General features: G+C 71.8%; 42 protein-coding genes and 1 tRNA gene (1 of these 43 running past the window's edge). 29 read left to right on the top strand and 14 right to left on the bottom strand.

Features of this window, described 5'->3' with window-relative positions:
• The 3 genes in view from nth to ACFWI4_RS24740 are tightly spaced (at most 52 nt apart) and all read left to right on the top strand, a layout consistent with a single transcriptional unit that may run on beyond the window.
• On the top strand, positions 1–740 hold the 3' portion of the coding sequence (gene nth, locus ACFWI4_RS24750; protein WP_387199979.1) for an endonuclease III. Its footprint begins 259 nt before the window's first position; only the last 740 of its 999 coding nucleotides appear in the window; the start codon falls outside the window, past its left edge; it ends in the stop codon at positions 738–740.
• A 52-nt stretch (positions 741–792) separates the two neighbouring features.
• Positions 793–1,503 carry an NUDIX hydrolase gene (locus ACFWI4_RS24745; protein WP_387199975.1) on the top strand — a complete coding sequence of 237 codons (711 nt, stop codon included), beginning with the start codon at positions 793–795 and terminating at the stop codon, positions 1,501–1,503.
• Between the two features lie 13 nt (positions 1,504–1,516).
• Positions 1,517–2,716, top strand: a complete 1,200-nt coding sequence (locus tag ACFWI4_RS24740) for a MarP family serine protease (protein WP_385398579.1) — start codon at positions 1,517–1,519, stop codon at positions 2,714–2,716.
• 84 nt (positions 2,717–2,800) lie between these two features.
• Here ACFWI4_RS24740 and ACFWI4_RS24735 read toward each other — a convergent pair whose 3' ends face one another.
• From ACFWI4_RS24735 to ACFWI4_RS24710, 6 genes are all read right to left on the bottom strand, one after another.
• The gene (locus ACFWI4_RS24735) at positions 2,801–2,980 is read right to left on the bottom strand and encodes a hypothetical protein (RefSeq protein WP_385398581.1); all 180 of its coding nucleotides are present in this window, start codon (positions 2,978–2,980) and stop codon (positions 2,801–2,803) included.
• Between the two features lie 162 nt (positions 2,981–3,142).
• Positions 3,143–4,093 (bottom strand): alpha/beta fold hydrolase, encoded by a 951-nt coding sequence (locus ACFWI4_RS24730; protein WP_385398583.1) that lies wholly within the window; start codon positions 4,091–4,093, stop codon positions 3,143–3,145.
• Positions 4,090–4,566 (bottom strand): phage holin family protein, encoded by a 477-nt coding sequence (locus ACFWI4_RS24725; protein ID WP_387199972.1) that lies wholly within the window; start codon positions 4,564–4,566, stop codon positions 4,090–4,092. The genes ACFWI4_RS24730 and ACFWI4_RS24725 overlap by 4 nt, the downstream gene beginning before the upstream one ends.
• Positions 4,567–4,609: 43 nt before the next feature.
• Positions 4,610–6,019, bottom strand: coding sequence for a Na+/H+ antiporter NhaA (gene nhaA / locus ACFWI4_RS24720; RefSeq protein WP_387199992.1), 1,410 nt, complete (start codon positions 6,017–6,019; stop codon positions 4,610–4,612).
• A 537-nt stretch (positions 6,020–6,556) separates the two neighbouring features.
• Entirely contained in the window at positions 6,557–8,557 is a 2,001-nt protein-coding gene (gene acs, locus ACFWI4_RS24715; RefSeq protein ID WP_387199970.1) for an acetate--CoA ligase, read from the bottom strand.
• Between the two features lie 538 nt (positions 8,558–9,095).
• Complete coding sequence (locus ACFWI4_RS24710) at positions 9,096–11,531, bottom strand: SulP family inorganic anion transporter (RefSeq protein ID WP_387199967.1); 2,436 nt, start codon at positions 11,529–11,531, stop codon at positions 9,096–9,098.
• Between the two features lie 344 nt (positions 11,532–11,875).
• Between ACFWI4_RS24710 and ACFWI4_RS24705 the strand changes: the two genes are divergently transcribed.
• Positions 11,876–13,162, top strand: a complete 1,287-nt coding sequence (locus ACFWI4_RS24705; protein ID WP_387199964.1) for a hypothetical protein — start codon at positions 11,876–11,878, stop codon at positions 13,160–13,162.
• A gap of 96 nt (positions 13,163–13,258) precedes the next feature.
• On the opposite strand, the gene ACFWI4_RS24700 is transcribed toward ACFWI4_RS24705, so the two are convergent.
• Entirely contained in the window at positions 13,259–14,239 is a 981-nt protein-coding gene (locus tag ACFWI4_RS24700; RefSeq protein WP_387199960.1) for an ATP-binding protein, read from the bottom strand.
• A gap of 101 nt (positions 14,240–14,340) precedes the next feature.
• On the opposite strand from ACFWI4_RS24700, the gene ACFWI4_RS24695 reads away from it, so the two are divergent.
• Positions 14,341–15,165: an oxidoreductase gene (locus tag ACFWI4_RS24695; RefSeq protein WP_385398599.1), complete on the top strand. Its 825-nt coding sequence runs from the start codon at positions 14,341–14,343 to the stop codon at positions 15,163–15,165.
• 395 nt (positions 15,166–15,560) lie between these two features.
• Here ACFWI4_RS24695 and ACFWI4_RS24690 read toward each other — a convergent pair whose 3' ends face one another.
• A complete protein-coding gene (locus ACFWI4_RS24690) occupies positions 15,561–16,394 on the bottom strand; it encodes an HAD family hydrolase (protein WP_387199957.1) in 834 nt (277 codons plus the stop codon).
• A 571-nt stretch (positions 16,395–16,965) separates the two neighbouring features.
• Here ACFWI4_RS24690 and ssd point away from each other — a divergent pair.
• The 7 genes from ssd to ACFWI4_RS24655 all read left to right on the top strand — a co-directional run bounded on the left by ssd (position 16,966) and on the right by ACFWI4_RS24655 (position 22,986).
• Complete coding sequence (gene ssd, locus ACFWI4_RS24685; protein WP_387199954.1) at positions 16,966–18,060, top strand: septum site-determining protein Ssd; 1,095 nt, start codon at positions 16,966–16,968, stop codon at positions 18,058–18,060.
• A 209-nt stretch (positions 18,061–18,269) separates the two neighbouring features.
• On the top strand, positions 18,270–19,616 hold the full coding sequence (locus tag ACFWI4_RS24680) for a TadA family conjugal transfer-associated ATPase (protein WP_387199989.1): 1,347 nt from the start codon (positions 18,270–18,272) through the stop codon (positions 19,614–19,616).
• 1 nt (position 19,617) lies between these two features.
• On the top strand, positions 19,618–20,475 hold the full coding sequence (locus ACFWI4_RS24675) for a type II secretion system F family protein (RefSeq protein WP_387199951.1): 858 nt from the start codon (positions 19,618–19,620) through the stop codon (positions 20,473–20,475).
• Positions 20,472–21,254: a type II secretion system F family protein gene (locus ACFWI4_RS24670; protein WP_387199948.1), complete on the top strand. Its 783-nt coding sequence runs from the start codon at positions 20,472–20,474 to the stop codon at positions 21,252–21,254. The genes ACFWI4_RS24675 and ACFWI4_RS24670 overlap by 4 nt, the downstream gene beginning before the upstream one ends.
• A 229-nt stretch (positions 21,255–21,483) precedes the next feature.
• Positions 21,484–21,657: a DUF4244 domain-containing protein gene (locus ACFWI4_RS24665; protein WP_385398612.1), complete on the top strand. Its 174-nt coding sequence runs from the start codon at positions 21,484–21,486 to the stop codon at positions 21,655–21,657.
• A complete protein-coding gene (locus ACFWI4_RS24660; protein WP_387199944.1) occupies positions 21,644–22,066 on the top strand; it encodes a TadE family type IV pilus minor pilin in 423 nt (140 codons plus the stop codon). Before ACFWI4_RS24665 ends, ACFWI4_RS24660 begins: the two co-directional genes overlap by 14 nt.
• Positions 22,063–22,986, top strand: a complete 924-nt coding sequence (locus ACFWI4_RS24655; protein WP_387199941.1) for an Rv3654c family TadE-like protein — start codon at positions 22,063–22,065, stop codon at positions 22,984–22,986. Before ACFWI4_RS24660 ends, ACFWI4_RS24655 begins: the two co-directional genes overlap by 4 nt.
• Here ACFWI4_RS24655 and ACFWI4_RS24650 read toward each other — a convergent pair.
• Positions 22,922–25,405, bottom strand: coding sequence for a DEAD/DEAH box helicase (locus tag ACFWI4_RS24650; RefSeq protein ID WP_387199938.1), 2,484 nt, complete (start codon positions 25,403–25,405; stop codon positions 22,922–22,924). The two genes, ACFWI4_RS24655 and ACFWI4_RS24650, sit on opposite strands and share 65 nt — an antisense overlap.
• 80 nt (positions 25,406–25,485) lie before the next feature.
• Between ACFWI4_RS24650 and bldG the strand changes: the two genes are divergently transcribed.
• The 12 genes from bldG to ACFWI4_RS24590 all read left to right on the top strand — a co-directional run bounded on the left by bldG (position 25,486) and on the right by ACFWI4_RS24590 (position 43,134).
• Positions 25,486–25,839, top strand: a complete 354-nt coding sequence (gene bldG, locus ACFWI4_RS24645) for an anti-sigma factor antagonist BldG (RefSeq protein ID WP_037625427.1) — start codon at positions 25,486–25,488, stop codon at positions 25,837–25,839.
• Positions 25,840–25,939: 100 nt separating this feature from the next.
• Entirely contained in the window at positions 25,940–26,377 is a 438-nt protein-coding gene (locus ACFWI4_RS24640) for an ATP-binding protein (protein ID WP_385398618.1), read from the top strand.
• 312 nt (positions 26,378–26,689) lie between these two features.
• Entirely contained in the window at positions 26,690–29,098 is a 2,409-nt protein-coding gene (locus ACFWI4_RS24635; RefSeq protein ID WP_387199935.1) for a sodium-translocating pyrophosphatase, read from the top strand.
• Positions 29,099–29,327: 229 nt separating this feature from the next.
• Positions 29,328–29,927: a small secreted protein gene (locus tag ACFWI4_RS24630; RefSeq protein ID WP_387199932.1), complete on the top strand. Its 600-nt coding sequence runs from the start codon at positions 29,328–29,330 to the stop codon at positions 29,925–29,927.
• Positions 29,928–30,149: 222 nt separating this feature from the next.
• Positions 30,150–31,679 (top strand): methyltransferase, encoded by a 1,530-nt coding sequence (locus ACFWI4_RS24625; protein WP_387199929.1) that lies wholly within the window; start codon positions 30,150–30,152, stop codon positions 31,677–31,679.
• Positions 31,680–32,140: 461 nt separating this feature from the next.
• Positions 32,141–32,338, top strand: coding sequence for a hypothetical protein (locus ACFWI4_RS24620; protein WP_385398628.1), 198 nt, complete (start codon positions 32,141–32,143; stop codon positions 32,336–32,338).
• Between the two features lie 248 nt (positions 32,339–32,586).
• A complete protein-coding gene (gene topA / locus ACFWI4_RS24615; protein ID WP_387199926.1) occupies positions 32,587–35,397 on the top strand; it encodes a type I DNA topoisomerase in 2,811 nt (936 codons plus the stop codon).
• Between the two features lie 212 nt (positions 35,398–35,609).
• Positions 35,610–39,017, top strand: coding sequence for a dTMP kinase (gene tmk, locus ACFWI4_RS24610; RefSeq protein ID WP_387199923.1), 3,408 nt, complete (start codon positions 35,610–35,612; stop codon positions 39,015–39,017).
• A gap of 254 nt (positions 39,018–39,271) precedes the next feature.
• A complete protein-coding gene (locus tag ACFWI4_RS24605) occupies positions 39,272–40,477 on the top strand; it encodes a DNA polymerase III subunit delta' (protein ID WP_387199920.1) in 1,206 nt (401 codons plus the stop codon).
• A gap of 150 nt (positions 40,478–40,627) precedes the next feature.
• Positions 40,628–42,214, top strand: coding sequence for an alpha/beta hydrolase (locus tag ACFWI4_RS24600; RefSeq protein WP_387199917.1), 1,587 nt, complete (start codon positions 40,628–40,630; stop codon positions 42,212–42,214).
• A gap of 108 nt (positions 42,215–42,322) precedes the next feature.
• Positions 42,323–42,399: transfer RNA gene (locus ACFWI4_RS24595), tRNA-Thr, on the top strand.
• A 270-nt stretch (positions 42,400–42,669) separates the two neighbouring features.
• Positions 42,670–43,134, top strand: coding sequence for a calmodulin-binding protein (locus ACFWI4_RS24590; protein WP_387199914.1), 465 nt, complete (start codon positions 42,670–42,672; stop codon positions 43,132–43,134).
• A gap of 57 nt (positions 43,135–43,191) precedes the next feature.
• Here ACFWI4_RS24590 and ACFWI4_RS24585 read toward each other — a convergent pair whose 3' ends face one another.
• Positions 43,192–44,754 carry an APC family permease gene (locus ACFWI4_RS24585; RefSeq protein WP_387199911.1) on the bottom strand — a complete coding sequence of 521 codons (1,563 nt, stop codon included), beginning with the start codon at positions 44,752–44,754 and terminating at the stop codon, positions 43,192–43,194.
• A gap of 222 nt (positions 44,755–44,976) precedes the next feature.
• On the opposite strand from ACFWI4_RS24585, the gene ACFWI4_RS24580 reads away from it, so the two are divergent.
• The 3 genes from ACFWI4_RS24580 (at position 44,977) to ACFWI4_RS24570 (ending at position 50,972) form a co-directional block, all read left to right on the top strand.
• Positions 44,977–45,426, top strand: a complete 450-nt coding sequence (locus tag ACFWI4_RS24580) for a DUF3052 domain-containing protein (RefSeq protein ID WP_387199908.1) — start codon at positions 44,977–44,979, stop codon at positions 45,424–45,426.
• A gap of 125 nt (positions 45,427–45,551) precedes the next feature.
• Positions 45,552–46,466: a glycosyltransferase family 2 protein gene (locus ACFWI4_RS24575; protein WP_385398651.1), complete on the top strand. Its 915-nt coding sequence runs from the start codon at positions 45,552–45,554 to the stop codon at positions 46,464–46,466.
• A 315-nt stretch (positions 46,467–46,781) separates the two neighbouring features.
• Entirely contained in the window at positions 46,782–50,972 is a 4,191-nt protein-coding gene (locus ACFWI4_RS24570) for a BTAD domain-containing putative transcriptional regulator (RefSeq protein WP_387199904.1), read from the top strand.
• Between the two features lie 37 nt (positions 50,973–51,009).
• On the opposite strand, the gene ACFWI4_RS24565 is transcribed toward ACFWI4_RS24570, so the two are convergent.
• Both ACFWI4_RS24565 and ACFWI4_RS24560 read right to left on the bottom strand, forming a co-directional pair.
• The gene (locus ACFWI4_RS24565; RefSeq protein WP_387199901.1) at positions 51,010–52,695 is read right to left on the bottom strand and encodes a bifunctional 3'-5' exonuclease/DNA polymerase; all 1,686 of its coding nucleotides are present in this window, start codon (positions 52,693–52,695) and stop codon (positions 51,010–51,012) included.
• Between the two features lie 118 nt (positions 52,696–52,813).
• Positions 52,814–53,560 (bottom strand): Clp protease N-terminal domain-containing protein, encoded by a 747-nt coding sequence (locus ACFWI4_RS24560; protein ID WP_387199898.1) that lies wholly within the window; start codon positions 53,558–53,560, stop codon positions 52,814–52,816.
• A gap of 153 nt (positions 53,561–53,713) precedes the next feature.
• On the opposite strand from ACFWI4_RS24560, the gene ACFWI4_RS24555 reads away from it, so the two are divergent.
• On the top strand, positions 53,714–54,841 hold the full coding sequence (locus ACFWI4_RS24555) for a DUF2786 domain-containing protein (RefSeq protein WP_387199895.1): 1,128 nt from the start codon (positions 53,714–53,716) through the stop codon (positions 54,839–54,841).
• 246 nt (positions 54,842–55,087) lie between these two features.
• On the opposite strand, the gene ACFWI4_RS24550 is transcribed toward ACFWI4_RS24555, so the two are convergent.
• Both ACFWI4_RS24550 and ACFWI4_RS24545 read right to left on the bottom strand, forming a co-directional pair.
• On the bottom strand, positions 55,088–55,642 hold the full coding sequence (locus ACFWI4_RS24550; RefSeq protein ID WP_387199892.1) for a DUF4232 domain-containing protein: 555 nt from the start codon (positions 55,640–55,642) through the stop codon (positions 55,088–55,090).
• Between the two features lie 289 nt (positions 55,643–55,931).
• The gene (locus ACFWI4_RS24545) at positions 55,932–56,438 is read right to left on the bottom strand and encodes a hypothetical protein (protein ID WP_387199889.1); all 507 of its coding nucleotides are present in this window, start codon (positions 56,436–56,438) and stop codon (positions 55,932–55,934) included.
• A gap of 601 nt (positions 56,439–57,039) precedes the next feature.
• Between ACFWI4_RS24545 and ACFWI4_RS24540 the strand changes: the two genes are divergently transcribed.
• Positions 57,040–57,324: a DUF397 domain-containing protein gene (locus tag ACFWI4_RS24540; RefSeq protein WP_037625978.1), complete on the top strand. Its 285-nt coding sequence runs from the start codon at positions 57,040–57,042 to the stop codon at positions 57,322–57,324.
• Positions 57,325–57,671 lie beyond the last annotated feature (347 nt).

Here is a 57,671-nt window from a genome sequence, read left to right as displayed (position 1 = left end):
GCCGTATCAACCGCGAGCTCGCCGAGGTGTACCCGTACGCCCATCCGGAGCTGGACTTCGAGAACCCCTTCCAGCTGGTCGTCGCCACGGTCCTGTCGGCCCAGACGACGGACCTGCGGGTGAACCAGACGACGCCGGCGCTGTTCGCCAGGTATCCGACCCCCGAGGACCTCGCCGCGGCCGACCCGGAGGAGGTCGAGGAGATCCTGCGCCCGACCGGGTTCTTCCGGGCCAAGACCAAGTCCGTCATAGGGCTCTCCAGGGCCCTCAGGGACGATTTCGGGGGCGAGGTGCCCGGGCGGCTCGAAGACCTCGTGAAACTGCCCGGAGTGGGCCGCAAGACCGCCTTCGTCGTGCTCGGGAACGCCTTCGGGCGGCCGGGGATCACCGTCGACACCCATTTCCAGCGGCTCGTGCGGCGCTGGAGGTGGACCGAGGAGACCGAGCCCGACAAGATCGAGAAGGCCGTCGGCGGGCTCTTCCCGAAGAGCGACTGGACGATGCTGTCGCACCACGTGATCTTCCACGGCCGCCGTATCTGCCACGCCCGCAAGCCCGCCTGCGGCGCCTGCCCCATCGCCCCGCTCTGCCCGGCGTACGGGGAGGGCGAGACCGACCCCGAGAAGGCGAGAAAGCTCCTGAAGTACGAGAAGGGCGGCTTCCCCGGACAGCGGCTCAACCCCCCGCAGGCCTATCTGGACGCGGGCGGCAGGCCCGCGCCCCCGTTGGGTGCCGGATGACGGAACGAACACGGCCCCGGCGGGCGTTGGGAACAGCAGAACGGGGGTGGCGATGAAGCACGCAGGCAACACACAGGACGCGAGCAACACGCAGGGCGGTCCGGTGCTCAGCAAGGACGGACTGCCGAGCTGGCTGGGCCCGGTCGCCCAGGTCGCCGAGACCGTGGAACCGCTCCAGCTGAGCCGCTTCCTGCCGCCGGCCAACGGCACGGGCCGCCAGTCCGCGGTGCTCATCCTCTTCGGCGAGGGCCCGCGCGGCCCCGAGCTGCTGCTCATGGAACGGGCGGGGACCCTCAGGTCCCACGCCGGACAGCCGTCCTTCCCCGGCGGCGCCCTCGACCCCGAGGACGGCGACCCGGCGACCGACGGGCCGCTGAACGCCGCCCTGCGCGAGGCCGAGGAGGAGACCGGCCTCGACCCGGACGGCGTCCAGCTCTTCGGCGTGCTGCCGAAGCTCTACATCCCGGTCAGCCGTTTCGTGGTCACCCCGGTCCTCGGCTGGTGGCGCCGCCCGACCCCGGTCGGCGTCGTCGACCCGGGCGAGACGGCCCGGGTCTTCACCGTCCCCGTGGTGGATCTCACGGACCCGGCCAACCGCGCGACCACCGTGCACCCCAGCGGTTTCCGAGGTCCGGCATTTCTGGTCGAATCGGCCCTCGTCTGGGGTTTCACCGCCGGCGTGATCGACAAGATCCTGCACTTCGCGGGCTGGGAGCGGCCGTGGGACCGCGAGAAGCAGGTCCCACTCGACTGGCGCGCGTGACAAGGTGACCTTCGTGAATGTGCTGGACATCCTGTTGCTGGTCGCCGCCGTGTGGTTCGCGATCGTGGGCTACCGCCAGGGCTTCGTCGTCGGCATCCTGTCGGTGATCGGATTCCTGGGCGGCGGCCTCGTCGCCGTCTACCTTCTTCCGGTCATCTGGAGCTGGACGACGGACGACAGCAAGGTGAGCACGACCGCGGCCGTCGTCGCCGTGGTCGTCGTGATCGTCTGTGCCTCCGTGGGCCAGGCGCTCACCACCCACCTCGGCAACAAGCTCCGCCGGTACATCACCTGGTCACCGGCCAGAGCCCTGGACGCGACAGGCGGCGCCCTGGTGAACGTCGTGGCGATGCTGCTCGTCGCCTGGCTGATCGGCTCCGCCCTCGCCGGCACCACGCTGCCGACGCTCGGCAAGGAGGTCCGCAACTCCAAGGTGCTGCTGGGGGTTTCGCGCGCGCTGCCGACCCAGGCCAACACCTGGTTCGCCGACTTCTCCTCGGTCCTGGCGCAGAACGGCTTCCCGCAGGTCTTCAGCCCGTTCGCCAACGAGCCCATCACCGAGGTCCAGCCGCCCGACCCCCAGCTCGCCGCCAGCCCCGTCGCCACCCGCTCCCAGAACTCCATCGTCAAGGTCATGGGCACGGCCCAGAGCTGCGGCAAGGTCCTCGAAGGCACCGGTTTCGTCTTCAGCGACCGCCGTGTGATGACCAACGCGCACGTCGTCGGCGGCGTCGACCAGCCCACCGTCCAGATAGGCGGCCGCGGCAAGAAGTACGACGCCACGGTCGTCCTCTACGACTGGGAGCGCGACATCGCCGTACTCGACGTGCCGAACCTGAAGGCGCCCGCGCTGCGGTTCAGCGCCCCTGACGCGAGCAGCGGCGACAGCGCCATCGTCGCCGGGTTCCCGCAGAACGGCTCGTACAACGTCCAGCCCGCGCGCGTGCGTGGCCGCATCACGGCCAACGGCCCCGACATCTACCACCGCAAGACGGTGCGCCGCGACGTCTACTCGCTGTACGCGACGGTCCGTCAGGGCAACTCGGGCGGACCGCTGCTGACACCCGAGGGCAAGGTGTACGGAGTCGTCTTCGCCAAGTCGCTCGACGACGCCGAGACCGGCTACGCGCTCACCGCGGACGAGGTCCGGCAGGACATCGCCAAGGGGCGTACGGCCGACCAGCAGGTGGACAGCGACAGCTGCGCACTCTGACCGCGCCCGCCGGTGCGGAGCGGAGGACGGCCCTGCGTTGCAGGCGGTACGGGTGGAGCTCGGCCTCGGTGTGTGGACCGGGACTCAGCCGCGTGGATGGCGCAGCCGCACGGAGACCCAGCGGGCCCGGCGCCGCAGAATGTGCGGAATCCCTACACGCGGATCCCTGCCCGCCCATTGGGGGGCACCCCCCTGACGAGAGCTCAGACCCGTGGCCGAGCGGCGATTGCGTGCTGCGTCACTGTAGTCGTGCGTCCAGCCCATACCCCGACGTCTGCCCCTGCCCCAAGGTCCATAACCTCGCCCCGGCCCTTCAATTGGCCTATGCGCCGGGCAAGTGGCCGTTCGTAGGACACCTGTTCACGGTCCGCGCCGCGGAGGGGACACCTGGCGCTTTCGAGTGGTCGCGCGAGGGTGACCGAGGTGTCACCGATCGGGTTCGGGATCCTTCAGCCAGTTGATCAGTTCGGTGGAGAAGGTGACCGGATCCTCTTCGTGGGGGAAGTGTCCGAGCCCGTCGAACAGCCGCCAGCGGTACGGAGCTTCGACGTACTCCCCGGAACCCGCCGCGCTCCGCGTCCGCATCACCGGATCGAGTGAGCCGTGCAGATGCAGGGTCGGCACCCGCACCGGCCGCTTCATCCGCCGGTTGAACTGGATGCCGTCCGGTCGCGCCATGGACCGCACCATCCACCGGTACGGCTCGATGGAGCAGTGCGCGGTGGACGGGATGCTCATGGCCCGGCGGTACGTCTCCAGGGTGTCCTCGTCCGGCTGCCGCGGGCCCGACCAGTCGCGCACCAGACGGCCCACCAGGGCGGCGTCGTCGGCGAGGAGTTGCCGCTCGGGGATCCAGGGGCGCTGGAAGCCCCAGATGTAGGAGCCCGCCGTCGTCTGTCGGACGTCGGAGAGCATCGCGGAACGCCAGCGTCGCGGATGCGGCATGGACGACACGGCGAGCCGGCGGACGAGCTTGGGCCGCATGGCCGCCGCCGTCCACGCCAGATAGCCGCCGAGGTCGTGTCCGACCAGCGCCGCGTCGGGCTCGCCGAGGGAGCGCACGACCCCGGTGATGTCGAGCGCGAGGTTGGCGGGGTCGTAGCCGCGCGGGGTGCGGTCGCTGCCGCCGACGCCCCGCAGGTCCATGGCGACGGCCCGGAACCCGGCGTCGGCGAGTGCCACGAGCTGGTGGCGCCAGGCCCACCAGAACTGCGGGAAGCCGTGCAGCAGCAGGACGAGCGGTCCGTCGCCGAGCTCGGCGATGTGGAAGCGCGCGCCGTTGGCGGCCACGTCCCGGTGCGTGACCTTCCGGCCGCCGGGGAGGTCGATCCGTACGACCGAGGTGGGTTGCGCCGATGGTGTGGCGGGGTCCGTCATGAGGATGAGCGTGCCACAGCCTTGACGGCGTCCTCGACCGGTTCGGGCCGGGGGTGCGGCTTGGCGTTCTGCAGGACGCCTGCCGTCTCCTTCATGGACGCGGCCACCTTCTGCGGGCCCTGGCTCTTCTTGGCCTTCTTCGCGAAGATCACGCCGATCAGCGAGAGCACGGCCGCGACCAGCACGTTCGCCGCGAACGACAGCAGGAAGCAGATCGCGAGATTCCAGTGGCTCCAGGTCCGGATCCCGTAGGTGAGGGCGAAGCTGAGCATCGGCAGGGAGAAGATCAGGATGGCGCCGGCCGCCGAGAACGCGCCGCCGCTGACCGCGCCGCGCTTGACGTCCTGCTTGAGCTGAGCCTTCGCCAGCGCGATCTCGTCGTGCACCAGGGCGGACATCTCGGTCGTCGCCGCGGCGACCAGCTGGCCGATGCTGCGTTCGGCGCCGACCGGGGTCCCGTCGGGTGCGCTCATCGCGATCTCCCTCTTCTGCATGTGTTTGTACGGTCCTGTCAGATCATGCCGGACCGTCGTCACGCTCGCTTGCCCCACCCGCCACTTGGGCAATCCTGCGGTGCTCCGCGGCCTTCCGCTCGTAGATCGCGGCCATCCGCAGGTGGTACGCGGGCTTGTCCCGCTCGTAGATGTCGGGGATGCCGTCGAGGTCGTCGTCGCGTTCCTCCGCCTCGCACAGCGCGCGGTACTTGGAGTTGCGTATCTTCAGCAGGACCGTGGCGAGCACGGCCGCGATGAACGAGCCGATCAGCACGGCGGCCTTGGTCTCGTCGGTCAGGCTCGGACTGCCCTCGAAGGCGAGTTCGCCGATGAGCAGCGAGACGGTGAAGCCGATGCCGGCGAGGGTGGCGACGGCGGCTACGTCGGCCCACTCCAGGTCGTCGCTGAGCGAGGCCCTGGTGAAGCGGGCCGTCAGCCACGTACCGCCGAAGATGCCGACCGCCTTGCCGACGACGAGCCCGAGCAGCACCCCGAGCGTCTCGGGCCGGGTGAAGACGTCGTGGATCGCCCCGCCGGAGATCACGACCCCGGCGCTGAACAGGGCGAACAGCGGCACGGCGATGCCCGCCGACACCGGGCGCACCAGATGCTCGATGTGCTCGCCGGGGGAGTGCTCCTCGCCCTCGAGCGGATGGCAGCGCAGCATCAGGCCCATGGCGACACCGGCGATGGTGGCGTGGATGCCGCTGTTGTACATCAGGGCCCAGATCACCAGCGCGAGAGGGACGTACACGTACCAGCCGTGGACGCCCCAGCGCAGCAGCAGCCAGAAGACGACGAGGCCCGCGACGGCCCCGCCCAGCGCCGCGAAGTTGATGGAGTCGGTGAAGAAGACCGCGATGATCAGGATCGCGAACAGGTCGTCGACGACGGCGAGAGTGAGCAGGAAGGCGCGCAGCGCGGACGGCAGCGACGTCCCGATGACGGCGAGCACGGCGAGCGCGAAGGCGATGTCGGTGGCCGTGGGGACGGCCCAGCCCTGCAGCGAGCCGTCGCCGAGCGCGTTGGTCAGGACGTAGACGATCGCGGGAACGGCCATGCCGCAGACCGCCGCCGCCACGGGCAGCACCGCGGCCTTCGGGTCCCGCAGGTCCCCGGCCACCAGTTCGCGCTTCAGCTCGATGCCGGCCACGAAGAAGAAGATGGCGAGCAGTCCGTCGGCAGCCCAGTGCTCCACGGACAGGTCGAGCCCGAGAGCGGCCGGTCCGAAGTGGTGGTGCGAGACGGCCTCATAACCGTGCGGCAGGGTGTTCGCCCAGATCAGTGCCGCGACCGCCGCGATGAGCAGCAGGACTCCGCCCACGGTCTCGGTGCGCAGCGCGTCCGCCACGAAGTTCCGCTCGGGCAGGGACAACAGGCCCAGGAACTTGCGCGGTGTGGTGCTGCTGCGGTTGCTGGGGGGCGTGGCCACGGTGAGGACCTCCGGTCGGGCAGGCAGGGCGGAGTACTCGCCGACCAGACTTCCCGGCACACCATGAACGATCCTGTCGCGTCTTTGACGCTTTGCTTACCTTATCCACGATGCGGCCGGTTCGATGGGGGATCTTCACCGTACGACCGAACCGGCGGCGGGGCCCGCCCGATTGGGCCGACGGGGCAATGGGTCGAGAGGCCGAGGGGCCGACGGGGCAATGCGGCGACCGGGTAGCCGGGTAGCCGGGTAATGGGGCAGCCGGGCCGATGGGGCGGGCGGGCCGATGGGGCGGGCGGTGGCGGGCGCGGGGGACGGTGTGCGGATGTGCGCGAGGGGCGCGGGCGCGTGTGCCGAGCAGTGCGGGTGCGTGAGGGGCGCGGGCACATGGGGGATGCGCGGGCGTGCGTGAGCGGTGCGGGGCGCGCGAGAGGTGCGGGCGCGTGTGAGGGGCCGGGAGCATGGCGTGAGGGGCGCGGGAGCACGGTGGGTGTGCTCCCACGCCCCTCAGGGCCGGGCCGGCGGGGTGGGCCCGCCTCAGTCCTCGCTGGGCGCTGCCGGCAGCTTCGCCTGGATCAGGTCCATCACCGTGGAGTCGGTCAGCGTGGTGACGTCACCGAGCTCCCGGTTCTCGGCCACGTCACGCAGCAGACGGCGCATGATCTTCCCGGAACGGGTCTTCGGCAGCTCGGCCACCGGCAGGACCCGCTTGGGCTTGGCGATGGGACCGAGCGTGGTGCCGACGTGGTTGCGCAGCTCCGCCACCAGTCCCTCGTCCTCGGCGGAAGCCGTCCCGCGCAGGATGACGAAGGCGACGATCGCCTGCCCCGTGGTCTCGTCCGCCGCGCCCACGACCGCCGCCTCGGCGACCGCGGGGTGGGAGACGAGCGCCGACTCGACCTCGGTCGTCGAGATGTTGTGCCCGGACACGAGCATCACGTCGTCGACGCGCCCGAGCAGCCAGACATCACCGTCGTCGTCCTTCTTGGCACCGTCCCCGGCGAAGTACTTGCCCTCGAAGCGGGACCAGTACGTGTCCAGGAACCGCTGGTCGTCACCCCAGATCGTGCGGAGCATCGACGGCCACGGCTCGGTGAGCACCAGGTAGCCGCCACCGCCGTCGGGCACCTCGTTCGCGTCGTCGTCGACCACGGTGGCCGAGATACCGGGCAGCGCCCGCTGGGCCGAGCCAGGCTTCGTCTCGGTGACCCCGGGGAGCGGCGAGATCATCATCGCGCCGGTCTCGGTCTGCCACCAGGTGTCGACGATCGGCGTACGGTCCCCGCCGATGTGCTTCCGGTACCAGATCCACGCCTCGGGGTTGATCGGCTCGCCGACCGACCCGAGCACCCGCAGCGAGGTGAGGTCGAACTTCGCGGGGATGTCGTCGCCCCACTTCATGAACGTACGGATCGCCGTGGGCGCCGTGTAAAGGATCGTCACCCCGTACTTCTGCACGATCTCCCAGAACCGGCCCTGGTGGGGCGTGTCCGGGGTCCCCTCGTACATGACCTGCGTCGCGCCGTTCGAGAGCGGCCCGTACGTGATGTACGAGTGCCCGGTGACCCAGCCGATGTCGGCCGTGCACCAGTACACGTCCGTCTCCGGCTTGAGGTCGAAGACCGCGTGGTGGGTGTACGAGGCCTGCGTGAGGTAGCCGCCCGAGGTGTGCAGGATGCCCTTCGGCTTCCCGGTGGTCCCGGAGGTGTAGAGGATGAACAGCGGGTGCTCGGCGTCGAACGCCTCCGGCGCGTGCTCGTCCGACTGCCGTCCGACGATCTCGTGCCACCACACATCGCGGCCCTCGGTCCAGGCGACGTCCTGCCCGGTACGGCGGACCACCAGCACCTTGTCGACACCGTCGACCCGGCTCACCGCGTCGTCGACGGCGGGCTTGAGCGCGGACGGCTTCCCGCGCCGGTAACCGCCGTCGGCGGTGATGACCAGCTTGGCGTCGGCGTCCTGGATACGGGTGGCGATCGCGTCCGCGGAGAACCCGCCGAAGACGACCGAGTGCGCGGCGCCGATACGGGCACAGGCCAGCATCGCGACGACGGCCTCGGGGATCATCGGCAGATAGACGGCGACCCGGTCGCCCTTGCCGACACCGAGCTCGGTGAGGGCGTTGGCGGCCTTCGACACCTCGTCCTTGAGCTCGGCGTAGGTGATGGCCCGGCTGTCGCCCGGCTCACCCTCGAAGTGGATGGCGACGCGGTCGCCGTTCCCGGCCTCGACGTGCCGGTCCACGCAGTTGTACGCGACGTTCAGCTTTCCGTCGGCGAACCACTTCGCGAACGGCGGATTCGACCAGTCCAGTGTCTCGGTCGGCTCGGTGGCCCAGGTCAGCCGACGGGCCTGCTCGGCCCAGAAGCCGAGCCTGTCAGCCTTGGCCTGCTCATACGCCTCCGCGGTGACATTGGCGTTCGCCGCCAGGTCGGCGGGCGGCGCGAACCTGCGCTCTTCCTTCAGCAGGTTGGCCAGGCTTTCGTTGCTCACGACATCTCCCTTTCCCAGGGTGTCCGTTGTGTCCCAGGCCACAGCTCATCAGACCCGGGGCCCCGGTGACAAGGCCCGACCCGAAATTGGTTTAGACCTATGCCTGGGGCGTCCGCGTCCCGCGCGCGTCCCACGCGGCTTGTCCGTACCCCGCGGCACGGCTTTTCCACCCTGCGCGGGACCACCTGCCCGCGTACGAGGCCGCCCCCATGTGGCACGTACGCACCGACCGCAGGGTTCACCCGCGCGGACCCGCGATCGGGGTCGGGGTAGGGGTGGGAGGGCGGAGGCGTGGGGCGTGGGCGTGGGGCGTGGTCCGGACCCCTGCCGGGATCGGGACTGAGACCTGGAGTGGGACTGGGATCGGGGCTGGGGTCGGGAGTGGGGCTGGGGTCGGGACGAGACCGGGAATGGGAGTGGGACTGGGGTCGGGATCGTGACCGGGGCCGGGATGGCGATCGGGGCCGGGATCGCGGCCGTTGCTGGGACAGGGGGCGAAGCCTCGGCAGCAGAAGCCTCGGCATCGGACGTCGTACGCGGTGCGCGGCCCCGCCGACCAGGACCGCGCACCGCCGCCTGGTCACACGGGATGCCGCAGTTCCTCCGCCGCGTCCGCGGGGTCGAACAGGCCCACGTGGTCGAACAGTTCGCTCCCGTCGGTCTCGGCCAGCAGGTACGCCTGCGCCTCCCCGACGTGGAAGTACATCCCTTGCAGTTCGAGCACGCCCTCCCGCAGGGCCCGCGCCACGGACTCATGCGCCCGCAGGTGCTCCAGTTGCTGCACCACGTTGGTCAGGCAGAGCTGCTCCACCGCGTCCGCCGGCGCGCGTCCGGCGATCTCCGCCCACGGTCTGTCGTCGTCGGCCATCCGGTCCAGGCTCGGCTGCCCGTGCCGCAGCCACCGCTTGAGCGGCGTGAGCGCCCCTCCGGGCTCCGACGCCAGCAGCGCCTGCATGGCCCCACACCCAGAGTGCCCGCACACGGTGATGGACCGCACCTTCAGTACGTCCACCGCGTACTCGATGGCGGCCGCCACCGAGTCGTCCCCGCTCTCCTTGCCCGGCAACGGCACCAGGTTGCCGACGTTCCGTACGACGAAGAGATCACCCGGACCACTGGAGGTGATCATCGAGGTGACGAGCCGGGAGTCGGCACAGGTCAGGAACAGCTGGGACGGCCGTTGCCCTTCCCGGGCCAGCCGGGCCAGCTCCTCGCGCACCAGCGGTGCGGTGTTGCGCTGGAACGCGCTGATCCCGCGCACCAGTTGATGTCCACTCGGTCTGGCTTCGATGGCTTCCTCCTGTCGGTCCGAAGGCGCGTGTGAGGGTGCGTGCGAGGGTTCGTTCGACGCGTCCGACGCGTCCGACGCGTCCGAGAGCCAGGGGCCCGGTTCCGCGGCGGTGTCGCACTGGTGGTTCCGCCAAGGCGTCCAGGGCCGGCAGCGGCAGTGTTCGGAGTGCACGGGCTCGGCGATCCGTGTTCCCTTTCTTCCGCCGAGATCGACCGTGCCGCCCTGGGCGACGTGGACGCTCTGCCAGTCCTGGAGCGACTCGTATGCGGCGTGGTCCATGAACGAGCCGTCCAACTGCACGACGACGTCAGTCCCGCGGGGCACGAGATGCAGGGTGCGGCTGAGCCGGGGCACCGCGAGGAACGTCAACTGGCCTCGTACATGGACGTGATGGACTCCCTCCTTCTCTTCGTGCGTGATGCGGGTGCGGCTGAGGCGGTGCAGGGCGACACCGACGGCCACGGAGACCCCCAGGGCCACGCCTTCGAGAACTCCGATGAACACGACGCCGAGCGTGGTGACGACGTACACCAGCATTTCGCGGTGACGGGTGACCGTGCGGATGTGATGCAGGGACACCATCTGGATGCCGACGGCCATCACCAGGGCGGCGAGCGATGCGAGGGGGATCAGCTCCAGGATCGGGACCATCAGCAGCGCGGCGATCACTACGAAAACGCCGTGCAGGATCGTGGAGTTCCGGCTGACGGCACCTGCTCGGACATTCGCGGAACTTCGTACGGCGACCCCGGCGACCGGCAGTCCGCCGAGTGCGCCGGAGACGACGTTGGCGGCGCCCTGCCCGAGCAGTTCCCGGTCGAGGCGGGAACGGCCCACACGGCCCTGGAGTTCCGGACGGCCGCTCACCAGCTTGTCCACGGCGACGGCCCCGAGCAGCGACTGCACGCTGCACACCAGCGTCACGGTGAGGACGGCGGCGGCGACGCCGAGCACCGGTCCCTCGGGCAGTCCGGCCAGCGCGTGGCTGCTCCACGACGGCAGTTCGACCCTCGGCAGGGTGAGTCCCGCGAGCGAGGCGGTCAGGGTGGCTCCGGCGACGGCGACCAGCGCGGCGGGGACCTTGCGCAGGAGCCGCCCGGCTCTTCCGGGCAGGCGTGGCCAGGCGAGCAGCAGGACCAGTGTCAGAACGCTCATCGACATCGCCGCCGCGTGCATGCGGGCCACCTGGTCCGGCAGTGCGACGAGGTTGTCCAGGACGGAGCTCTGCGGGATGCCCCCCAGCACGATGTGCAGCTGGGCGACGGCGATGGTCACCCCGATGCCGGCGAGCATGCCGTGCACGATGGCGGGGCTGACGGCCAGGGCCGTTCGGGCCACGCGCAGGCAGCCGAGGCCGAGTTGGGCGAGTCCGGCCAGCACGGTGATGGCGCAGGTCGCGCGCCAGCCGTAGCGGTGGATGAGTTCGGCCGTGACGAGGGTGAGCCCGGCCGCGGGCCCGCTCACCTGGAGCGGTGAGCCGCCGAGCCGCCCCGCCACCAGTCCGCCGGCGGCGGCGGCGACGAGGCCGGCCTGGAGCGGCGCGCCGGTGGCGAGGGCGATGCCGAGGGACAGGGGGAGAGCGATCAGGAAGACCGCGATCGAGGCGGACAGGTCGGCGCCCGCCACGCGGAAGCGTCGGGGCGGGGTCGGCGGGGGGTTGTGGGGCTGGTTTAGCTGCGCGGGCCGAGTCGGGTCGGTGGCGCGGGTGGGGACGCAGGCAGACATGGTTCCCGTCTCCTCCGGGGCAGCGCGGTCGCGGAACAGGTGATCCCCCGTCCGTGGCGGCGGGGGGCGGGTCGCGGCCGTGGGTCACGGCGTGCAGCGGCGGGACTTTCAACGCTCGGTAAACGGATCGTAATGCAGAGTAAAGGCTTGATGTCGAAAATAGGGGCAAATGGGTCATCAATTCACTCCGTAGGGTGAAGTGGGCTTTTAGTCGGCTTGTCGTACTTATTTCTTCTCGGTCCCGTGAAACCTTGCTGGCTCCGTCGCTGCGCAGCCGCGCATCGCCGCGCATCGCGCAGGCGTCCTGACCGGCACTGCCCGACCGAGGAGAAGGAGGGCGGAACATGGCCGCCACCCAGAGGATCGCCGCGGGAATGGCGATCGCCGCGGCCTGCGCCACGGCGCTCGCCGGCTGCGCGGACGGCGGGGCGGACGGCGGGGCGGCTCCCCGGCAGGGCGCGCGCGGCACGAAGGGGCCGGTGGGGATCCCGGCGCCCAAGGCCGCGGTCCGCCTGATCGGCGACGGTTCCACCTCGTTCACGGGGGCGCAGCCGCGTCTGCCCCGGCCCGAACGGCTGAAGCCGGGCCAGAGGCCACCGCAGTTCGTGGTCTTCTCCTGGGACGGAGCGGGCGAGGACGGCCAGAAGCTCTTCTCCCACTTCCGGAAGCTGTCCCGGGCCAACAAGGCGACGATGACGTACTTCCTGAGTGGCGTGTACCTGCTGCCGGAGAGCAAGCGTGACCTGTATCGCCCGCCGCAGCACTCGCCCGGCAGCTCGGAGATCGGCTTCAACGACGAGCGGGGCATCAGGGACACCGTGGAGCAGCTGCGTGGCGCGTGGCTGGAGGGCGACGAGATCGGCACGCATTTCAACGGCCACTTCTGCGGCGCGGAGGGCGGGGTCGGCCAGTGGTCGGTCGCGGACTGGAAGAGCGAGATCGCCCAGGCGAAGTCGTTCGTGAAGTCCTGGAGGACGAACGCGGGCCTGAAGGACACGCCGTCGCTGCCCTTCGACTACGACAGGGAACTCGTCGGCGCCCGCACTCCCTGCCTTGAGGGGCGGGAGAACTTCATGAAGGCGGCCCGTGACCTGGGCTTCCGGTACGACACCAGCGGGGTCGGCGAGCAGGTCTGGCCGGGGAGGAAGGAGGGGCTGTGGGACCTGTCGATGCAGCTCGTTCCCTTCCCCGGACACTCCCACGAGCAGCTGACCATGGACTACAACTTCATGGTCGACCAGTCGGGTACGCAGACCCAGGGCGACCCGGCGAAGCGGCGCCTCTGGGGCGATCAGATGCGTGACGGGCTGCTGAAGGGCTTCGACCGCGCCTACGGCGGCAACCGGGCACCGCTGATCATCGGCAACCATTTCGAGTCCTGGAACGGCGGCACCTACATGCGTGCCGTCGACCAGGTCGTGGAGCGTGTCTGCACCAGGGCCGAGGTGCGCTGTGTCTCGTTCCGGCAGCTGGCCGACTGGCTGGATGCCCAGGACCCGGCCACCCTCGCCAGGCTCCGCGGTCTCGAGGTCGGAGCGGCCCCGAAGCAGGGCTGGGCGTCCTTCCTCGCCGGCCGCCGCCCCGCCCCGGCCCCGAAGGGCGTTCCCGGGGCGCCGGCGGTCAAGCCGTAGCGGCACCCCGGGCGGTCCGGCCGTTCGGGCTGCCGGCGTCGGCCGGACCGTTCGTCGCCCGGATCGAAGTGCCGCTGCCGCTCGGCTCGGTGGCCGTCAGGCGGTGGCCATCGGGCTCTCGCCGAGTACGAAACCGGGGTCGACCTGTCCGGCGAGATCCGTCCCGGTCTTGGCGTTGCCCCAGCCTGTGGCGTTCTTCAGGTGGAACTGCACCATCTGGCGCGTGTACCGCTCCCAGTCGCGCAGCTCGTACGTGGCGTCGGCGGCGCTCCGCAAGGCGTGCAGAGAGCGCCGGTTGGCCTCCTCCAGGGTGTCGAACCGGGGCGGTCGGCCCTTCTCCATGGCGCGGACCCAGTCCGAGTGCCCGACCGTGACCAACAGGTCGTCACCGACCTCCGCGCGGAGGAAGTCGATGTCGTCCTCGTTCTGCACCTTGTTGCCGACGACCTTCAGGGTGATGCCGAAGTCGCGTGCGTACTCCTTGTACTGGCGATAGACGGAGACTCCCTTCCGGGTCGGTTCGGCGACGAGGAAGGTGATGTCGAAGCGGGTGAACAAGCCGGACGCGAAGGAATCGGAGCCCGCCGTCATGTCGACGACGACGTACTCGCTCCGGCCGTCGACGAGATGGTTCAGGCAGAGCTCCACAGCACCGGTCTTGGAGTGGTAGCAAGCCACCCCCACATCGGCCTCGGTGAACGGGCCGGTGACCATCAAACGGACGACGCCGCCGTCGAGTTCCACCGGCCGGGCGCAGGCGTCGTACACCGGATTGGTCTCGTCGACCCGCAGCAGTCGGGAGCCTTCCCCGGGCGGGGTCGTCTTGATCATCGTCTCCGCGGACGCGATCCGCGGGTTGGAGCCGCGCAGATAGTCCTTGATGAGCGGCAGCCGCTCGCCCATGGACGGGAGCGCCGCTGCCTCCGTCTCCTCGAGCCCGAGCGCGGCCCCCAGATGCTGGTTGATGTCGGCGTCGACGGCGACGACGGGCGCCCCCGAGGCGGCGAGGTGGCGGATGAAGAGCGAGGACAAGGTGGTCTTGCCGCTGCCGCCCTTCCCGACGAAAGCAATTTTCATGTTCACCAAGGGTAGTGCGATCGTCGCTCCACGTGCCCGCGCCGCGTGAAGAAGACCACTCCTTCGTGGGGCGTGTGCCCGGGGTGCGTAATGTCGTACTCATGAGTACGACAGGTGCGGCCGCCGATCCGCTCGCGGCCCTCGGTTCACTCCCCGGGGTGGCCGATTCCGTGGAGTCCGTGCGCAAGGCCGTGGACCGGGTCTACGGACACCGGATCATGCGGCGGCGCAGCAACGAGATCACGTCCGAGGCGGCGCTGCGCGGGGCCCGTGGTTCCGCGGCGCTGTCCGGTGCCGACTGGGCCCTCGAAGAGGTCCGCCGGCGTACGGACTTCAGCGCGGGGGACGAGGACCGCACGGTCGGCGCCGCCCTGCGGCTGACCGCCGAGGCGGGCCAGCTGCTGTCCATCTGGCGTCAGTCGCCCCTGCGGGTGCTGGCGAGGCTCCACCTGGTGGCGGCGGCCGATCGCGGCGACGCGGTGGGCCGGCCGAGGCGGGGCGGCGAGACGGCCGACGAGCCGCTGGTGGAACTGCCGCTGCCGGACGCGGACGAGGTCGCCGGCCGCCTCGAAGGCCTGTCCCAGCTGATCATCGCGGGCGGTTCGGCCCCGGCGCTCGTCACGGCCGCCGTCGTGCACGGCGAGCTGATCGCCCTGCGCCCCTTCGCGTCCCACAACGGGCTGGTCGCGCGTGCCGCCGAGCGCATCGTCCTGATCGGCAGCGGTCTCGACCCGAAGTCCATCTGCCCGGCGGAGGTCGGTCACGCCGAACTGGGCCGTGCGGCCTATCTCGCCGCGCTGGACGGCTACGTCTCCGGCACCCCGGACGGGATGGCCGCCTGGATCGCGCACTGCGGCCGGGCCGTCGAGCTGGGCGCCAGGGAGTCCGCCGCGGTCTGTGAGGCGCTGCAGCGCGGCGCCGCGTAGCGGAGGCGGAACGCCCGGAAAAGGGTTGCGGCGGTACGAGTTCTCGTACCGCCGCTGGCATGTTCACCGGGGTACCAAGCGTCCTCGAGATGTTGCCCATCAGGTCGGGATCTTCTGCCCGTCACCTGGTGCGGCTGGCCCGTAATCGACGGGTCGACGTCGCGTGGGTGCTCGATGTCCATGCTCGGTCCGTGGGGCCTTATTGCGTTTGAAGGTGATCCTCTCGGATGTCCTTGGTCTCGCGGGCCGTTAAACCCTTTGTACTCCAGGTCCGGAGGAAGGGAAACCCCTCACCACACTTCTTTACTTTTAGGTTCAAAAGGGTGAGAAATGGACTTCATGTGATTCGCCGCGCGCGCGTGGCGAATCACATCGGTCATCGCGCGCGTGGCGGCTCATACCGCCGCCGCGCGACGGCGGCTGGCGTACCAGACGAGCCCGGCCGTGGCGGCTGCCGCTCCTATGGCGGCCGCGGCGACGAGGGCGGGGCGAGGGGGTACGGACAGGGCGGGCAGTCGCTGCTTGAGCCGGACCGGGCGGTGGAAGTCCAGGATCGGCCAGGACCGGGCGACGGCCTCGCGGCGCAGCGCGCGGTCCGGGTTCACCGCGTGCGGGTGCCCGACGGACTCCAGCATCGGCAGATCGGTCGCCGAGTCGCTGTAGGCGTAACAGCGGGCCAGGTCGTACCCCTCGGACGCGGCCAGTTCCTTGATCGCCTCGGCCTTCGTCGGCCCGTACGCGTAGTACTCCACCTCTCCGGTGAAGCAGCCGTCCTCGCCGACGACCATGCGGGTCGCCACGACGCGGTCGGCGCCGAGCAGGTCGCCGATCGGCTCGACGACCTCGGCGCCGGACGTGGAGACGATCACGACGTCGCGGCCGGCCTTGTGGTGCTGCTCGATGAGCGACGCGGCCTCGTCGTAGATGATCGGGTCGATCAGGTCGTGCAGCGTCTCGGCGACGATCTCCTTGACCTGCTGGACGTTCCAGCCGCGGCACATCGAGGACAGGTACTTGCGCATCCGCTCCATCTGGTCGTGGTCGGCGCCGCCCGCCAGGAACACGAACTGGATGTATGCGGTACGCAAGGCGGCCCTGCGGTTGATCAGTCCGCCTTGGTAGAACGACTTGCTGAAGGTGAGCGTGCTCGACTTCGCAATGACCGTCTTGTCCAGGTCGAAGAAGGCCGCTGTACGAGGCAAGGAGTGGTTTTCCACGAGGTTGAGCATAGGGCCCACCATTCGGCGTAAGGTGAGGCGCGTGGGTTTGCCTGAGAAGGCTCTCGGGTACACCATGGAAGTCACGGATCGTTCGCGACCGTGCTAACCCGGTCCGACTCCTCCCCCCCCGAGTCGGCCGTGGGGACGACCCCCGCTCTCCCCCCCGGCGGGGGTCGTCGCATGTCCGGATGGGTTTTCTCCACTTCTGCGCGGCCCCGAGGCCTTCACGGCATCGTTCGGGCCGCTTTTTCGTGCGCCCATGATCCGTCACTGTGTGTAGCCGCGGGAGTGCTCTGCGGAAGCCGTTGAGCGTTCACCGGTATGCGTGAAGGCGATATTCACAGCCGCGGGGTTGTCCACAGATTTCGACCAAGATCCACACGATTTCCAGGATCGCTGCACCGTGATTCTCACGCGCTCCGATCGCGGCCAGTTCATGGCCGGGTTCCGTTTGTCGGACGCGTTTGGCCGGTTCGTATCGGCCGTTCATATGGAGGCCGCTTGCCGGTTCTTCACGCGAGCGGGAATCACGGGGCCCCGGAGGGCCCCGCGCAGGAAGCAGCGAAGGGGGCTGGACACCGTGGCGGGAGCCATCACTCATGACCGGCCGCCCACCGCCGAGGGGCGGCAGGGCGGACCATTGATCGTCACCGAGGACGTCGACCTCCTCGACGACCTCTTGCGCCTGTGCGCCGCGGCGGGCGCCCGGCCCGAGGTCCATCACGGGATTCCGGAACGCCGGGAAAGCTGGGAGGCCGCACCTCTCGTCCTGGTCGGCGACGACGCCGCACGGCGGGTGCGGGGCGCCCTGCGGAGAAGGGGAGTGGTCCTGGTCGGCCGGGACCAGGACGATCCAGGAGTCTGGCGGCGAGGTGTCGAGATCGGAGCCGATCACGTCCTGGTGCTGCCGGACGGCGAGCAATGGCTCGTCGACCGCATCGCCGACGTGGCCGAAGGAGTCGGCCGGCCCGCTCTCACCGTCGGTGTCATCGGCGGCCGCGGCGGGGCCGGAGCCTCCACGCTGGCCTGCGCGCTCGCCGTCACCTCGGCGCGTGAGGGGAAGCGCACCCTGCTCGTGGACGCGGACCCTCTCGGAGGCGGACTCGACGTACTCCTGGGAGGAGAGGCGGCCGAGGGACTGCGCTGGCCGGCGTTCGCGGCGTCCCGCGGCAGGGTCGGCGGCGGTGCCCTGGAGGAGTCACTGCCCCGGCTGCACGCCCTGAGGGTGCTGAGCTGGGACCGGAGCGACGCGGTCACCGTCCCTCCGCAAGCGGTGCGCGCGGTGCTGGCCGCCGCCAGACGGCGGGGTGGCGCGGTGGTCGTCGACCTGCCCCGCCGCATCGACGAGGGTGTCGCCGAGATCCTCGCCCAGCTCGACCTGGGGCTGTTGGTGGTCCCCGCCGACCTTCGCTCCGTCGCGGCGGCGGGACGGGTGGCGTCCGTGGTCGGGATGGTCCTGCGCGACCTGCGGATCGTGGTCCGCGGACCGTGCGCGCCCGGTCTCGACGAACGCGAGGTCGCCCGCCTCCTCGATCTGCCCCTGGTGGGCGAACTGCCCGAGGAGTCCTTCCCGTTGGACGGCGGACAGCCACCGGGGAGCGCGGCGAAGGGGCCGCTGTCCCGGTTCTGCGCGGCCTTCTGGGAGCGGGTTCCGGTCGAAGGAGGGGGCGTATGAGGCGGAACACGAGTCGGAACACGAGTCGGAACACGAGCCCGGCCACGGATCGCGGCGCGGGAACCGACAGCCGGTCCGGCCCCCGGAATCCGAGCACCTTCATGGGCCGGCCGCCGACGCGGACCGACACCCGGGACGGACCCGAGCGCGCCGCGCGCCGTTCGGCCCGGGCTCCGGTCACGGCGGCAGTCGCGGAGGCGTGGGACGGGATCGAGGGCGGCCCGGACGGAGGCGCGGGGCTGCTGGACGGGGTGCGGCGGTGGCTCGCCGAGAGCGGGTCCGAACCGACCCCCGCGCGCGTGGCACAGGCGCTGCGTGCGCAGGGGCGGGTCCTCGGGGACGCCGAAGTCCTCGGCGCGGCCGAGCGGTTGCGTTCCGAGCTGGTCGGCAGCGGTCCGCTGGAACCGCTGCTCGCCGACCCTTCGGTGACCGACGTGCTCGTCTCGGCGCCCGACCGGGTCTGGGTGGACCGCGGCGGCGGCCTGGAACTGACCTCCGTCGCCTTCCCCGACGCGGCGGCCGTACGACGTCTCGCGCAGCGTCTGGCGGCGGTCGCCGGGAGACGGCTCGACGACGCCCGCCCCTGGGTGGACGCCAGGCTGCCGGACGGGACCCGGCTGCACGCGGTGCTGCCACCGGTCGCCGTCGGCTCCACCTGTCTGTCCCTGCGCGTCGTGCGGCCGCGCGCGTTCACCCTCGACGAACTGGTTGCGGCGGGCACGGTGCCGCCCGGCGGGGACCGGGTGCTCCGCGCTCTGCTCGACGCCCGGCTGTCGTTCCTGATCAGCGGAGGCACGGGATCCGGCAAGACGACCCTGCTGAGCGCGCTGCTCGGGCTGGTGGGTCCCGGGGAGCGGATCGTGCTCGCCGAGGACTCCGCCGAACTGCGGCCCGACCATCCCCATGTGGTGCGTCTGGAAGGGCGGCCCGCCAACCAGGAAGGCGTCGGACTGGTCTCGCTCCAGGATCTCGTCCGGCAGGCCCTGCGCATGAGACCGGACCGACTGGTGGTCGGCGAGGTGCGCGGCCCCGAGGTCGTCTCCCTGCTGGCCGCGCTGAACACGGGACACGAGGGCGGGTCGGGAACTCTTCACGCCAATGCGGCGGCACAGGTCCCGGCCCGGCTGGAGGCCCTGGGCACCGCGGCGGGCCTGGACAGGGCCGCGCTGCACAGCCAGTTGGCGGCGGCGCTGTCCGTGGTCCTGCACCTCGTGCGGGACCGGACCGGGCGGCGCCGGATCGCCGAAGTGCACGTACTGGAACGCGATCCGTCGGGACTGGTGGTCACGGTGCCGGCGCTGCGGTGGGGGGAGGACGCCTTCGCCTGCGAGCGGGGGTGGGAGCGGCTCAGGGAGCTTCTGCGGGCGGGAAGCCGGGGGATCGGGACGAGGGCGTGTCGTGGGCCGAGCGTGCCCGGAACGGTGGGGCTCGTAGCGGGCCGGTGGAGCGCGAGGGGTTCTTCGGAGGCCGTGGACGCCGGGGTGCTGACCGGGTCCGGGCGTCGGGATGTGAACAAGGAGTGGGCTGTGAACGGGGAATGGGATGAGGATCGGTGAGATGGCGGACGCGCCCGCGGGAGCGGCGGTGGCGTGCGCCGGGATCGCGGCCTGGCTGATCGGCGGTCATGGCTCGGGCGCGCGCAGAGCGAGGGCGCTGCTCGCCGGTGGCGGCGTGGCGACCGGACCGCCCCGGTGGGAGCGGGCCCGGGTCGACTGGCGGCGGCTGCGTGGACGGCTGCGACCGGAAGCCTGGTCACTGGCGGCGGGGACGGTGATCGCGCTACTGGGAACGTCGGTCCTGCCACTCCTTCTCGGAGCCGCCGGGGTGCCGTTGCTGCGCCGGGTGCGGCTTGCGGGCGAGGCTCGCCGTGACCGGGAGCGGCGTGGGGACGCGGTGATCGCTCTGTGCGGCGCTCTCGCCGGTGAGGTGCGGGCCGGACGACAGCCCGGCGAGGCACTGCTCGTGGCCGCGCGTGATTCGGACGGCCTGGCCGGAGCGCAGTCGTTGGTGCTGGCCGCGGCGAGATTCGGCGGGGACGTGCCGGACGCGCTCACCGAGGCGGCACGACAGCCCGGCGCCGACGGGCTGGTGGGGCTCGCCGCGTGCTGGCGTGTGGCCGTGGACCGGGGCGCGGGGCTCGCGGCGGGACTGGATCGGCTGGAGGGCGTGCTGCGCGCCGAGCGCGACCAAAGAGCCGACATGCGTGCCCAGTTGGCGGGTTCGCGTTCCACGGCTTCCATGCTGGCGGGTTTGCCGGTTCTCGGTCTCCTGCTCGGCACCGCGCTCGGCGCTGACCCCCTGCACGTGCTGCTGCACACCGGTCCCGGCCTGGGCTGCCTGCTCGTCGGCGGGGTGCTGGAGGGCGTGGGGCTGTGGTGGGCGCTGCGGATCGTGCGAGGGGCGGAGACGGCATGAGCGCGGAAGTTGTCCACAGGCTGGGGGTACTTGTGTGCGGAGTGCTCCTCCTCGGCTCGCCGGTCCGCCGGCTCGGCACGCTGCGGAGGGCGAGGAGGGTGCGCAGACGGCTGGCCGAACTGCTGCTCCCCGATCCGGCACCGCCGCCGCGGCGCCACGAGGCACGGGATCACGTCCGGCGGTGGCTGCCTCCGCTGGGTGTGGTGTGTGCCGGCTGGGTCCTGATCGGTGGTCTCGCCGGAGTCCTGGTGGGCGCGGCGGCCGGATTCGGGCTCCGGTGGTGGCTTCGGCGACGTGGCCCGATGCCCGCCGAGGAGTACGACGTGTCACTGGCCGCCCGCCAACTTCCCCTGGCGGCCGACCTGGTGGCCGCCTGCATCGCCGCTGGGGCGAGCCCGGTGGCGGCGGCACAGGCCGTGGGCGAGGCCTTGGGCGGACCGGTGGGTGAGCGGCTGGCCCGGGGCGCGGCCGAAGTGCGGCTCGGCGGTGAACCGGTGGACGCGTGGCGGGGGTTGGCGAATCTTCCGGGCGCCCGGGGGCTGGCGCGGCTGCTGGAGCGCGCGGGCGACTCGGGGGTGCCGGCTGCTGTGCCGGTCGGTCGGCTCGCGGCCGAGGCCCGTGCCGAGTGGGGACGCGCCGCGACGGCGCGGGCGCGCCGGGCGGCCGTCATGGTCACCGCCCCGGTGGGGCTGTGCTTCCTGCCCGCCTTCCTCGCGATCGGCGTGCTGCCCGTGGTGATCGGGCTGGCGGGCGGGTTGCTGCGAGGGGGTGGTGGGTGAGGGGCGGCGGCAGAGGCGAGGGGTGAAGGGCAATGGGATCGATCGGCCAACAGGGCTGAATTCAAGGGAGGTTGACATGGGTGGAATGGTGCGGGTGCTCCGGTCGGCGCAGCGGCGCGGAGGAGGACAGGGTTCAGGGCAAGGACGAGAGCAAGGGCCAGGGCGAGAGCCGGGACGAGCGCCAGGACGAGCGCAACAGCGGGCGCAGCTGCGGGCGACACGGGCCTGGATGCTCGCGACGATCGCTGCGCGGAGGGACGCGGGAATGGTCACGTCCGAGTACGCGGTGGGTGTCATCGCGGCGGTGGCCTTCGCCGTGGCCCTCTACAAGGTTGTCACCAGCGGGCAGGTCGGTGAGGAACTGCAGGGCATCGTGGGGCGGGCGCTCAATGTCCAGATGTGAACGCGGTCCGGGCCGGGGCCGGTCGAGGGCCGGCCCCGGCCCGCAGCCGGACGGAGGGTTCGTCACCGCGGAGGCCGCTGTGGTGCTGCCTTCGCTGGCGCTCGTCGGCATGGCGCTCGTCTGGGCCCTGCTCGCCGCGTCCGCGCAGATCCAGTGCGTGGACGCGGCGCGGGCCGGAGCCCGGTCGGCGGCCCGCCAGGACCCACAGGACGTGGTCGTGGCAACGGCCCGCCGGGCGGCTCCGTCCGGCGCGACGGTCACGGTGGGCCGGGAGGGCGACCTGGTCCGGGTGACGGTCGGCGCGAGGACGCCCGGTCCCGCCGCGCTGTCCATCGAACTGAAGGACGAGGCGGTGGCGATGGCGGAGGAGACGGTGGGGGACACGGCCGAGGGGGTGGAACGGAGATGAGGAGCGGGAGTCGCCGGTGGGTCCGGCGGTGGGAGTGGTCGCCCGTGGGGAGCGGCCGCGGTGCGAGACGGCTTGCGCGGGGGCGCGTGCCGCTCTCCCCGCCGCCGGTACGGCGAGCGACGTCCTCCGACAGGGGGTCCGCGACGGTGTGGACGGTGGGCGCGATCGCGATGCTGTGTGTCGTGTTCGGGGCGGTGTTGTCGATGGGTCACGCCGTCCTGGTGCGGCACCGGGCGGCAGGGGCCGCGGACCTGGCAGCCCTCGCCGCGGCGGACCACTGGAGCGACGGAGGAGCGGCGGCCTGCGCCCGCGCGGAGCGTGTGGCCCAGGCACAGGGGGCACGGCTCGTGCGGTGCGAGGTCGAGGGCCAGATCTCGGATGTGACGGCGGCGTCCGGAAGCGGGCTGATCACCGCCGAGGTCAGAGCGAGGGCAGGGCCCCCGGGCCCCACGGAACCATCGCCGTCCCGGGCAGTTCCGGTCTCCTCCGGTTCTCCTGACCTCTCGGTCCCCAGCGGCCGACCATCCCCCTCCGGCCCTCCGGTCTTAACCAGCCGACCGGACCTCTCCGGCCGTCCGGTCTCCACCAGCTGGCCCGGCCCCCTCCGGCCCACCCGCCCGCTCCGGCCGTCCGGGCTTCTCCAGCCTTCCGAGATCGTCCGGCCCTGCGGCCTCCTCGGGCCCTGCAGCCTCCTCCAGCCCTCAAGTCACCTCAACCCCGCCAGGCCCCCGAGACCCCTGGCCGCGGCCGTCACACACCCGGCATTCACCCGTTCGGCCGTAAGTCCCCGATTTTTTGTCCACCGGCCGGAGCCGCGCGTCCGTCCCCCTACGTTTCACCCGTCCGGCGTCCACCTCACCCGTCCGGCCCCGGCTGTTGCGAACCAGCGTCTTCTGGGGCCGTCCGCAGCAGTTCCGTGAGAAGGCGTACGGCGCCTCGTTTGTGGAGCGGCTCGTTGCCGTTGCCGCATTTGGGGGACTGGATGCAGGAGGGGCAGCCGGCCTCGCACTCGCACGAGGCGATGGCCTGGCGGGTGGCCGTGAGCCAGGAGCGGGCCGTGTGGAAGGCGCGCTCGGCGAATCCCGCGCCGCCCGGGTGGCCGTCGTACACGAAGACGGTCGGCAGGAGCGTGTCCGGGTGGAGGGGGACGGAGACGCCGCCGATGTCCCAGCGGTCGCAGGTGGCGAACAGCGGCAGCATGCCGATCGACGCGTGCTCGGCGGCGTGCAGGGTGCCGCCGAGGATCTCCGGATTGATCCGGGCCGCGTCCAGCTGGTCCTCGGTGACCGTCCACCAGACGGCACGGGTGCGGAGCGTACGGGGAGGGAGGTCGAGCTTGGTCTCGCCCATCACCTCACCGGTGATGACACGTCGGCGCAGGAAGGAGACGACCTGATTGGTGACCTCGACGGAGCCGTAGCACAACCGGCCGTCGCCCCAGGGGACTTCGACGTCGGTCTCCAGGACGGCGATGGTGGTCGTGTCCCGGGCGACCGTCGAGTACGGAGGGCTGGCCTCCTCGACCAGGGCGACGGAGTCCTCCAGGTCCAGCTTGCGCACCAGGTACGTACGGCCCTGGTGCAGATGGACCGCGCCCTCGTGGACCGCCGTGTGCGCGGCGCCCTCGTCGACCGTGCCGAGCAGACGGCCGGTCCCGGCCTCCACGACCTGCACCGGGCTGCCACCGCCCCCGCGGATGTCGGTCAGGTCGACGGCGCGCTCCCGGCGGGTCCAGTGCCAGGCCGTGGTCCGGCGGCGCAGCAGCTTCGCGGCCTCCAGCTGCGGCAGCAGTCCGGCGGCGGCCGGGCCGAAGAGTTCGAGGTCCTCGTCGGTGAGGGGAATCTCGGAGGCGGCGGCGCACAGGTGCGGGGCCAGGACGTACGGGTTGTCCGGGTCGAGGACCGTGGATTCCACCGGTTGGTCGAACAGGGCCTCGGGATGGTGGACGAGGAAGGTGTCCAGCGGGTCGTCGCGGGCGACCATGATCGCCAGCGCGCCCTCGCCGGAGCGGCCCGCGCGGCCGGCCTGCTGCCAGAGCGAGGCGCGGGTGCCCGGGTAGCCGGAGATGACGACGGCGTCGAGGCCTGAGATGTCGACGCCGAGTTCGAGGGCGGTGGTGGCGGCCAGGCCGAGGAGTTCTCCGGAGTGCAGGGCTCTCTCCAGGGCGCGCCGTTCCTCGGGGAGGTATCCGCCGCGGTAGGCGGCGACGCGCCGGGCCAGCGAGCGGTCGATCTCGGCGAGGCGTTCCTGGGCGATGACGGCGATCAGCTCGGCGCCACGCCGTGACCGTACGAAGGCGATCGAGCGCATGCCCTGGACGGTGAGGTCGGTCAGCAGATCGGCCGTTTCGGCGGTGGCGGTACGCCGTACGGGTGCACCTTTCTCGCCGTGCAGTTCGGTGAGCGGGGGCTCCCACAGGGCGAACACGAGTTCCCCTCGGGGGGAGGCGTCGTCGGCGACCTCCACGACGGGGAGGCCGGTCAGGCGGCGCGCGGCGACCGAGGGTTCGGCCGCGGTCGCGGAGGCCAGCAGGAAGACGGGAGAGGCGCCGTAGCGGGCGCAGAGGCGGCGCAGACGGCGCAGCACCTGGGCGACGTGGGAGCCGAAGACGCCGCGGTAGGTGTGGCACTCGTCGATGACGACGTAGCGCAGGGCGCGCAGGAAGGAGGACCAGCGGGGGTGGGAGGGCAATATCCCGCGGTGCAGCATGTCGGGGTTGGTCAGGACGTAGTTGGCGTACTGGCGTACCCATTCGCGTTCCTCGAAGGGGGTGTCGCCGTCGTACACGGCCGGGCGTACGGCGTTGCCCAGCGGTTGTGAGAGTTCCTTCACCGAGCGGCGCTGGTCGGCCGCCAGGGCCTTGGTGGGGGCCAGGTAGAGGGCGGTGGCACCCCGGCCGTTCGGGGCCTCGGAGCCCTCCAGGAGGGCCGTGAGGACCGGGGCGAGGTAGGCCAGGGACTTGCCGGAGGCGGTGCCGGTGGCGACGATCACCGACTCGCCGTCCAGGGCGTGCTCCGCGACCTGGGCCTGGTGGGCCCAGGGGTGCTCGATGCCCGCCGCCTGCACGGCAGCGATGACCTCCGAACGGATCCGGTCGGGCCAGACGGCATGGCGACCCGCTCGCGGGGGCAAGTGCTCCGTATGAGTGATGCGCGAAGCCCGGCTCGGCCCCGAGGCGAGCCGGTCCAGGACCGTGCTCGGCGAGGGGCGGGATGCGGTGTCCGCCGAGGATCGATCGGATCGGTGATTCTTGGCCATCGGCATCGAGTGTGTCACTGGCGTGACGGACAATGGGCCCAAGGCGTCGTGCACGCCTGCCGGTAAGTGATTGAATGCCATCGCGGCTGGCGAACCGTCCCGGGGGCTCTGCCGAGGTGTCCCATGGGGCGACCGCTCGATAGCAAGGTGCTGGAGGATCCGTGGACCTGTCCCTGTCGACTCGCAATGTGTCCGGCCCCAACGGCGACCGTACGGTCGTCGAGGTCGGCGGCGAAATCGATGTATATACCGCGCCCAAGCTGCGTGAGCAGCTGGTCGAGCTGGTGAACGACGGCAGTTTCCACCTCGTCGTCGACATGGAGGGCGTGGACTTCCTCGACTCCACCGGTCTCGGCGTGCTGGTGGGCGGCCTGAAGCGCGTCCGGGCCCATGAGGGCTCACTGCGTCTGGTGTGCAACCAGGAGCGCATTCTGAAGATCTTCCGTATTACCGGTCTCACCAAGGTGTTCCCGATCCACACCTCGGTGGACGAGGCGGTCAACGCGACCGACTGACGACCGGTCTCCGGGTCCGTGGGCCCGGTGTCGCACACATCGGGGACCGGGCCCACGGCCCGGCCCCCAGACAGCACGCCCGTAGTTCAGAGGGGGATGCATGGCCACCGTTGAACTCCGCTTCAGCGCGCTGCCCGAGCACGTCAGGACCGCCCGACTGGTGGCGGCAGCGGTGGCGCGCAGGGCCGGAGTGGACGAGGCCGTCCTCGACGAGGTCAGGCTCGCCGTAGGTGAGGCCTGTACTCGTGCCGTCGGACTGCATCAGAGCGGCGGTATCTCGGCGCCGGTGCATGTGACGCTGATCGAGGAGGAGAAGCAGTTCTCCATCGAGGTCGGTGACGAGGCGCCCGGTTCGGTGCCCGGTGGGGCGGCGTCCGGCGCCGCCCCGGACGGTCCGGACACGGACGCAGAGGAGGACGAGATGGGCCTCGCGGTCATCAGTGGCCTCGTCGACGACGTGCAAGTCATCCCCGGAGAGAACGGCGGACTGATCAGGATGAGCTGGCCCACCACGCCGCCGGCCGTGGCTCTTTCCTGACACCAGCCTCTCTTTTTTCATCCCGAAGGGCCCTACTCGGTGGGGCCCTTCGGCATGTCCGGGAACTCGCACTCGCCCATATGGTGATCACGCCCGGCGTTTCGTGAATGAATTCACGATCAGCGGCGTGATAATTGGATCAAGCGTCAACGCTTCTGGGGCATTACTGCATTTGGGTCCGTAGACGCCTGTCGATCATTTGCTGAAGAGCAAGTGAAGGCTAATTCCGCTTACCGCGCACTGTTTTGATCAGGTTCCGGTATCTAGAATCCGTCCACATCTTGAGCTCAGCCCAAGCGTCAAGGAGGACGAATGGCGGGGCTTTCTACCCCTCATCAGTTTGGCCACCCCACAACCTTCGCAGCCGCGGTTCTGACGGACGGCAACCGTCTCATCGTGACGGTTGTCGGCGTCGTCGCCGTGGCAGCGCTCGTGGTCGCCGGGATCCTGGTGCGCCAGGTCCTCGCGGCCGACGAGGGCACCGACAGCATGAAGAAGATCGCGACGGCGATCCAGGAAGGCGCGAATGCCTACCTGGGCCGTCAGATGCGCACGCTCGGCGTATTCGCCGCCGTGGTGTTCTTCCTGCTCATGCTGCTTCCCGCGGACGACTGGAATCAGCGCGCCGGACGGTCGATCTTCTTCTTGATCGGCGCGGCGTTCTCGGCGACCACCGGCTATATCGGTATGTGGCTCGCCGTACGGAGCAATGTCCGCGTGGCAGCCGCGGCAAGGGAAGCGACCCCGGCGGAGGGTGAGCCCGAAAAGGATCTCACCGCCGTCTCGCACAAAGCCATGAAGATCGCTTTCCGCACCGGTGGCGTCGTCGGCATGTTCACGGTGGGGCTCGGTCTGCTGGGCGCCTCCTGTGTGGTGCTCGTGTACGCGGCGAACGCGCCGAAGGTCCTGGAGGGCTTCGGTCTGGGCGCGGCACTGATCGCCATGTTCATGCGTGTCGGCGGCGGCATCTTCACCAAGGCCGCCGACGTCGGAGCCGACCTCGTCGGCAAGGTCGAGCAGGGCATTCCGGAGGACGACCCGCGCAATGCCGCGACGATCGCCGACAACGTGGGCGACAACGTGGGCGACTGCGCCGGTATGGCCGCCGACCTCTTCGAGTCGTACGCCGTCACGCTCGTCGCCGCGCTGATCCTCGGCAAGGTGGCGTTCGGCGACGCCGGGCTCGCGTTCCCTCTGATCGTTCCCGCGATCGGTGTCATCACCGCGATGATCGGCATCTTCGCCGTGGCACCGCGGCACGCCGACCGCAGCGGTATGTCCGCGATCAACCGCGGGTTCTTCATCTCCGCCGTGGTCTCGCTCGTCCTCGTCGCCCTCGCCGTGTTCGTCTACCTTCCGGGGACCTACGCCGAACTCGACGGGGTCACGGACGCGGCGATCAAGGCCAAGGGCGGTGACCCGAGGGTCCTCGCGCTCGTCGCCGTCGCGATCGGCATCGTCCTGGCTGCGCTCATCCAGCAGTTGACCGGCTACTTCACCGAGACCAGCCGCCGTCCCGTCCGGGACATCGGCAAGAGTTCCCTGACCGGCGCGGCCACCGTGATCCTCGCCGGCATCTCCATCGGTCTCGAATCGGCCGTCTACACCGCCCTGTTGATCGGTCTCGGCGTGTACGGGGCCTTCCTGCTGGGCGGTACGTCGATCCTGCTGGCGCTGTTCGCCGTGGCGCTCGCCGGAACGGGCCTGCTCACCACGGTCGGTGTCATCGTCGCGATGGACACCTTCGGTCCCGTCTCCGACAACGCGCAGGGCATCGCCGAGATGTCCGGCGACGTCGAGGGCGCGGGCGCGCAGGTGCTCACCGACCTGGATGCCGTCGGCAACACCACCAAGGCCATCACCAAAGGCATCGCCATCGCCACGGCCGTCCTCGCGGCCTCGGCCCTCTTCGGCTCGTACCGTGACGCGATCACCACGGCCGCGAGCGACGTGGGCGAGAAGGTCTCCGGACCGGGTGCGCCGCTGAACCTGATGATGGACATCTCGCAGCCCAACAACCTGGTGGGGCTCATCGCGGGCGCCGCGGTCGTCTTCCTCTTCTCGGGGCTGGCGATCAACGCGGTGTCGCGGTCCGCCGGGGCCGTGGTCTATGAGGTGCGGCGGCAGTTCAGCGAACACCCCGGGATCATGGACTACTCGGAGAAGCCCGAGTACGGGAGAGTCGTCGACATCTGCACCAAGGACGCGTTGCGCGAACTCGCGACACCGGGTCTGCTCGCGGTGCTCACGCCGATCGCGATCGGGTTCACGCTCGGCGTCGGCGCGCTCGGTTCGTTCCTCGCGGGTGCCATCGGCACCGGCACGCTGATGGCCGTCTTCCTCGCCAACTCCGGTGGCGCGTGGGACAACGCCAAGAAGCTCGTTGAGGACGGCCACCACGGCGGCAAGGGCAGCGAGGCCCATGAGGCGACGGTGATCGGGGACACGGTCGGCGACCCGTTCAAGGACACGGCGGGCCCCGCGATCAACCCGCTGCTGAAGGTCATGAACCTGGTGTCCCTGCTGATCGCTCCGGCGATCGTGAAGTTCTCGTACGGCAACGACAAGAGCGTCGGCGTACGGGTGTTCATCGCCGTCCTCGCGCTCGTCGTGATCGTGGGCTCCGTGTACGTCTCCAAGCGGCGCGGAATCGTCATGGGCGACGAGGAGGACGACGACGAAGGGATCGCCAAGTCGGCGGACCCTGCGGTGGTTTCGTAACTCACAGGCTCCTGGCCCGGCCCGGTACGGATTCCGTGCCTGGTCGGGCAGGGGGTCAACGGGCGGGCGTACGGCATGTGTTGACGTGCCGTGCGCCCGCCTCGTGCGTGTTCACGCCGTTGTCGTGAGCCTTCTCTCGCTTGGTGCAAATGGCTTCAAAGAGAGTCTTACCGGACATTCACCATGTGGGTGTCGTCCAGATGGCGTGTATGTTCCGGGGCCGAGAGCCATGGAAGGGACCAAACCGGTGAACAAGAAGCTCGCGGCCGCACTGTCCGGCGGTGCGGTACTGGTGCTCACGCTGTCGGGATGCGGCAGCAGCGGCGGCAGCAGCGGCAACGACAAGCTGAACTCCTGGGCCAAGCAGGTCTGCGACGCGGTGAAGCCGCAGGCGCAGAAGATCGAGGACGCGAACACCGCGATCCAGAAGCAGACCTCGGACAACAGCACGCCCGATGCCGTCCAGAAGACCGACGCCCAGGCCTTCCAGGACATGTCCGACGCGTACAAGGCGATCGGCGCCGCCGTCGACAACGCGGGACCGCCGGACGTCGAGAACGGCAAGACGAAGCAGGCCAACGCGGTCAAGGAGCTCAACGAGATCTCCGGCTCGTACGCCGCCCTGAAGACGCAGGTCGCCAAGCTCGACACCAAGGACCAGGCCAAGTTCGCCGAGGGCCTCAAGGGCATCGCGACCCAGCTCGGCAAGCTGAGCCAGAGCGGCAGCGACGCCCTGAAGCAGCTGGAGGAGGGCGACGTGGGCAAGGCGATGGCGCAGCAGGAGAGCTGCAAGTCGGCGTCCGGGTCCGCGGGAGCGGCCAACGGCTGACGCCCCCACGCCCCCACGCCCCACGGCGCAGCGGCAGGGGCGCAGAGATACGGAGGCTCGGCAGGACCGCGCTGTACGGCGGACCTGCCGGCCGCGGGAGAGCCCGGCGCGCAGGCGTGCCGGGCTCTCGGCCTGCGCCATCGGCGAGGCCCGCAACGCCCCCGTTGTCCACAGGCAGGCTCTGTCCACAGGGGTGGGTGCCGCCGGGCGATAGCGGACACAATGGGAGGCGTGAGCCACACCAGCCTGTCACCGTTGCCCTCGTCCGACCGTGCCGACATCGCCGCCCGGCTGCGGAGCGCCCTCCTCGACGCCTCCTTCACCGCGGACGGTCTCCTCGACCTGCTCGGCGCCCCCGCGTACGCCGCGCTGGCGCGCAGCGAGACCGTGCCCGCCCTCCGGGCGACCCGCGGGGACACACCGCTGGAGACGCTCGTCCGGCTGTTCCTGCTGCAACAGCCCGTGCCGTACGCGCGTGTCGCCGGCGTCCTGCCCGCCGAGGAGTCGCTGGAGAGCGGCTGGCTGACCCGGACGGGCGGGGACGAGGTCGCCGCGAGCGTCGACATCCGGCCCTATGGCGGACCCGACGGCGAGGACTGGTTCATCGTGTCCGACCTCGGCTGCGCCGTCGGCGGCGCGGGCGGCATCGGCAGCCGGGAAGAAGGGGTCGTCCTCGGAGTGGGAGGCGCCTCCACGACACTCGCCGGCATCACCGTCCGCACGCCCGTCGACTCCGCGCTCGACCTCGGCACCGGCTCCGGGATCCAGGCCCTGCACGTCGCCCAGCACGCCACACGCGTGACGGCGACCGACCTGAACCCGCGCGCCCTGCACATCACCGCGCTGACCCTCGCGCTCTCCGGGGCCCCGGCCGCCGATCTGCGCGAGGGCTCGCTCTTCGAGCCGGTCCGCGCGGACGAGAGATACGACCTGATCGTCTCGAACCCGCCCTTCGTGATCTCCCCGGGCGCCCGGCTGACGTACCGCGACGGCGGCATGGGCGGGGACGATCTGTGCCGCACGCTCGTTCAGGAGTCGGGAGACCGGCTGAACGAAGGGGGGTACGCCCAGTTCCTCGCCAACTGGCAGCACGTGGAGGGCGAGGACTGGCAGGACCGGCTGCGGTCCTGGGTGCCGCGCGGCTGTGACGCGTGGATCGTGCAGCGCGAGGTCCAGGACGTCACCCAGTACGCGGAGCTGTGGCTGCGCGACTCGGGCGACCACCGGGCCGACCCGGCCGACTACCAGGCGCGGTACGACGCGTGGCTGGACGAGTTCGAGGCCCGCAAGGTGAAGGCCGTCGGCTTCGGATGGATCACGCTGCGCAGAACGGCCGCTGCCGACCCGTCGATCACCGTCGAGGAATGGCCGCACTCCGTCGAGCAGCCCCTCGGCGACGCCGTACGGGAGCACTTCGACCGGATCGACTACCTGAGACGGCACGACGACGCGGGTCTGCTCGCCGGTCACTTCAGACTCGTGGCGGAGGTCGTGCAGGAGCAGGTGGGACTGCCCGGCGCCGAGGACCCGGAGCACGTGGTGCTGCGCCAGCACCGTGGCATGCGCCGTGCCACCAAGGTGGACACGGTCGGCGCGGGCTTCGCCGGGGTGTGCGACGGCACGCTGAGCGCGGGGCGGATCCTCGACGCCATCGCGCAACTGGTCGGAGAGGACCCGGTGTTGCTGCGGGACCGGACGCCCGCGCAGATCCGTCTGCTGGTCGAGCAGGGGTTCCTGGAACCGGTCGAGTAGCCGGCGGAGCGGGGGAGCCGTCCGTCGGACGCCGGATCCGTTCCTCCCGCCGGGAGGGGAAACCGGCCAACATCCGGGAAACGGCGGACGCTCCCAGTTCCGTGGTCCATGTTCTTCTCCATATCCGACCTCCCTCCATCCACCTCGCTCCACCTCGCTCCACCTCGCTCCATCTCGCTCCGTCTCCGCCTTCGTCCGTCTCCCTCCGTGTCCCGCCCGTCTCGGATCCGCCACCGTTTCCACCGCCGCTGCCGCGGGACCGGAACGACGGATTCGACACAGTCGGGAACGCGGGAGGCCGCTCCGGTGGGTGGGGTGAGGAGGGACGGACCGTGACGCCGGGTGCGGTGTGGATGCCGCATGGGGTGCCGGTCGCCCGGCGTTCACCGTGGGTTCGTACAGCGGCCGCCGGGGCGTGTCAGCCTCCCGAGCCTGAGAACTCGGGGTGAGGGGAAAGAGCCATGGAAAGCGGGCCGGCGATCTTCGCGGGGATGGTGTTCGCCCTGTTCGGAGGGGGAATCCTGGCCTGGACGGTGGTCCGGGTACGTCAGGGTGAGCCGGTTGCCCAGGGTGTGAACCGCGTCGCATCGGCGACCCTCGCGAGCGTCGCCGGAAGCGCGGCCCTCGCGCTCGGAGTGTGGTGCTTCACGCGCGTGTGAGACCACGCGTGAGGAGCGCGGCGCCGGTAACTGGGAAGTTACCCTCCGGATGGGCCCGGAAGGGCAGGTCGACACTCCGGGCGGCAGGAATGGCGGTAGTCGGGTTACCGTTCGAGTGGCCGTTGCGGGCTTTTCCCGTTTGACACGGGGGCGGGATGTACCGTCACACTCCGCAGCGTCAGCATGACCCGACCCCTCGGGAGCCAAGCCCCGAGGAGATTCCGCGTCGACCGGAGAGAAGAGCGAAGTTGTCCCCGACCAGCGACACCGCACACGGCGGCCGCCGACTCGTCATCGTCGAGTCGCCTGCCAAGGCGAAGACGATCAAGGGCTACCTCGGCCCCGGCTATGTCGTCGAAGCGAGCGTCGGGCACATCCGCGACCTCCCCAACGGCGCCGCGGAGGTGCCGGAGAAGTACACCGGTGAGGTCCGCCGCCTCGGTGTGGACGTCGAACACGACTTCCAGCCGATCTATGTGGTCAACGCCGATAAGAAGGCCCAGGTCAAGAAGCTCAAGGACCTGCTGAAGGACTCCGACGAACTCTTCCTCGCCACCGATGAGGACCGCGAGGGCGAAGCCATCGCGTGGCACCTCCTGGAGGTCCTGAAGCCCAAGGTTCCCGTCCACCGGATGGTCTTCCACGAGATCACCAAGGACGCGATCCGCAGCGCCGTCGCCAACCCGCGCGAGCTCAACAAGCGCATGGTCGACGCCCAGGAGACCCGCCGCATCCTCGACCGCCTCTACGGCTACGAGGTCTCGCCGGTCCTGTGGAAGAAGGTCATGCCGCGGCTGTCGGCGGGCCGCGTCCAGTCCGTGGCGACCCGGCTCGTCGTCGAGCGGGAGCGCGAGCGCATCGCGTTCCGCTCCGCCGAGTACTGGGACCTGACCGGCACCTTCGGCACCGGCCGTACCGGTGACGCGAGCGACCCGTCCACCCTCGTCGCGCGCCTGACCTCGGTCGACGGCAAGCGCGTCGCCCAGGGCCGCGACTTCGACTCGCTCGGCCAGATCAAGGGCGCGAACACGCTCCACCTGGACGAGACGAACGCCCGCGCCCTCGCCGCCGCCCTGTCGGACACGAACTTCGCGGTCCGCTCGGTCGAGTCCAAGCCCTACCGCCGCTCGCCGTACGCGCCGTTCCGGACGACGACGCTCCAGCAGGAGGCCTCGCGCAAGCTCGGCTTCGGTGCGAAGGCGACCATGCAGGTGGCGCAGAAGCTGTACGAGAACGGCTTCATCACCTATATGCGTACGGACTCCACGACCCTGTCGGACACGGCCGTCACGGCCGCCCGCGCCCAGGTCACCCAGCTGTACGGCGCCGACTACCTGCCGGCGCAGCCGCGTACGTACGCCGGGAAGGTCAAGAACGCGCAGGAGGCGCACGAGGCGATCCGCCCTTCGGGTGATCGTTTCCGCACCCCCGCCGAGACCGGACTGACCGGCGACCAGTTCAAGCTGTACGAGCTGATCTGGAAGCGGACCGTCGCCTCGCAGATGAAGGACGCGGTCGGCAACTCCGTCACCGTGAAGATCGCCGGCACCTCCGCCGACGGCCGGGACGCCGAGTTCAGCGCGTCCGGCAAGACGATCACCTTCCACGGCTTCCTGAAGGCGTACGTCGAGGGCGCGGACGACCCGAACGCCGAGCTCGACGACCGGGAGCGCCGCCTTCCCCAGGTCGGTGAGGGCGACCCGCTGTCCGCCGAGGAGATCACGGTCGACGGCCACGCCACCAAGCCGCCGGCCCGCTACACCGAGGCCTCGCTGGTCAAGGAGCTCGAAGAGCGCGAGATCGGCCGCCCGTCGACGTACGCGTCGATCATCGGCACGATCCTCGACCGCGGTTACGTCTTCAAGAAGGGGACGGCCCTCGTGCCCTCCTTCCTGTCGTTCGCCGTGGTCAACCTCCTGGAGAAGCACTTCGGGCGGCTCGTCGACTACGACTTCACCGCCAAGATGGAGGACGACCTCGACCGCATCGCCCGCGGTGAGGCGCAGGCCGTGCCGTGGCTCAGGCGCTTCTACTTCGGCGAGGGCGACGCGACCGGCGCCGCCGACGCGGGCAACGGCGACGGCGACCACCTCGGCGGCCTCAAGGAGCTCGTCACCGACCTGGGCGCCATCGACGCCCGCGAGGTGTCCTCGTTCCCGGTCGGCAACGACATCGTCCTGCGCGTCGGCCGCTACGGCCCGTACGTGGAGCGCGGGGAGAAGGACGCCGAGAACCACCAGCGCGCCGACGTCCCCGAGGACCTGGCCCCCGACGAGCTGACCGTCGACCTCGCCGAGGAACTGCTCGCCAAGCCGAGCGGTGACTTCGAGCTGGGCGCCGACCCGCAGACGGGTCACCAGATCGTCGCCAAGGACGGCCGTTACGGGCCCTACGTCACCGAGGTGCTCCCCGAGGGCACCCCGAAGACCGGCAAGAACGCCGTCAAGCCGCGTACCGCCTCGCTCTTCAAGCACATGTCGGTCGACACGGTGACCCTGGCGGAAGCCCTCCAGCTGATGTCGCTGCCGCGTGTCGTCGGCGCCGACGCCGAGGGCGTCGAGATCACCGCGCAGAACGGGCGCTACGGGCCGTATCTGAAGAAGGGCACGGACTCGCGGTCGCTGACCAGCGAGGACCAGCTCTTCAGCATCACGCTGGACGAGGCGCTGGAGATCTACTCCCAGCCCAAGCAGCGCGGCCGCGCGGCCGCCAAGCCGCCGCTGAAGGAGCTGGGCACCGACCCGGTCAGCGAGAAGCCGGTCGTGGTCAAGGACGGCCGCTTCGGGCCGTACGTGACCGACGGCGAGACGAACGCGACCCTGCGCTCCGGCGACAGCGTCGAGGACATCACGCCGGAGCGCGGCTACGAGCTGCTCGCCGAGAAGCGGGCCAAGGCTCCGGCCAAGAAGACCGCGAAGAAGACGGCGGCCAAGAAGGCGCCCGCAAAGAAGGCACCGGCCAAGAAGACCGCCGCCAAGACGACGGCTTCGAAGACGGCGGCCAAGAAGGCGCCCGCCAAGAAGACCGCCGCGAAGAAGACGGCACCCTCCGAGGGCTGAGCCACCGGCCGGACCTGCGGGAGACCGGCCGGACTCGTGGGAGACCGGCCGGGCCCGTCATCCCCCGGCCGTGCTCCCGGAAGATCCGCCGGACCTGTCGCGGATCGGCCGGACCTGTCAGAGAGCGGAAGCCCCTACACCATTTGGTGTGGGGGCGTCCGTTTGTTCGGGCACCCCTCCGGGGAGTCAGTGGGTCCGGATAGGCTGGCAGGATGACGCGAGCCGAGCAGCCAACGGCCCACAACTGGGCCCCCGACGAAGCCCTGGTCGCGGATTCGCGCGAGCGTGCCGTCCGCGCCCTGCTGCGCCAACCCCAGCTGAAACGGCTGTGGAGCGCACACCTCGTGGGAGGTGTCGCGGACGCCCTGGCCCTGCTGGTCCTGGTCGTCCTCGCCCTCCAGGCGGCGATCTCCGAGGGCTCCTTCGGCGGCGGTGTCCGCGGAGCCGCCCTCGCCGTGGCGGCCGTCTTCGGAGCACGAGTCCTCGCGACCCTGCTCTTCGGAGCCGTGCTCCTGGGCCCCCTGACATCGCTCACCTCGGCCGACGGCCCCCTCGACCGGCGCTGGACCATGCTCGGAGCCGACGGCCTGCGGGCCGTGCTCCTCATCGTCGCGCCCCTGTTCATCGACTGGACCCCGGACAACGCGCTCGCCGTCGTCCTGGTCATCGTCTTCGTGGCCGGAGTCGCCGAGCGGTTCTGGACGGTCTGCCGGGAGAGCGCGGCGCCCGCGCTGCTGCCCTCACCGCCCCTGGAGGGCGCCACCGTGCGCCCGCTGCCGGACCACATGGACGCGCTGCGCCGCCTGTCCCTGCGGACCGCGTTCGTCGCGCTGCCGCTCGCGGCGCTCACCCTGGTCGTCGTCTCCCTGGTCAGCAACATGCTGGGCGCCGGGATCGACTGGTTCCACCTGCACCAGGCCGCGCTCGCCTCGTACGTGGCGGCCGGACTGTTCGCGGCCTCCCTGTCGGTCGTCACGTTCCTCGAACTGCCCGACGCCCGCACACCGCGCGCGCGGTCGCCGCTCGAAGGGCTGCGCCGTCCGAGGACGGGCACTGCCGGAGACAAGGGCCGCACGGGCGCGATCCCGCTCCTGGTGCCGGCCTGCGCGGCCGTGGCCGGGGCGATCTCCGCCGCCGTCGCCGTCTCCGTGCTGGACGCCATCGACCTGGGCGGCGGACCGGTGCTGTACGGCCTGCTGGTGCTGGCCCTGACCGGCGGCGTCGTCGCCGGCATCCGCACCGCTCCCTCGCTGCTTCCGTCGCTGTCGCGGCGCAGGCTGCTCGCGATCGCGATCGCCTTCACCGGGATCACCCTGCTGGCCGCGGGACTCGTCCCGGACGTCACCAGCGTGCTGCTGATCCTCGCCTTCGCCGGGGTCGGCGCGGGCGTCGCCGCCAACACCGGGCACGCGCTGCTCGACCAGGAGACCGAGGACCACCGCCGGGCCCGCACGACCGAACACCTCCACGCGGTCGTCCGGGTCTTCGTGGCCGTCGGCGCGATCGTCGCGCCGCTGGTGGCCGCCGCGATCGGCCCGCACCGGCTGGAGAACGGCAAGTTCGTGTTCGCGCACGGCGGTGCCGCCTTCACCCTGATGCTGGTCGGCGCGCTCCTGCTGCCCGTCGCCGCCCTGGTGCTAGCCAAGGTCGACGACCGTTCGGGCGTGCCGCTGCGCAAGGACCTGCTGGACGCCCTGCGCGGCGGGGACGACCCGGCGCAGGTGCCCGCCACGAACGGCTTCTTCATCGCCCTGGAGGGCGGCGACGGAGCCGGCAAGTCCACCCAGGCGCAGGCCCTCGCCGACTGGATCCGCGCCAAGGGCCACGAGGTCGTGGTCACCCGCGAGCCGGGCGCCACGCCGGTCGGCAAGCGGCTGCGCTCGATCCTGCTCGACGTGTCGTCCGCGGGCCTCTCGCACCGCGCCGAGGCCCTGCTGTACGCCGCAGACCGCGCGGAGCACGTCGACACGGTCGTCCGTCCCGCGCTGGAGCGGGGCGCCATCGTCATCTCCGACCGCTACATCGACTCGTCCGTGGCCTACCAGGGTGCGGGCCGCGACCTCTCTCCCACCGAGATCGCCCGCATCAACCGCTGGGCGACGGACGGGCTCGTACCGCATCTGACCGTTCTGCTGGACGTGTCGCCCGAGGCCGCCCGCGAGCGGTTCACCGAGGCGCCCGACCGGCTGGAGTCGGAGCCGGTCGAGTTCCACGCGCGCGTGCGGTCCGGTTTCCTGACGCTCGCCGCCGCCGACCCGAGCCGCTACCTGGTGGTCGACGCCGCGCAGGAGCCCGAGGCCGTCACCACGGTCGTACGGCACCGTCTCGACGTGATGCTGCCCCTGTCCGAGGCCGAGGTGAAGGCCCAGGAGGAGGCGCGCAGGGCGGCCGAGGAGGAAGCCAGGCGCAAGGCCGAGGAAGAGGCCGCGCGCAAGGCGGAGGAGGAGCGCCTGGAGCGCGAGCGCCAGGCACAGCTCGCGAAGCTGCGCGCCGAGGAGGAGGAGCGCAAGCAGCGCGAGCTGGAGGAGGCCCAGCGCCGCGAGGCCGAGCGCCAGGCGGAGGAGGCCAGGCAGCGCGCCGAGGAGGCCCGCCGCCGTGCCGAGGAGGAGCGGGTCCGGCTCCTGGCCGAGGAACAGGCCCGTGCGGCGGAGCAGGAACGCGCCCGCAGGCAGGCCGAGGAGGAGGCGCGGCTGCGCGCCGAGGCCGAGGAACGCCGTCTGGAGAAGCAGCGGAAGGCCGAGGAGGCCTTGCTGCGGGCGGAGGAGGCCCGTCGGATCGCCGCGGAGGCCGCGGCCGCTTCGGCGGCCACGGCGGCTTCGGCCGCAGCCGCCGCGCCGAGCGCCGGGACGGCTCCGCGGACCGAGGCCCCGAAGGGTGCGGAGTCCGCCGCCCGGACGGGACGTGACGCCGACGAGACCCCGGCGGCCCCGACCGCCTCGGCATCGCCTTCCGCACCGTCGCCCTCCCGGTCCGCTTCCCGTCCGGCGTCCGCGCCTTCGTGGCCCAAGGCCGCTTCCGTGCCGGACAACGAGACGACGCTGCCCACGCCGGTGGTCAAGGACCCGACGGCGAACGAGACGACGCTGCCCACGCCCGTCGTCAAGGACCCGGCGGCGGTGGACGAGACCGCCGTGCTCCCGCCCGTACGCCATGACGAGCGCCGTGCCGGCAAGCGCCTGGGATCCCGCGCCGACGTCGAGGACACGGCCACGCTGCCGAAGCCGCCGGTTCCGGGCGGGGCGGCGGACGAGACGGCGGTGCTGCCGCCGGTCTCCCCGGGCCGGGGCGCGGCCGACGAGACGGCCGTCCTTCCTCCGGTACGGGGACGGGGCCCGGCCGGCAGGGGCGACGCGCCGTCCGGAGACCCCGGGGACCGGATGCCCCGCGGCTTCTTCCGCGACGAGCGGCCGGCGGGATCCGAGGGACCCTCCGACCGTACGAGGGAACTGCCTCAGCTGGACGAGACGGGCGCCCCGCGCCGCAGGCCCCGCCCCGACTGGGCCGAGGAGACCCCGCTCGACGACCTCCCGACCCTGGCGGACGAACTGCTGGGCCCGCGCGAGGACGAGGACGACTGGGACGAGGGCCCCGGACGCGGCAGGGGCGGACGGCGACGCTAGTGCGGCCCGGGGCCGGGGAGAAGCGGCCGGGGCCGGCTCGATCGCCCCGGCCACCCCGGTGACCCGGTACCCCTGGTCCGCCCCGGCCGCCGCGGCCCCGTGCCGGCCGACGGCTCGCGGCCGGCGGCGGTGGATGTGGATGCCGTCGCCGGTTGCCCGTCCGGCGGAGGACGGGCGGTGTGCTCCGGTTGTCAGTGGCGACCCGCACAATGGACGACACGAGACAAAGCGCGTGCGACGGAAGGGCGGAACCCATGCCTGTGTGGGACGACCTGGTGGGCCAGGAGAAGGTGAGCGAGCAGCTCGCCGCCGCCGCCCGTGACGCCGACGCCCTCGTCACGGCGGTCGCCACCAGCGCCCCGCCCCCCGAGGCGTCCAGGATGACGCACGCCTGGCTGTTCACGGGCCCGCCCGGTTCGGGCCGCTCCACGGCGGCCCGCGCGTTCGCGGCCGCGTTGCAGTGCGTGAGCCCCGACCGCGCGCTCGGCGGGATCCCGGGCTGCGGATTCTGCGACGGCTGTCATACGAGCATGGTCGGCACGCACGCCGATGTGGAGATCGTCCGCACCGACCTGCTCTCCATCGGCGTCAAGGAGACCCGCGAGCTGGTCCGGCGCGCCCAGCTGTCCCCCGCGGGCGGGCGCTGGCAGGTCATCGTGCTGGAGGACGCGGACCGGCTCACCGAGGGCGCGGGCAACGTCCTGCTCAAGGCGGTCGAGGAGCCCGCTCCCCGCACCGTCTGGCTGCTGTGCGCGCCGTCCATCGAGGACGTGCTGCCCACCATCCGCTCCCGCTGCCGCCTGCTCACCCTGCGCACCCCTCCGGTGGAGGCCGTCGCCGACATCCTGATCCGCCGCGACGGCATCGAACCCGACGTCGCCGCGGCCGCCGCGCGGGCGACGCAGGGCCACATCGGGCGCGCCCGCCGTCTCGCGACGGACCCCAGCGCCCGTCAGCGCCGCGCCGCCGTCCTCAAGCTCCCGCTGCGGGTCGACGACGTCGGCGGCTGCCTCAAGGCCGCCCAGGAGCTGATCGACACGGCGGCGGAGGACGCGAAGCAGCTCGCCGAGGAGGTCGACGTCAAGGAGACCGAGGAGCTGAAGACGGCGCTCGGCGCGGCTCAGGGCGGCCGGATGCCCCGGGGCACCGCGGGCGTCATGAAGGAGCTTGAGGACCGGCAGAAACGCCGAAGAACGCGTACGCAGCGCGACAGCCTGGATCTGGCCCTGATCGACCTCACCGGCTTCTACCGCGACGTGCTCGCCCTCCAGCTCGGCTCCCGTCTGGCCATCGCCAACGTGGAGGCAGGGGACGCCCTGGAGCGGCTGGCCCGCGGCAGCTCGCCGGAGTCGACGCTGCGCCGTATCGACGCGATCGCCGCGTGCCGTGAGGCGCTCGACCGCAACGTCGCCCCGCTGCTCGCGGTGGAGGCGATGACGATGGCGCTCCGCGCGGGCTGACGCGCCCCGTCGCAGCCTCTGGGCCACCGCGCGGCCCCTTGACCGGGTGCCGCGACGGTCACGGTGACCGGCCGGTTGACCGGGTCACTCGTACGAGCCGGTTACCCGACTGAAGGTGATCGATCCGTCACGCAAGGTTAGGCTCGCGGGATGCACATGAGGCGCACCACACGGCCGATCCGACCCCTCCGTGCGAGCGGCGTGCTGCTGGCCGCCGCGGCGCTGCTCATCTCCGCCTGCTCCTCGTCGGGGAGTTCGACGACGACGGCCGCGACGAGCGAAGCGGTGCTCACCGCGCTGCCGCGGGCCACGCCCTCGGCGCTGGCGCCGTACTACGGGCAGAAGCTGAACTGGCGCAGCTGCGGTGTCCCCGGCTTCGAGTGCGCCACGATGAAGGCGCCGCTCGACTACGACAAGCCGGGCGCCGGCGACGTCAGGCTGGCGGTCTCCCGCAAGAAGGCCACCGGACCCGGCAAACGGCTCGGTTCGCTGCTCGTCAACCCGGGAGGGCCGGGCGGTTCGGCGGTTGGCTACCTCCAGGAGTACGCCGGAATCGGCTACCCGGCGGACGTCCGCGCCCGCTACGACATGGTCGCCGTCGACCCGCGCGGAGTGGCCCGCAGCGAGCCCGTCGAGTGCCTCAACGGCCGCGCGATGGACGCGTTCACGCAGACGGACACCACACCGGACAACGGCCGGGAGACCGACCAGCTCGTCGAGGCGTACAAGAAGTTCGCCGAGGGCTGCGGCGCGCACTCGCCCGAGCTGCTGCGGCACGTCTCCACGGTCGAGGCGGCCCGTGACATGGACATCCTGCGGGCGGTGCTCGGCGACCAGAAGCTGACGTACGTGGGGGCCTCGTACGGGACGTTCCTCGGGGCGACGTACGCGGGCCTCTACCCGGACCGGGTGGGCCGGCTGGTGCTGGACGGGGCCCTCGACCCGTCCCTGGACTCCCGCAAGCTCAACGAGGAGCAGACGGCGGGGTTCGAGACGGCGTTCCAGTCCTTCGCGAAGGACTGCGTGCGGCACACCGACTGCCCGCTGGGCGACGCCGGGACCGGCCCGGACGAGGTGGGCCGGAACCTGAAGGCGTTCTTCCAGCAGCTGGACAAGGAACCGATCCCGACGGGCGACCCGGACGGCCGCAAACTCGGGGAGGCGCTCGCGACGACCGGGGTCATCGCGGCGATGTACGACGAGTCGTCGTGGCCGCAGCTGCGGGACGCGCTCACGTCCGCGATGAAGAAGAACGACGGCGCCGGTCTGCTCGCCCTCTCCGACAGCTACTACGAGCGGGACGCCGACGGCCGGTACGCGAACCTGATGTCCGCCAACGCCGCCGTGAACTGCCTCGACCTGCCGCCCGCCTTCTCCGGCCCGGGCCAGGTGGAACAGTCGCTCCCCGCCTTCGAGAAGGCGTCCCCCGTGTTCGGCGAGGGCCTGGCCTGGGCCTCGCTCAACTGCGCGTACTGGCCCGTCAGGAACACCGGCGAACCCCACCGCATCGAGGCGAAGGGCGCGGCGCCCATCCTCGTCGTCGGCACGACCCGGGACCCGGCGACCCCGTACCCCTGGGCCCAGTCCCTGGCCTCCCAGCTCTCCTCCGGCACCCTCCTGACGTACGTGGGCGACGGCCACACCGCGTACGGGCGAGGCAGCACCTGCATCGACTCCGCGATCAACCGCTACCTCCTCCAGGGCACCCCTCCGGAGAAGGGAAAGCGCTGCTCATAGCCCTGCCGGGCACCCGCGGAACCCCCGCCCCGGGGCGTGTACGGAGCACCCCGGGAAACTGTGTAGACTTACCGACGTTGCTGATCGCACCATAGGTGTGGACAGCGCGCCGCCTTAGCTCAGATGGCCAGAGCAACGCACTCGTAATGCGTAGGTCTCGGGTTCGAATCCCGAAGGCGGCTCCAGCGAAGCCCCAGGACTCACTCGCCGTGACCTGGGGCTTTTGCTTTTACCGGATCAGGATTCGGATCCCGTGGCTGGCGTGGGTGCGAGCGGCTCGGCGGTGCCGGGCTTCCGGTTCCGACCCGTCGTGGTCATGGGTCACGGCATTCGTACGGTCCTCACTCTCCGCGACGCGCGTCGCGACCTCGGCGTGATTACGCATCGTGACTGATTGAATATGCCCGGTGACTAGTCGTGACGTGCACGACGCCCGTAACCGAGGAGAGAACCCCATGCGACGCGTGCTCACCAGGGCGGCCGGTCTGGCCGCCGTCTGCGTGCTGGCCTTCGCCACGGCACAGCCCACCCAGGCCGACACCCTCAGTAGTTCGCCCGGCCACGTGGCCGCCGAGCAGCCCGCGTACTTCGTGATGACCGACGTCACGCATGAGCAGTTCGTCGTCAAGCTGACCGAGCCCGCGGACATCGAGCACGCCCGGGAACTCGTCAGCGGGGAGACCACCGACCGTCCCCATCTGCTCGCCCGCATCGTGAAGCGGACGGCTCCCTACAACCCGCGCTGGAGCTACCACACCAACCCCGACACCACGCAGTTCTTCGATCATGCGATCGAAGTCTGTGACGCGACCATCCCGTACGTCGAAGAGCACCTCGACGAGGCCGGCGGAGCCTTCCTGCCCGGTCTCGTCTGGTGCGACTGGAGCTCGCGCCTCGTCAGGGAGATCCCCACGCCGTAGGTGAGCGCCGACGCCGGCCGGCGCCGTGTCCCGCGGCGCCGGCCATCGCTCCGTCCCTCAGTGGCCGCTCGGGTCGTGGGACGAGACGGGGATCGTCTCCTTGTGGAAGTAGGACGGGCGGAACGCGCTGTACGCGAACATCAGCACCGCCCCGAGGAGAAGCGCGCCGACGCCGGTGACGAAGACGCCGCCGAGCTGCCGGTGCGGCGGGAACGGCAGGGTCCACGAGGTGCTGCCGTAGTCGGCGGCGGCGTACACGATGCAGGCGTTGACGAAGAAGTAGAGCAGCATCAGACCGCCCAGGCCCGGCATGATCCCGCGGGTCCACAGGTCGCGGGGGCTGCGGGTGAGGACCTTGCGGTAGTACCAGACGCAGGCGAAGCCCGTGAGCCCGTAGTAGAAGGCGATCATCAGCCCGACCGAGCCGATGGAGTCGGCCAGGACGTTCTCGCTCACCCGGGTCAGGATCACGTAGAAGACGATCGAGGCCAGGCCCATGCCCACGGTGGACCAGGTCGGCGTCAGGAACCGGGGGTGGATGCGGGCGAAGCGCTGCGGGATGGCCTTGAACGCCGCCATGGACAGGGTGGTGCGGGCCGTCGGGAGGATCGTCGTCTGGGTGGAGGCCGCGGCGGAGGTGAGGACCATGACGATCAGGAGCTTGGTGGCGACCGTGCCCCAGCCCCCGGTGCCGAAGACCTCGGCGCCGAGACTGGAGAGGACGTCTCCGGAGTTGTCCGGGTTGGCCAGGCCGACGCCCTTGTCGCCGACTCCGGCGAAGGCCTGCGCGGACGTGGTGACCAGGACGTAGACGAGCAGCAGGATGACGGTCGAGATGACGGCCGCGCGGCCGGGCGTGCGGTCGCGGTCGACGGTCTCCTCGTTCACGGACACCGCGGTGTCCCAGCCCCAGTAGATGAACACGCCGGCGAGGATGCTCTTGGTCAGGTCGTCGAACGAGTTGATCTCGAACGGGTTGAACCAGGACCACGAGATCTCCGAGGAGGAACCCGGCGCCGTCCCGCCGTACACCTTGACCAGCGCGGTGATCGCCAGCAGGAACAGCACCACGATCTCGATGGTGAGCAGCGCCTTCTGGAGATTGGCCGAGAGTTCGATGCCGATGTAGCAGATCAGGGTCATCAGGGCGATCCACAGGACGCCCACGAAGGTGACCCAGAAGGTGTTCTGCGCCAGCCCGTCCGCGCCGATGAGCTGGAAGCCGTACGCACCGGCGATCTGCGCCAGATTGGCCATGACGATGATGTCGGCCGCGACGATGCCCCAGCCGCCCAGCCAGCCGGTACGGGGACCGAAGGCGCGGGCCGCCCAGGTGAACGTGGTGCCGCAGTCGGGGTCGGCCCGGTTCAGTTCCTTGTAGCCGTAGGCGATCAGGAACATCGGGATGAACGCCATGATGACCACGATCGGCGACTGGAAACCCACGATCCCGACGATGACCCCGAGGGTCGCCGCGAGGCTGTAGGCGGGCGCCGTAGAGGCCAGCCCGATCACCGTGCTGGAGAACAGGCCCAGGGCGCCCCCCTTGAGGCCCTTGTCCGTGGTGCCGGGGCCCAGCGGAGGCAGGGGTGCGGGCGGCGGTACGGATGGTGAGCTCATGGCGCCCTCCGGAACCTGGTGGCGCCCGCCGGGGTGGACCGGGCGCGCGCTGTCCCCGGCCCGGGAGCCTGGACGTCCCGCGGTTTCACCGGGGACGCCCGGGGAGCCGGGCCGCTCCCACCAGCATGAACCCGCTCGCCGACAACCGGTAGTCGAACGGCTCCGGGTGCGCCGGTCGGGTGTACGGGGGCGGGCCGGGCCGCGCGGTGTCATCCTGCGGGGATGACGGGAACGGGCGCGGCGGGCGGCGGGTACTCCGGTACCCCGCTGGCCCGGAAGATCGGCATCAAGGCGGGGCACCGGGTGCGGCTGGTCGACGGGCCGCCCGACTGGGAGATTCCCGGCCTGCCCGAGGGCTGCGAGATCGGGGAGGGCGGGCCGGAGGGAGCAGACGTCACCGTCGCCTTCTTCCGCGAGCGCGCCGACCTGGCCGCGCGGGCGGCCGGGCTGGCCGCGGACCTGTCCGACGCGGCCCCGCTGTGGATCGCCTGGCCCCGTCGCGCGGCCGGGCACCGCAGCGACATCACCGAGAACGATCTGCGGGACCTCTTCCTGCCCCTCGGGGTCGTCGACGTGAAGGTGGCGGCGCTGGGAGAGGACTGGTCGGGCCTGAAATTCGTCCGTCGCAGGGAGAACCGCGGGGCGAACCGCGGGGAGAACCGGGGCGCCTGATCGCGGACGTATGACCGCAGACCAGGACGTACGTACGGCTGACGTATCCGTGTACCCGAGGGAGTACTTGAGGGGGCGTCCCGGTGAACGACTAGCATCGCGGCACAGTTGTCGGCCGGGATGGGGTGGGTGTCGTGTCACACGCGGAGGAGGGGCCACGGATCGCCGTTGCCGTCGTGACCATGGGCAACCGGCCCGTCGAGGTCGACGCGCTGCTCACCTCCGTGGCCAAGCAGGACGTGGCGCCGGCCCGGATCGTGATCATCGGCAACGGCTGCCCGCTGCCCGAGTTCGCCGAACGCCTCGGTCTGCCGGGCGAGGTGACGACGATCGAGGTGGACGACAACCTCGGCTGCCCCGGTGGCCGGAACGTGGGCCTGAGCCGGCTGCGTGAGTTCGGGGACGTGGACGTGGTCGTCGAGCTCGACGACGACGGGCTCCTCGTCGACGCCGACGTGCTGCGCAAGGTCCGCGACCTGTACGCCTCCCGGCCGCGGCTCGGCATCGTCGGCTTCCGCATCGCCGACGAGAACGGCGAGACGCAGCGCCGCCACGTGCCGAGGGTCGGGGCCAAGGACCCGATGCGCGGGGGACCGGTCACCGGATTCCTCGGGGGCGGGCACGCCCTGTCCATGCCGATGCTCGCCGAGACCGGGGACTGGCCCGCCGAGTTCTTCTTCGCGCACGAGGAGACCGACCTCGCCTGGCGCGCGATCGACGCCGGCTGGACCGTGCTGTACGAGCCGGAGCTGCTCCTCCAGCACCCGAAGACCTCGCCGGCCCGGCACGCCATCTACTACCGCGTGACCGCCCGCAACCGGGTCTGGCTCACCCGCCGCCGGCTTCCCCTGGCGCTGATCCCCGTGCACCTGGGCATCTGGATCGTGCTCACGCTGCTGCGGACGCGGTCGGTCGGCGGGCTGCGGGCCTGGTTCGGCGGATTCGCGGAGGGGCTGCGGCGGTCCGGCGGGGAGCGGCGCCCGATGCGGTGGCGGACGGTCTGGCGGCTCACGCGTCTCGGCCGCCCGCCGGTCATCTGAACCTCGTACGGGGATCCCGTACGAGGGCCCAGGACGGACGGAGGCCCCGGTCGATCACCTCGACGACCGGGGCCTCTCACGTCCCCGGATCCGGCCGCGGCGGCGACACTCCCCCGAGTTACGCGTAGTACGCGCGCACCGTCGGGCCAGATCCGATGGAATGATCACATCAGGCCACGCCAACGGATCGCTAACATGAGGCCAACGGTTCCCTCGGGAACGATCACTTGACCGGCGTGAACCCGTCCTTGCGGGCGCGAAACCGCCGAGGTGCGCGGCCGGTACGGGCCGGGCGGAAAGGCGTGGGGCGGCGAGATGCGGAACGGGCTGCGGTTCGGACTGCTGGGGCCGCCGGTCCTGTACGACGCCCATGGCGAGGTCGGCTCGATCGGCAGCCGCAAGACGCGTGCCCTGCTGGCCGCGCTGCTCCTCGAACCGGGCCGGGTCGTCTCCGTCGACGCGCTCAAGGACGCGCTGTGGGGCGGGGCGCCGCCCGCCTCCGCCCAGGCGTCCCTCCAGAACCACGTGACCCGGCTGCGCCGGCTCCTCGACGATCCGGAACGTCTGCGGGCGGTACCGCCGGGGTACGTCCTGCGGGTCGCCGAGGGCGAGTTGGACGTCCGCGTCTTCGAGGGGCACGCCGCCCTCGCGCGCGACGCGCACGCCGAACGCGACTGGGAGCGGGCGCTGCACGAGTCCACCGCCGCGCTCGCGCTGTGGCGGGGCGCCCCGCTCGCCGGCCTGCCGCCGGAGACCGGCGGACACGCACTCGTCCAGCGGCTGGAGGAGGCACGGCTGCTCGTTCTGGAGTGGGGGTACGAGGCGGAGCTCGGCCTGGACCCGACGGGCTCCCGGCTGGACCGGCTGGCGCCGGAACTGGCCGCCCGCACCGCCGAGCATCCGCTCCGCGAGTCGTTCCACCGGCTCCTGATGCTCGCCCTGCACCGCGCCGGACGCCAGGCCGAGGCGCTCGCCGTCCACCGTGACCTGCGGGCCCGCCTGCTCGACGAACTCGGTGTCGAGCCGGGTCCGGCCGTGCGCAGGGCCCACCTGGAGATCCTCCGCGCCGACGACCGGGACCCGGCCGAGCCCCGCTCCGGCGGGACCGCCGGCCCGGGGACGGGCTGGATTCCGGGCAGGGGAGAGGACCGCAGGAAGGGCGGCGACCGACGCGGGTCGGCGAGGGGCCCGAGGGGCTCGGGCGGCCCGGGAGACAGGGCCGAGTCCGGGGACGGCTACGGCCGTCGCTACGAGGGGGCTGTCCCGGACGGGAGTGTCGGCCGGGCCGGCTTCGTCGACGGGGGCGAGGGCGAGGGCGGGAACGGGAACGGTGACGGGTACGGCGGTGTCGGCCGTGCCGGGAACGCGGGCCGGGCCGGCGAGAACGGCCGTGGACAGGGGAGCGTGGGCCGGGACGGCACCGGCGACGGGGACAGGGACAGGGACCGCGACGGCACCGGCCGTCGGGACGGTGGAGGTCACCGTGACGGCGCCGGTCGCGACGGCGGTTCCGGCCAGGACCGCGCCGGCGGCAGGGGCAGCGGCGCTGACGGCGAGGGAATCTCCCGTCTTGCCGGGAACGCGGGGCGGGACGGCGGTTCAGGCCAGGACCGCGTCGGCGACAGGGGCAGCGGCGGTGACCGCGACGGCATCTCCCCGTGGGGCGGGAACGCGGGTCAGGACCGCACCATCGGCCGCCACCACAGCGCTGACCGGGCCGGGAACGCCGACCGGGACACGGACTTCGGCCGAGAGGCCGACACCGGCCAGGACGACACCACGGCCCGCGACGGCAACGAAGGCCGGGACGCGCACGCCGGGCGGGACGGGAACGTGGGCCGCGACGGGGATGCCGGGCCGGGCGGGAACGTGCGCCGCGACGGGAACGCCGGGCCGGACGGGAACGCCGCGCGGGGCGGGAGCGTGCGCCGCGACGGGAACGCCGAGCGGGACGGGAACGTAGGTCGTGATGGAGAGCGTGGCCGGGGCGGGCGGGACCGCAGGGACGGGGACGGCGGTCCGGACGAGGACGTCGAGTCGGCGGACCCCGCCGTCGGTTCCGACCGCGCCGGGCGGGACGCCACCGCACCGCCCAGGCCCGCCCAACTCCCGCCGCCCCCCGCACACTTCACCGGACGAGAGGACGTCCGCGACCGGCTGCTGCGGATCCTGAACCCGGAGGAAGCGGCCCGCCCGGAGGACGGCCCCGGCGACCGGGCGTCCGGGGACGCGTCCACCGGGCCCGACCGTGCCACGACGACCGGTGCGGCGAGCGAGGCGACCACCGGGCCGACGGCCGGTGCGGCGACCGGACGGACGGCCACCGGAGCGACCGACCCCGCCCGGAGCGACCCGTACGCCCGGCCCCACGACGGCGGCGCCGCGACCGGCATGCCCCGCGTCGCGGTGATCAGCGGGATGGCCGGCGTCGGCAAGAGCGCGCTCGCGCTCCATGTCGCCCACGGACTGAGGGAACGATTCACCGACGGCCAGCTCTACGTGAACCTGCACGGAGCCACCCCCGGCATGACCCCGCTCACCGCGGGCCAGGCACTCGCCGCTCTGCTGCGCGACCTGGGGGCGGAACCCCGCCGCATCCCCGAACACCCGGACGCGGCGGCGGCGTTGCTCCGTTCGATGCTCGCGCCCACCCGCACCCTGATGGTGCTGGACGACGCGGCGCACGCCGCCCAGGTGCGCCCGCTGCTGCCGGCCGGCCCGGGCTGCGCGGTGATCGTGACCAGCCGCTCGCCGCTCGCGGCCCTGGACGGCGCCGACCGCTTCCCGCTCGCGCCGCTGACGGACGAGGACAGCGCGGCCCTGCTCCGCGCGGTCTCCGGCCGCCGGGACGGGCTCGACGGAGGCCACCCCCTCGTCGGGCTCACCGGCGGGCTGCCGCTCGCCCTCCGGGTCGTCGCGGCCCGCCTCGCCGCCCGCCGCGCCCTGACCCCCGACGTCCTCGCCGGTCAACTGGCCGCCACCGAAGGGCGGTTGCACCACCTGGAGTACGACGACCTGAGCGTGCGCCGTTCGCTCGCCGTCGCGCACGACGCGCTGCGCGCCTCCGAGCGGGAGGCCGACCGGGACGCGGCACTCGCCCTGTGCCGGATCGGCGCGCTGGACCTGCCCGCGTACGGAGCCGTCCTCGTCGCCCGTCTCACCGGCACCGACGAGCGCCGCGCCGAGGCCGCGCTCGACCGCCTGGTCGATGTCGCCCTCCTGGAGGAGACCGCGTACGGGCGGTACGCGCCGCACGACCTCGTACGGGACTTCGCCCGGGAGATCGCGGGCGCCGCGGAGTGCTCCCTCGCGACGGCGGCCGCGCGCGCCGGGGCGGGCACCACGGACGGCGACGACGCCCAGGCCGGTGCAGTGCCGTCCGGCCATGACACGGCGGTCGCCGAGAACGCCCTGCGCTGGTACGCCGGTGTCGCCGCCCGCTCCATGGAGGCGATCCTCGAACCCGGCCTCGACCGCGAGGACCGCGGCCGGCCGACCGCCTCGCAGCCCTCGGACCACGCGGCGGACGTCGCGGCCACACCCCCGTTCCGTTCCGCGCGGGAGGCCTTCACCTGGGGTGACACGGAGCTGGCGAACGTGGTCGCGCTGGCGGAACGTCACGCGTACGCCTCCCCGTACTTCCCGCTGCTGGCCCGCCTGCTCAACCCGTACGTCCAGCGAAGCGGCCGGGTCGCCGAGCTGGAGGTCCTTCAGCGGGCGGCCCTCGCGGCGGCCCGCCTGCTCGGGGACGAGGCGGCCGAGGCGTACGCGCTCGGTGACCTCGGCGGACTGCACTTCATGACGGGCCGGGTGGGCGAGGCCCTGACCCTGAACGACGACGCGCTCGCGATCTGGAGCCGCCTCGGGGTGCGCTCCTGCCAGCGGCGGGCCCTGAACAACCGGGGCATGCTCCTCGAATCCCTCGGCCGTCACGCCGAGTCCGGTGAGGCGCTCCTCCAGAGTCTCCAGTTCTCAAGGGAGTTGGGCGACCCGCACATGGAGGCCATCACCTACAGCCACCTCGGCAACCTGTACGAGCACACCGACCCGAGGGCCGCCATCGATCACCACAAGCGCAGTCTCGCCATCGGCGACGCCGTGCAGGACGTGATCATCCGGCACTCCGCGCACTGCAACATCGGCTACGCCCATCTGACGCTCGGCGAACCGGCCGCCGCCGTACCGCACTTCGAGGAGAGTCTGCGCATTCTCGGCGGCCACGGCGACTGGCACGGCGAGTCGCAGACCAGGCTCGGTCTGGTGCGGGCGCTGCGCGGGGTGGGGCAGGGGGAGCGGGCCGCGCGCGAGTGCGAGCTGCTGCGGTGCCGTGCCGACCGGCGCGCCGACCGCTACACCGGAGGCCTCGCCCGTCACCAGGCGGGCCTGCTGCTGGAGGAACGCGGCGACCTCGAAGCGGCCCGCCAGGAGTGGATGTCCGCCCTGGAGGCCCTGGAGGACACGGACAGCCCGGTGACCGGCGAACTGCGGGAGCTGCTGGCTCCGTAGCTCCGCCGTCGGCCCGACGGCCCGAAGGCCGGGCGGCTCATTTCGCGTCGGCGTAGCACTGGACGACCGCCGTCGTGAACGGGAAGCGCACCGGTGTCTCTCCGAAGGTGAGGCGGCCCGCGAGTTCGGCCGCGTCACGGATGGCGGCCACCACGGTGTCCGCCTCCTCGGCGGGACAGTGCACGATCACCTCGTCGTGCTGGAAGAAGACCAGCTCGGCGGCGAGCCCGGAGCAGGTGCGGCGCAGTGCCGCCAGCACCAGCAGGGCCCAGTCGGCGGCGCTGCCCTGGACGACGAAGTTGCGCGCGAACCTGCCTCGGGCGCGGGAGTCGGAGGACGCGTAGCCCGGAACCCAGCCCTGGTCGCCGCCGGTGTCGGCGGGCTCGTCCTGCGGGATGCCCGCCTCCTCCCCGTCGCCCGCGCCGGCAGCCGGAGGACAGGTCCGCCCCAGCCAGGTCCGCACCAGGCGCCCTTCCTCGCCGGCCCGGGCCGCGTCGTCGACGTAGGCCACGGCCTTGGGGAACCGGCGGCGCAGCAGCGCGAGGTTCTTCAGGCCGTCGCCGGACGTCTGGCCGTAGACGGCGCCGAGCACGGCGAGTTTGGCCTGGGCCCGGTCGCCGGAGAACGCCCGGTCCGACACGGACTGGTAGAGGTCGCTCTCCCGGCCGGCGACCTCCATGAGGCCGGGGTCGCGGGAGATGGCCGCGAGGACACGCGGCTCCATCTGGTCGGCGTCGGCGACGACCAGCCGCCAGCCGGGATCGGCGACCACGGCACGCCGGATCACCTTGGGGATCTGGAGCGCGCCGCCGCCGTTGGTCACCCAGCGTCCGGTGACGGTCCCGCCCGGCAGGTACTCGGGCCGGAACCGTCCGTCGCGCACCCAGTCCTGGAGCCAGGACCAGCCGTGGGCGACCCAGATGCGGTACAGCTTCTTGTATTCGAGCAGCGGTTTCACGGCGGGATGGCCGATCGACTCGATCTCCCACCGCCGGGTGGATCTGACCTTGATCCCGGCCTGCGCGAACGCCTTGACGACGTCGGCCGGCAGATCGGGTCTGACCCGTCTCCCGAAGGCGGCGGACACCTCCTCGGTGAGCTCGGCCAGCCGCCGGGGCTCACCGCCCCCGGTGTACCGGTCGCCGAGCAGCTCGTGCAGCACGTCACGGTGGACGCCCGCGCTCCACGGCAGCCCCGTCCGGTTCATCTCGGCGGCGACCAGCATCCCCGCGGACTCGGCGGCCGTGAGCAGCCGCATCCGTTCCGGGTGCGCGGTGGCGTCGTGGCGGCGCTGCTGGTCGGCGTAGACCGCGAGGAGATCCGCCAGCGGCAGACGCACCGGGGAGGGTTCGAAGAGGGAGGAATGCGAACCGGGTTCGGCGGAACGCTGTGGCGGGTCCGGCGGCACGGGGCCGCCGCGCAGTCTCGCCAGCGCGGCGGCCGCCGACCGGGGCTCGCCGAGCCGCCCCTCGTGTCCGAGCAGCAGGGTCTCGGCGGCCTCCACGTCGTAACACCGCTCCACTCGCACCCCCGTGGCGAGCAGACGCGGATAGACGTCGGCCGTCGACCGCCACACCCACCGGCTCACGTCCGGCCGGGTGCGTACGGCCTCCGCGAGGTCCGCCTCCCGGCGGACCTCCCCGGCGGGCAGCCCGTCCGGGCCGAGGGCGGCGATCTCGACACCGCCGTCCTCGGCCGGCGCGAGAGCCCAGCGCTCGGTCATGCTTCCGAGTCTCGCAGGAGGGTCTGACAACGGCCGCGAGCACGCCGGGAGGGAGGAAGACCGGGCGCTGTCCCGGGGGTCCGGACGGGTCCGGACCCCCGGCTTGGTCCGCCGGGTCCTACTGCTCCTTCTGCTCCTCCTGCTGTCCCGGTCCCGCGATGATCTCCAGCACGCGCGCGATGTAGGCCTCCGTCGCCGGCTTGTCGATGCCGAGGCCGCTGAGAACGCCCTCGCCGTTCTCGAACTCCAGCAGGGCGAGCAGGATGTGCTCGGTGCCCACGTAGTTGTGGCCGAGGCGGAGGGCCTCGCGGAAGGTGAGCTCCAGGACCTTCTTGGCGGCAGGTCCGTACGGGATCAGCTCGGGGACCTCGTCGGCGGCGGGCGGCAGGGCGGCGAGGGCGGCCTCGCGCACGGCGTCCAGGGTCACGCCCTGCGCGGTGATCGCCTTCGAGGCGAGCCCCTCGTCCTCGAAGAGGAGGCCGAGGACGAGGTGCTCGGGCAGTCCCTCCGTGTTTCCGGCGGTCTTCGCCTCGGTGTGCGCGGCCATGACCACGCTCCGCGCGCGGGGGGTGTAGCGGCCGAACCCCTGGCTGGGGTCCAGGTCCGTCTCCGCCTTCGGCACGAACCGCTTCTGCGCCGCCTGCCGGGTGACGCCCATGCTCCTGCCGATATCGGTCCAGGACGCTCCCGAACGGCGGGCCTGGTCAACGAAGTGCCCGATCAGATGGTCGGCCACGTCGCCCAGGTGATCCGCCGCGATGACCGCGTCCTGGAGCTGGTCGAGCGCGTCGGTGTGCACCTTCTTGATGGCCTCGATGAGGTCGTCGAGACGCACGGACGCCTTGCCTGGTGAGTTCGTCGTCATGTGTCAACGTTAGGTTGACAGTCGCCAGGTGTCAACCCGATGTTGACAGTGCGAAAGTCTCGGCCCGCCCTTTGTCCACAGGGTGTGGACGAGCGAACGGCCCCGGCCCGGGGCGTACGCGGACCCCCGCCCCGCCCGTGACACGATCGGGGGATGAGTACGTCCAGCACCGTGGAGCGCGCCTTCGCGGCCGCCCTCTACGCCGAGTCCGACGCGGCCCTCGACACCGGAGCCTCCGTGCTCGCGGCGGACCCGGCCTCCGACGCCGAACTCGCCCGGCGCGGTGCGGAGTTCGTCGCGGCGGCCTGGCGGCGCGGCTGGCAGCCCGCGGACGTCGTACGGATCGTGCGGCGCGACCTGGACGACGTACACGTACGCCTGCTGATCTCCTCGATCCTCACGGAGGCGGAGGGCGAGCACGTGCCCCGGGGTGCCCGCTGGGCCGCCCAGCTGGAGGAGCTGGGGGCCGAGCCGCACGACGTACGGACCGACCGGTTCTCGCGCGCCACCGCGACCCTGGAGCTCTACCGTCTGCTCCTGCGCCTCCCCTCCATCGAGCCGCTCGACCCGCCCACGGCACCGGTCACGGCCTCCGCACCGCAGGAGACGCGGATGCTCACCCGTATCCGCGCCCTGCTCGCCAAGGCGGAGGCGACCGGGTTCCCGGAGGAGGCGGAGGCGCTCAGTGCCAAGGCGCAGGAACTGATGGCCCGGCACAGCATCGACGAGGCCCTGCTCGCGGCCCGGACGCACGCGAAGAACGCGCCCGGTGCCTGCCGGGTCGGCGTCGAGCCGCCGTACGAGACGGCCAAGGCGGTGCTCCTGGACGCGGTCGCCGGGGCGAACCGCTGCCGGGCCGTGTGGAACGACGCCCTCTGCTTCTCGACCGTCGTCGGCTTCGAAGCCGATCTGGAGGCGGTCGAGCTCCTCTACACCTCGCTCCTCGTCCAGGCCACGGCGGCGATGACGAAGGCGGAGGCGGCGCAGCGGGCGGGCGGCCGCAAGCGCACGAAGACCTTCCGGCAGTCGTTCCTGGCCGCGTACGCGCACCGGATCGGCGACCGGCTCGCGTCGGTCGCCGAGGAGCAGGTGACGGCCACGGAGGGGGAGCTGCTGCCGGTCCTGGCCGCCCGTGACGTGGCGGTCGCCGACCATCTGGACCGGATGTTCCCGGAGACGGTGACCACACGGATGCGCGGGGTCACCGACGAGGCGGGGTGGCACGAGGGCGCGGCGGCGGCGGACCGTGCGCAGGTCCGGGGCCGGCGCCCGCTCCCGTAGGGCCGAGGCTCCGGCGGGAGCGGGCGCCCGTCTTCGCGGGAACGCGGCGCCGGTACGGAGGCGCCACTCGGCCGCCCGGCCCGCACTGCCGCCGTCGACGGCCGCCCGGCGGATGCCGTCAGTCGCCCGGCGGACGCGCTCAGCCGACCGGCGGGCAGGGTCGGTCTCCCGGTGTGGACGCGGTCAGCCGCTCGGTGGACGCGGTCGGTCTCCGGGCGGGTCCGGTCGGGCGCTCGGCGGGTCCGGTCAGTCGCCCGCGGGCTGGAACGCCGTCACGGAGGCGTTCGGCTCGCTCGCCGATCCCTTGCCGGCGAGCGGGCCGTACGACCAGGGGAAGCTCTGCGTGGTGGCGGCGCCGGGCAGGGCGATCTTCAGCGTCTTCGCGGCGAGGGTCTTCGCGTCGCCCTCCGCGCCCCGGACGTAGGTGATGGTGAAGGACGCGGTGTCGCCCTTGGCCAGGGTCAGCGCCTCCGGTGCCGCGGACTTGTCCGCCGGGATCGCCGCGGAGACCCCGCCCGCCGCCACGGTGAGCCCGGGGAAGCCCTCCAGGGTGCACCGGGCGCCCTTGTTGGTGAGGGTGACCGGGACGTTCCCCGTGTCCCCGGCGGCCGTGGCGGCGTTCGCGGGACCGACCTGGATCCCGGTGTCGCCGATCGCGCAGGCCGCGGCGCTGGCCTTCTTCGCCGAGCCGGAGGCGTCACCCGACTTCCCCGACGTGCCGGTGCTGCCGGAGCCGCCGCCGCAGGAGGTCAGGGAGAGGGCCGCCGCGAGGACGGTGACGGCGATGGGCAGAGCGCGCATGGGTTCCCCTGGGAGTCGTGACGATGTGCATGGATCATCACGCACTCCGGCCCACCGAGGTTGCCCACCCCCGGCGGTTCACCCCCACGGGACCGGTATCGCCCGATATTGTCCGCGGACGTTCCCGCCCTTGTCCGCGGACGTTCCCGCCGTGCCGGAATGGGCCGACGCGACGCCACGGGTTCGAGAGCGGGTGACCGGGTGGTCCGGAGGCCGCCCGACCAGGTGCCCCGAAGGCCGGGCGGGCCGGTGATCCGGAGCCGGGCCGGGCGGGTGCCGGGCCGGTGGGTCAGGAGCCGAGGCTCGCCGTCGGCAGCCCCGTGGGCAGCTTCCCGCCCACGCTCTTGGTGTACGTCTCCTTGCCGAGGCCGCCCGACCAGGTGACCGTCAGACTCGTACCGCTGACCGAGTCGACCATGCCGACGGCCCGCTTCTTGCTGCCGTCGGTGCAGGCGAGACGGATCATCTGCATGCCCGCCTCGTCGGACTCGGTGCCGCTGCACACGGTGCCACCGGTGGCGAACAGGCCCGCCTGCTTGCCGTTGATCATGAGGACCACGGCCTTGCCGCCCGCCGTGGTGAGCCAGCTGCCCTGGAGCTTGCCGCCGCCGGCCGAGGGAGCGCCGGAGCCGCCGCCCGTACCGGCGCCGTCCGTCGCGGACGCGCTCGGGCTCGCCGAGGGGGTCCCGGACCCGTCGCTCCCGCTGCTGCAGCCGGTCAGCACGAGCGCCGCCGCCAGTCCGGCGGTCGCGGCCGCTGTGCGCGCGTGGCGGGACGGGAAGGTCGCCGTGGTCACTGAAGCCCCCAAGGGTGGGATGGATGCGGGTCGCCCGAACGATCGCAGCAAGCTATCAGGAGGGCCGAAGGAGACCGTCGGGGATCCGGGGTGCGGTTGCTCACGGGTGCTCACCCGGCCGGGGCGTAAACCCTCCGGTGCCGCTGACGTGCTCGTTCTCGCCCGCGGGCCCCGGCGGACGCCGAGGTCCGCCGACCCGGCGGGCGCACGCGGCGATCCGCTGACCGGACCATTAGGTGAACCCTGGAACAGTAAGGGCGCGGTATGCGTCTCTTCCTAGTACACGCGGGATCCGATCCGGACGATCCCGCACGGATGCTGGCGCGGAAGATCATGTACGGGGGGCGGGAATCGCATGTGACGCGATTTCCGGGGAACGCGCTTGACCGGACACGGGCCGTACCGGACTCCGGTGAGGCGCGGGCCGTAGTCGGGCGGACGACAGCCGGTAGTCAAGGGCCGGTAAAAGCTGTAACCGCAGGACCACCCCGCGTGCACGTGCATCTGCCCATGCATCTGCACATGAACAGAGCTATGATCCGAGTCAGTTGACTACTGCATCTATGGCCACCTCAGCCACTGCACGACCGGGGAGCGACCTGTGGACCACGACGTGTTCGACGTGGATGACGTGTACGACGGTATGGCTGAATTCGTGTACAACGGCATGGCTGCGACCGAGCTCGACGGCGTCGCCTGGCAGAAGAGCCGGCACAGCAACTCACAGGGTTCCTGCGTGGAGTTCGCGCGGCTGCCCGGCGGTGACGTGGCCGTGCGGAACTCGCGGTTCCCCGAGGGGCCCGCGCTCGTCTACACGCGCGCCGAGATCGAAGCCATGCTCCTGGGCATCAAGGACGGCGAGTTCGACCACCTGATCGCGGGCTGACCGCCGTGACCGCGGTCCGACCCGGCCGGGCCGGCCGCACGAGGGTCGGCCGCACGAGGGTCGGCCGCACGAGGGTCGGCCGCACGAGGGCCGGACGGCGATGTGCCGGCCACGGATGTGCCGGCCACGGAGGTGCCGGACGGCGAAGTGCCGGACGGCGAAGTGCCCGCCGCGGAGGCAGCGGCCACGGAGCCGCCGGCCACGGAAGTGCCGGACGCGGGACCTGCGGCGTCAATCAAGGGTGAGCTTCACTCTGCGTTCCGTAACGCGCGTAGAACCGCGGCGCCAAAAGGCGCCCCGGTTGGCTACACGGGGGTGGGGGCGGCCCGGTGCGGCCGGGGGCCCCG

Origin of the sequence: Streptomyces sp. NPDC127038 (assembly GCF_042725875.1) — a bacterium.
Classification (GTDB): Bacteria; Actinomycetota; Actinomycetes; order Streptomycetales; family Streptomycetaceae; genus Streptomyces.
This window is presented reverse-complemented; position numbering and strand designations above follow the sequence as displayed.

Coding starts and splice junctions, on each gene's coding strand:
- ACFWI4_RS24580 (WP_387199908.1), top strand. CDS start 44,977: ATGACGGGAACGGGCGCGGCGGGCGGCGGGTACTCCGGTACCCCGCTG.
- ACFWI4_RS24605 (WP_387199920.1), top strand. CDS start 39,272: ATGCCTGTGTGGGACGACCTGGTGGGCCAGGAGAAGGTGAGCGAGCAG.
- ACFWI4_RS24700 (WP_387199960.1), bottom strand. CDS start 14,239: ATGAAAATTGCTTTCGTCGGGAAGGGCGGCAGCGGCAAGACCACCTTG.
- ACFWI4_RS24705 (WP_387199964.1), top strand. CDS start 11,876: ATGGCCGCCACCCAGAGGATCGCCGCGGGAATGGCGATCGCCGCGGCC.
- ACFWI4_RS24570 (WP_387199904.1), top strand. CDS start 46,782: ATGCGGAACGGGCTGCGGTTCGGACTGCTGGGGCCGCCGGTCCTGTAC.
- ACFWI4_RS24560 (WP_387199898.1), bottom strand. CDS start 53,560: ATGACGACGAACTCACCAGGCAAGGCGTCCGTGCGTCTCGACGACCTC.
- tmk (WP_387199923.1), top strand. CDS start 35,610: ATGACGCGAGCCGAGCAGCCAACGGCCCACAACTGGGCCCCCGACGAA.
- ACFWI4_RS24585 (WP_387199911.1), bottom strand. CDS start 44,754: ATGAGCTCACCATCCGTACCGCCGCCCGCACCCCTGCCTCCGCTGGGC.
- ACFWI4_RS24735 (WP_385398581.1), bottom strand. CDS start 2,980: ATGGGCTGGACGCACGACTACAGTGACGCAGCACGCAATCGCCGCTCG.
- ACFWI4_RS24625 (WP_387199929.1), top strand. CDS start 30,150: ATGGGAGGCGTGAGCCACACCAGCCTGTCACCGTTGCCCTCGTCCGAC.
- ACFWI4_RS24665 (WP_385398612.1), top strand. CDS start 21,484: ATGCTCGCGACGATCGCTGCGCGGAGGGACGCGGGAATGGTCACGTCC.
- ACFWI4_RS24745 (WP_387199975.1), top strand. CDS start 793: ATGAAGCACGCAGGCAACACACAGGACGCGAGCAACACGCAGGGCGGT.
- ACFWI4_RS24650 (WP_387199938.1), bottom strand. CDS start 25,405: ATGGCATTCAATCACTTACCGGCAGGCGTGCACGACGCCTTGGGCCCA.
- ACFWI4_RS24550 (WP_387199892.1), bottom strand. CDS start 55,642: ATGCGCGCTCTGCCCATCGCCGTCACCGTCCTCGCGGCGGCCCTCTCC.
- ACFWI4_RS24565 (WP_387199901.1), bottom strand. CDS start 52,695: ATGACCGAGCGCTGGGCTCTCGCGCCGGCCGAGGACGGCGGTGTCGAG.
- ACFWI4_RS24670 (WP_387199948.1), top strand. CDS start 20,472: ATGAGCGCGGAAGTTGTCCACAGGCTGGGGGTACTTGTGTGCGGAGTG.
- ACFWI4_RS24555 (WP_387199895.1), top strand. CDS start 53,714: ATGAGTACGTCCAGCACCGTGGAGCGCGCCTTCGCGGCCGCCCTCTAC.
- ACFWI4_RS24620 (WP_385398628.1), top strand. CDS start 32,141: ATGGAAAGCGGGCCGGCGATCTTCGCGGGGATGGTGTTCGCCCTGTTC.
- ACFWI4_RS24695 (WP_385398599.1), top strand. CDS start 14,341: ATGAGTACGACAGGTGCGGCCGCCGATCCGCTCGCGGCCCTCGGTTCA.
- ACFWI4_RS24660 (WP_387199944.1), top strand. CDS start 21,644: ATGTCCAGATGTGAACGCGGTCCGGGCCGGGGCCGGTCGAGGGCCGGC.
- ACFWI4_RS24590 (WP_387199914.1), top strand. CDS start 42,670: ATGCGACGCGTGCTCACCAGGGCGGCCGGTCTGGCCGCCGTCTGCGTG.
- ACFWI4_RS24690 (WP_387199957.1), bottom strand. CDS start 16,394: ATGCTCAACCTCGTGGAAAACCACTCCTTGCCTCGTACAGCGGCCTTC.
- ACFWI4_RS24640 (WP_385398618.1), top strand. CDS start 25,940: ATGGCCACCGTTGAACTCCGCTTCAGCGCGCTGCCCGAGCACGTCAGG.
- ACFWI4_RS24675 (WP_387199951.1), top strand. CDS start 19,618: ATGGCGGACGCGCCCGCGGGAGCGGCGGTGGCGTGCGCCGGGATCGCG.
- ACFWI4_RS24600 (WP_387199917.1), top strand. CDS start 40,628: ATGCACATGAGGCGCACCACACGGCCGATCCGACCCCTCCGTGCGAGC.
- ACFWI4_RS24725 (WP_387199972.1), bottom strand. CDS start 4,566: ATGAGCGCACCCGACGGGACCCCGGTCGGCGCCGAACGCAGCATCGGC.
- ACFWI4_RS24630 (WP_387199932.1), top strand. CDS start 29,328: ATGGAAGGGACCAAACCGGTGAACAAGAAGCTCGCGGCCGCACTGTCC.
- ACFWI4_RS24710 (WP_387199967.1), bottom strand. CDS start 11,531: ATGTCTGCCTGCGTCCCCACCCGCGCCACCGACCCGACTCGGCCCGCG.
- ACFWI4_RS24730 (WP_385398583.1), bottom strand. CDS start 4,093: ATGACGGACCCCGCCACACCATCGGCGCAACCCACCTCGGTCGTACGG.
- ACFWI4_RS24635 (WP_387199935.1), top strand. CDS start 26,690: ATGGCGGGGCTTTCTACCCCTCATCAGTTTGGCCACCCCACAACCTTC.
- ACFWI4_RS24655 (WP_387199941.1), top strand. CDS start 22,063: ATGAGGAGCGGGAGTCGCCGGTGGGTCCGGCGGTGGGAGTGGTCGCCC.